At 52.6% G+C, this 57,671-nt stretch carries 42 protein-coding genes (1 of these 42 only partly in view); 33 read left to right on the forward strand and 9 right to left on the reverse strand.

Annotation, left to right across the window (positions count from 1 at the left end):
* The 13 genes from FHS18_RS26650 to FHS18_RS26710 all read left to right on the forward strand — a co-directional run.
* Positions 1-1,566 carry the 3' portion of a glycoside hydrolase family 78 protein gene (locus FHS18_RS26650; protein ID WP_183603431.1) on the forward strand. The gene continues 1,116 nt to the left of window position 1, outside the view, so 1,566 of the gene's 2,682 nt are visible here — the last part of the coding sequence; its start codon lies beyond the left edge, outside the window; its stop codon occupies positions 1,564-1,566.
* 94 nt (positions 1,567-1,660) lie between these two features.
* On the forward strand, positions 1,661-4,942 hold the full coding sequence (locus tag FHS18_RS26655) for a sugar-binding protein (RefSeq protein ID WP_183603432.1): 3,282 nt from the start codon (positions 1,661-1,663) through the stop codon (positions 4,940-4,942).
* A gap of 133 nt (positions 4,943-5,075) precedes the next feature.
* Entirely contained in the window at positions 5,076-6,686 is a 1,611-nt protein-coding gene (locus tag FHS18_RS26660) for a response regulator (RefSeq protein WP_183603433.1), read from the forward strand.
* 38 nt (positions 6,687-6,724) lie between these two features.
* A complete protein-coding gene (locus tag FHS18_RS26665) occupies positions 6,725-8,491 on the forward strand; it encodes a cache domain-containing sensor histidine kinase (RefSeq protein ID WP_183603434.1) in 1,767 nt (588 codons plus the stop codon).
* Positions 8,492-8,592: 101 nt separating this feature from the next.
* Positions 8,593-9,513 carry a carbohydrate ABC transporter permease gene (locus tag FHS18_RS26670; protein WP_183603435.1) on the forward strand — a complete coding sequence of 307 codons (921 nt, stop codon included), beginning with the start codon at positions 8,593-8,595 and terminating at the stop codon, positions 9,511-9,513.
* On the forward strand, positions 9,510-10,388 hold the full coding sequence (locus FHS18_RS26675) for a carbohydrate ABC transporter permease (RefSeq protein WP_183603436.1): 879 nt from the start codon (positions 9,510-9,512) through the stop codon (positions 10,386-10,388). The genes FHS18_RS26670 and FHS18_RS26675 overlap by 4 nt, the downstream gene beginning before the upstream one ends.
* 118 nt (positions 10,389-10,506) lie before the next feature.
* Complete coding sequence (locus FHS18_RS26680) at positions 10,507-11,952, forward strand: ABC transporter substrate-binding protein (RefSeq protein WP_246427928.1); 1,446 nt, start codon at positions 10,507-10,509, stop codon at positions 11,950-11,952.
* Positions 11,953-12,050: 98 nt separating this feature from the next.
* Positions 12,051-14,084, forward strand: a complete 2,034-nt coding sequence (locus FHS18_RS26685) for a CBM9 family sugar-binding protein (protein ID WP_183603437.1) — start codon at positions 12,051-12,053, stop codon at positions 14,082-14,084.
* A gap of 277 nt (positions 14,085-14,361) precedes the next feature.
* Entirely contained in the window at positions 14,362-14,787 is a 426-nt protein-coding gene (locus FHS18_RS26690; RefSeq protein WP_183603438.1) for a GreA/GreB family elongation factor, read from the forward strand.
* A gap of 105 nt (positions 14,788-14,892) precedes the next feature.
* On the forward strand, positions 14,893-15,099 hold the full coding sequence (locus FHS18_RS26695; protein ID WP_183603439.1) for a cold-inducible protein YdjO-related protein: 207 nt from the start codon (positions 14,893-14,895) through the stop codon (positions 15,097-15,099).
* 205 nt (positions 15,100-15,304) lie between these two features.
* On the forward strand, positions 15,305-15,925 hold the full coding sequence (locus FHS18_RS26700) for a stalk domain-containing protein (RefSeq protein WP_183603440.1): 621 nt from the start codon (positions 15,305-15,307) through the stop codon (positions 15,923-15,925).
* Positions 15,926-16,116: 191 nt separating this feature from the next.
* Positions 16,117-16,665 (forward strand): hypothetical protein, encoded by a 549-nt coding sequence (locus tag FHS18_RS26705; RefSeq protein WP_183603500.1) that lies wholly within the window; start codon positions 16,117-16,119, stop codon positions 16,663-16,665.
* Positions 16,666-16,831: 166 nt separating this feature from the next.
* Positions 16,832-17,587, forward strand: coding sequence for a hypothetical protein (locus FHS18_RS26710; protein ID WP_183603441.1), 756 nt, complete (start codon positions 16,832-16,834; stop codon positions 17,585-17,587).
* Positions 17,588-17,757: 170 nt separating this feature from the next.
* Here the strand turns inward: FHS18_RS26710 and FHS18_RS26715 are convergent, their stop codons facing one another.
* From FHS18_RS26715 to FHS18_RS26730, 4 genes are all read right to left on the reverse strand, one after another.
* Entirely contained in the window at positions 17,758-19,290 is a 1,533-nt protein-coding gene (locus FHS18_RS26715) for a DUF3502 domain-containing protein (RefSeq protein ID WP_183603442.1), read from the reverse strand.
* Between the two features lie 115 nt (positions 19,291-19,405).
* Positions 19,406-20,290: a carbohydrate ABC transporter permease gene (locus FHS18_RS26720; protein WP_183603443.1), complete on the reverse strand. Its 885-nt coding sequence runs from the start codon at positions 20,288-20,290 to the stop codon at positions 19,406-19,408.
* A 12-nt stretch (positions 20,291-20,302) separates the two neighbouring features.
* A complete protein-coding gene (locus FHS18_RS26725) occupies positions 20,303-21,259 on the reverse strand; it encodes an ABC transporter permease (RefSeq protein ID WP_183603444.1) in 957 nt (318 codons plus the stop codon).
* A 214-nt stretch (positions 21,260-21,473) separates the two neighbouring features.
* The gene (locus FHS18_RS26730; RefSeq protein WP_183603445.1) at positions 21,474-23,735 is read right to left on the reverse strand and encodes a helix-turn-helix domain-containing protein; all 2,262 of its coding nucleotides are present in this window, start codon (positions 23,733-23,735) and stop codon (positions 21,474-21,476) included.
* 200 nt (positions 23,736-23,935) lie between these two features.
* On the opposite strand from FHS18_RS26730, the gene FHS18_RS26735 reads away from it, so the two are divergent.
* Positions 23,936-25,504 carry a family 43 glycosylhydrolase gene (locus FHS18_RS26735; RefSeq protein WP_183603446.1) on the forward strand — a complete coding sequence of 523 codons (1,569 nt, stop codon included), beginning with the start codon at positions 23,936-23,938 and terminating at the stop codon, positions 25,502-25,504.
* Between the two features lie 15 nt (positions 25,505-25,519).
* On the forward strand, positions 25,520-26,959 hold the full coding sequence (locus FHS18_RS26740) for a glycoside hydrolase family 28 protein (RefSeq protein WP_183603447.1): 1,440 nt from the start codon (positions 25,520-25,522) through the stop codon (positions 26,957-26,959).
* A 27-nt stretch (positions 26,960-26,986) separates the two neighbouring features.
* On the opposite strand, the gene FHS18_RS26745 is transcribed toward FHS18_RS26740, so the two are convergent.
* On the reverse strand, positions 26,987-27,871 hold the full coding sequence (locus FHS18_RS26745) for a helix-turn-helix transcriptional regulator (RefSeq protein ID WP_183603448.1): 885 nt from the start codon (positions 27,869-27,871) through the stop codon (positions 26,987-26,989).
* An 87-nt stretch (positions 27,872-27,958) separates the two neighbouring features.
* On the opposite strand from FHS18_RS26745, the gene FHS18_RS26750 reads away from it, so the two are divergent.
* The 9 genes from FHS18_RS26750 (at position 27,959) to FHS18_RS26790 (ending at position 41,378) form a co-directional block, all read left to right on the forward strand.
* Entirely contained in the window at positions 27,959-28,849 is an 891-nt protein-coding gene (locus tag FHS18_RS26750) for a pectinesterase family protein (protein ID WP_221401472.1), read from the forward strand.
* Between the two features lie 29 nt (positions 28,850-28,878).
* Positions 28,879-29,913, forward strand: coding sequence for an alpha/beta hydrolase family protein (locus FHS18_RS26755; RefSeq protein ID WP_343060691.1), 1,035 nt, complete (start codon positions 28,879-28,881; stop codon positions 29,911-29,913).
* Positions 29,913-31,040 carry a glycoside hydrolase family 88/105 protein gene (locus FHS18_RS26760; protein WP_183603449.1) on the forward strand — a complete coding sequence of 376 codons (1,128 nt, stop codon included), beginning with the start codon at positions 29,913-29,915 and terminating at the stop codon, positions 31,038-31,040. The genes FHS18_RS26755 and FHS18_RS26760 overlap by 1 nt, the downstream gene beginning before the upstream one ends.
* A gap of 352 nt (positions 31,041-31,392) precedes the next feature.
* Complete coding sequence (locus FHS18_RS26765; RefSeq protein ID WP_183603450.1) at positions 31,393-33,696, forward strand: glycoside hydrolase family 95 protein; 2,304 nt, start codon at positions 31,393-31,395, stop codon at positions 33,694-33,696.
* 143 nt (positions 33,697-33,839) lie between these two features.
* Positions 33,840-34,793: an ABC transporter permease gene (locus tag FHS18_RS26770; RefSeq protein ID WP_183603503.1), complete on the forward strand. Its 954-nt coding sequence runs from the start codon at positions 33,840-33,842 to the stop codon at positions 34,791-34,793.
* A 15-nt stretch (positions 34,794-34,808) separates the two neighbouring features.
* Positions 34,809-35,687 carry a carbohydrate ABC transporter permease gene (locus FHS18_RS26775; RefSeq protein WP_183603451.1) on the forward strand — a complete coding sequence of 293 codons (879 nt, stop codon included), beginning with the start codon at positions 34,809-34,811 and terminating at the stop codon, positions 35,685-35,687.
* Between the two features lie 32 nt (positions 35,688-35,719).
* On the forward strand, positions 35,720-37,315 hold the full coding sequence (locus tag FHS18_RS26780) for a type 2 periplasmic-binding domain-containing protein (protein WP_246427929.1): 1,596 nt from the start codon (positions 35,720-35,722) through the stop codon (positions 37,313-37,315).
* Between the two features lie 76 nt (positions 37,316-37,391).
* Positions 37,392-39,701: a helix-turn-helix domain-containing protein gene (locus tag FHS18_RS26785; protein WP_183603452.1), complete on the forward strand. Its 2,310-nt coding sequence runs from the start codon at positions 37,392-37,394 to the stop codon at positions 39,699-39,701.
* 156 nt (positions 39,702-39,857) lie between these two features.
* Entirely contained in the window at positions 39,858-41,378 is a 1,521-nt protein-coding gene (locus FHS18_RS26790; RefSeq protein ID WP_183603453.1) for an alpha/beta hydrolase family protein, read from the forward strand.
* Positions 41,379-41,398: 20 nt separating this feature from the next.
* Here the strand turns inward: FHS18_RS26790 and FHS18_RS26795 are convergent, their stop codons facing one another.
* On the reverse strand, positions 41,399-43,312 hold the full coding sequence (locus FHS18_RS26795) for a subtype A tannase (protein WP_183603454.1): 1,914 nt from the start codon (positions 43,310-43,312) through the stop codon (positions 41,399-41,401).
* Between the two features lie 132 nt (positions 43,313-43,444).
* Between FHS18_RS26795 and FHS18_RS26800 the strand changes: the two genes are divergently transcribed.
* From FHS18_RS26800 to FHS18_RS26815, 4 genes are all read left to right on the forward strand, one after another.
* Entirely contained in the window at positions 43,445-44,143 is a 699-nt protein-coding gene (locus FHS18_RS26800; RefSeq protein WP_183603455.1) for a response regulator transcription factor, read from the forward strand.
* Positions 44,140-45,567, forward strand: a complete 1,428-nt coding sequence (locus FHS18_RS26805; protein WP_183603456.1) for a HAMP domain-containing sensor histidine kinase — start codon at positions 44,140-44,142, stop codon at positions 45,565-45,567. Before FHS18_RS26800 ends, FHS18_RS26805 begins: the two co-directional genes overlap by 4 nt.
* 740 nt (positions 45,568-46,307) lie before the next feature.
* Positions 46,308-46,703 (forward strand): helix-turn-helix transcriptional regulator, encoded by a 396-nt coding sequence (locus tag FHS18_RS26810; protein ID WP_183603457.1) that lies wholly within the window; start codon positions 46,308-46,310, stop codon positions 46,701-46,703.
* A 14-nt stretch (positions 46,704-46,717) separates the two neighbouring features.
* On the forward strand, positions 46,718-47,362 hold the full coding sequence (locus FHS18_RS26815; protein ID WP_183603458.1) for a hypothetical protein: 645 nt from the start codon (positions 46,718-46,720) through the stop codon (positions 47,360-47,362).
* A 99-nt stretch (positions 47,363-47,461) separates the two neighbouring features.
* On the opposite strand, the gene FHS18_RS26820 is transcribed toward FHS18_RS26815, so the two are convergent.
* A complete protein-coding gene (locus FHS18_RS26820; RefSeq protein ID WP_183603459.1) occupies positions 47,462-47,767 on the reverse strand; it encodes a hypothetical protein in 306 nt (101 codons plus the stop codon).
* 286 nt (positions 47,768-48,053) lie between these two features.
* On the opposite strand from FHS18_RS26820, the gene FHS18_RS26825 reads away from it, so the two are divergent.
* The 3 genes from FHS18_RS26825 (at position 48,054) to FHS18_RS26835 (ending at position 51,689) form a co-directional block, all read left to right on the forward strand.
* Positions 48,054-48,707, forward strand: coding sequence for a deoxynucleoside kinase (locus tag FHS18_RS26825; RefSeq protein WP_221401473.1), 654 nt, complete (start codon positions 48,054-48,056; stop codon positions 48,705-48,707).
* Between the two features lie 169 nt (positions 48,708-48,876).
* On the forward strand, positions 48,877-50,271 hold the full coding sequence (locus FHS18_RS26830) for an aminotransferase-like domain-containing protein (protein WP_183603460.1): 1,395 nt from the start codon (positions 48,877-48,879) through the stop codon (positions 50,269-50,271).
* Positions 50,272-50,381: 110 nt separating this feature from the next.
* The gene (locus FHS18_RS26835; protein ID WP_183603461.1) at positions 50,382-51,689 is read left to right on the forward strand and encodes an MFS transporter; all 1,308 of its coding nucleotides are present in this window, start codon (positions 50,382-50,384) and stop codon (positions 51,687-51,689) included.
* A 212-nt stretch (positions 51,690-51,901) separates the two neighbouring features.
* On the opposite strand, the gene FHS18_RS26840 is transcribed toward FHS18_RS26835, so the two are convergent.
* The gene (locus FHS18_RS26840; RefSeq protein ID WP_183603462.1) at positions 51,902-52,414 is read right to left on the reverse strand and encodes an MFS transporter; all 513 of its coding nucleotides are present in this window, start codon (positions 52,412-52,414) and stop codon (positions 51,902-51,904) included.
* Between the two features lie 154 nt (positions 52,415-52,568).
* On the opposite strand from FHS18_RS26840, the gene FHS18_RS35455 reads away from it, so the two are divergent.
* Entirely contained in the window at positions 52,569-52,739 is a 171-nt protein-coding gene (locus tag FHS18_RS35455) for a Ger(x)C family spore germination C-terminal domain-containing protein (RefSeq protein WP_354471573.1), read from the forward strand.
* Between the two features lie 113 nt (positions 52,740-52,852).
* On the opposite strand, the gene FHS18_RS26850 is transcribed toward FHS18_RS35455, so the two are convergent.
* Positions 52,853-54,886: a DUF4084 domain-containing protein gene (locus FHS18_RS26850; RefSeq protein ID WP_183603464.1), complete on the reverse strand. Its 2,034-nt coding sequence runs from the start codon at positions 54,884-54,886 to the stop codon at positions 52,853-52,855.
* Between the two features lie 735 nt (positions 54,887-55,621).
* Here FHS18_RS26850 and thrS point away from each other — a divergent pair.
* Positions 55,622-57,538, forward strand: coding sequence for a threonine--tRNA ligase (thrS, locus tag FHS18_RS26855; protein ID WP_183603465.1), 1,917 nt, complete (start codon positions 55,622-55,624; stop codon positions 57,536-57,538).
* The last annotated feature ends 133 nt before the right edge of the window (positions 57,539-57,671 follow it).

Raw genomic sequence — 57,671 nt, forward strand, 5'->3', positions numbered from 1 at the left:
CTTCGCACTGCCCTCCAGGAAGTCCGCTATATTTGCAAAGGAGAGGGTCAGGAATCATTCGAGCCGCTATTCAGTTTTCAAGGCTTCCGATATGTTGCCGTCGAAGGCTGGCCTTCCGCCGAATGGTCGCTCGAGAGTGTCGGCGGGATCTTTGAGGGCTGCGTAATCCACACCGATATGGAGCAGACCGGCAGATTCTCTTGCTCCGATGAACTGCTCAATCAGCTGCAGCGCAATATCGTATGGGGGCAGCGCGGCAATTTCCTGGAGATCCCGACGGATTGCCCGCAGCGAGACGAACGGCTCGGCTGGACAGGCGACGCGCAAGTATTCATCCGGACGGCTGCTTTTCAGTACAATGTGGCCCCGTTCTTCACGAAGTGGCTCAAAGACCTCGCGCTGGATCAGCTTCCGGATGGCGGCGTGCCGCATGTCGTGCCGGATTTGCCTTTCTGCGGATACAATTCATCGGCGTGGAGCGACGCTGCGGTGATCTGTCCTTGGACCTTATATCAATGTTATGGGGACGAACGAATGCTCCGCGATCAGTATCCAAGCATGAAAGCCTGGGTGGAGTATGTTTACGCGCAGGGCGACGACAGGTTTTTGTGGAATACCGGGTTCCACTTTGGCGATTGGCTGGCGCTTGATGGCACCGACGGGAGACCGATCGGCTCCACGCCGAAGGACCTTATTGCAACCGCTTACTACGCGCATTCCACGCGTCTGCTCGCGAATGCGGCAACGGCGCTCGGCTTCTTGGACGATGCTCGAAAATATGAGGATTTGCATCGCAATGTTGTCGAAGCTTTCCGCAGCGAATTCGTGACGCCGAGCGGGAGAATCGCCTCCCCGACGCAGACGGCTCATGTGATTGCGCTCATGTTCGACTTGCTGGCCGAAGCGGACCGACCACGGGCGGCGCAATGGCTGGCCGCGCATATACGGGATAAGCAGGTGCATCTGACGACCGGGTTTGTGGGAACGCCTTACATCTGCCATGTGCTATCGCGATTCGGCTATCACGACCTCGCCTGCGAACTCGTTCTGCAGCGGGAATATCCTTCATGGCTTTATTCCGTAACGAAAGGAGCGACGACGGTCTGGGAACATTGGGACGGCATTAAGCCCGACGGCACGATGTGGAGCGAAGAGATGAATTCCTTCAACCATTACGCGTTTGGGGCAGTGGGGGACTGGTTATACCGCGCACTGGCAGGACTCGATCAAGAACCGGAAGTCCCTGGCTATAAGCGGATCCGGATCCGTCCCCGGCCCGGTCCGGGTTTGACGAATGCGGAAGCCGTCTATGCGTCGATGTACGGTACGATCCGCTCTTACTGGTCAATGGGGGATACCGGCATCTTGGAGCTGGACGCCGATATTCCGCCGAATACGACGGCAACCATCATCCTTCCGGACGTACGGACAGATCGGATCACCGAATCGGGTATGTCGCTTGAATCGGCAGATGGGATTCGTGTCCTGCACGCTTCCGAAGCGGAATTGAGATTGGAAGCGGGATCGGGCTCCTATCATTTCCGGGCGCAACTCCGCAGCGAATAGATAGGGGAGGTGATGAACGGGCAGCTAGCAGGCATCGCAACTTTGCGAATTTTCCATTGCATATGAGTAGGGAAATATGAGAGGAGCGAAAGGTATGACGAGAAGGCGCTTCAAGAGTCTGTCGGTACTGGTCGCGTTAATGCTTGCGGCATCCTTATGGGGAGACGCAGGCCAACCGAGCCAAACCGTTTTTGCACAGGATCGAGCTCCATCTGAATTCCAGGTCAGTACATTCGAGTCGGCGGATGAGGGATGGGCGTTCGGCAACGGATCCGAGTTCCCAGGGGCTAAAGGCGAATTTCAAGTCGATCATACGGAAGTTTATGCGGGGTCTGGCTCAGGTAAGCTTGTCGGAGACTTTGCCGGAGGCGGCGAATATGTGTCCATCCTGAAGCCGCTGCCCTCGCTGGATTTGGATGAGTTTCGCCTTCAGGTGAAATCGCGGGAGCTAAGCGCTCTCGTCCTGCGGGTGATGGATCAAACCGGCCAATGGCATCAGCAGCAGCTGAAGCTTCAGGACGGCGGCGAATGGCAGACTTTAACGGCGGAATCGCTTGATGCAGGCGTGAATGCATCGCATTGGGGCGGCGCGAATGACGGCGTATGGCACGGTCCCGCCCAGAATGTGATGCTGCTGCTGAATCGAAGCGCCTTGAAGGAAGGATTGACTTCCGGTACGGTATTCTTCGATCAAATTACCGCTCTCACCGACTCTGAACCCGTCGTGATCAGGCAGTCTGTCCTTGGAAATGTATTCTCGGGAAGCCCCGCTTCGTTCACGATTGAAAGCGATCCCGGAAACCGGCTGATATGGACGGTGACCGACTTCTGGGGGAAACAGGTCGCCTCTTCGGAAGTGAATATTACTCAAGCGTCTACGGCAATCAGCTTGCCGAAGCTCGCGACCGGCTATTACCACTTCCATGCGGAAGCGTGGAAGGGCGATACGCTGCAAGGCTCCGCCGAAAACACGTTTACGATTATTCCGCAAGCGAAGGTGACGGATGCGGATTCGCCTTTTGCCGTGGCCACCCATTTTGGTCAGAGCTGGAATACGGATATGATTCCGCTTATCAAGGCCGCAGGCTTCAGCGCGATTCGCGATGAGATGGACTGGGGGGCGGTCGAACAGGCGAAGGGCGTATACAGCTTTGACGGCAAGTTCAACAACTACGAGCAAGAGCTTCGGAAGCACGGGACTGATCCGTTCGTCCTGCTATCGTACACCAACCCTCATTATGATCAGAACAGCACGCCTTATACCGACCAAGGCCGTCAAGGGTTCGCTAGCTACGGGACAGCCGTGCTGAACGCATTCCCGGACACGCGATGGGTCGAAGTTTACAACGAATTCAACATCGAGTTCGGCGATCGCGGCGACGGACCTGCGGACTCTTTGCCCGAATATTATTACAAGCTGCTGAAAGAAACGTATTTGACGCTTAAGGCAGCCGATCCGAACGTAACCGTTGTCGGCCCCGCTACGGCTAACATGCCGTGGGATTGGCTTGAAGAGCTGTTCAAGCTCGGCGGGCTGGATTATATGGATGTCGTATCCATCCATCCTTACCGGTATCCGATATCGCCGGAAACCATAGAGCTGGACGTGACCCGGCTCGATCAATTGATCCGGACTTATAACAACGGGAAGTCCAAGCCGATCTGGGCTTCGGAGCTGGGTTGGCCGACACAGCTGGATTCGCGCGGCATAAGCGAAGAGACGCAGGCTTCCTATATCGTGCGCGCCAACGCCCAGTCGCTGGCCAGCGGAATCGATAAAGTATTCTGGTATGATTTTATGAACGACGGCCTGGATCCCAATTATAACGAACATAATTTCGGTATTGTCCGGAATGCGGACAGCGCCCTGGGCAAATATGCCCCGAAGCCGGCCTATACGGCGTTTGCCATCATGACGCGGGAGCTGGACGGGTTGAATTTCGCCGGGAAAGATCCTGTAACCAAGGGACTCTATAGCTACCGGTTCGAGCAAGAAAAAGGGAAAGAGAAGGATACCGTCCGCGTAATGTGGTCGGAGGAGACGATGCAAGTCGCTCTGCACACCCGATCGAGCTTGACCGTCACGGACATTATGGGCGTTATGACCGAACTTAAGCCGGACGCTGACGGCAAGGTGTATCTCACTCTATCCGGCATGCCGGTTTATGTGAAAGGGAAGGTGGAGAGCGTCTCCCTGAACGACCGATTCGCCATTAGCAATGAAGGCGGAATTCCCGGCGAACAGGTCCACGTGACCTTGACTGTCGATAATACGTTGCAAGGGACGAAAGCGTTGAAAGGCCGATTCGAAATCAACGGGGTTTCCGTTCCGTTGACTGTAAAAGCCGGCGAAGCCGCGCAGGCGACCGTAAGCTTGCCGTCCATTCCCAACAGCCAACGCGTCACCGGAACCATTTATTCCAACGATAAGCCGATTGGTCTCGTTACGAGCGAGATCGATATGATCGAACCGTTGGCTTATCATATTCGCCATGTTCGCAGCGATGACGGAGATGCGGTCAGAATCAGCATCACCAACCGCCAGTCGAAGGACTATAAGCTGAACTCGATTCAATGGCGTATCGGAGAAAGCTCGGGAACGGATAACAGGGGACTGACGGTCGCCGCCCGCTCTGAAGGTCATCTGGACATTCCGGTTAACGGGCTCGTTCTGAACAATCCCGCTGCGCTGAGTTTGACGCTGTATGCGGAAGGCGAGGCGCCTTACTCGCATGAAGGCACTTTGATCGGCGTAGACCCCGCAGCTCTCATAGGCATTCCGAGGGGAAGCTATGTCATCGACGGAGAGGCCGATGCCGATGCGGGAGTGCCGCTGGCTGACCTCGCGAAGGACGGAACCGTGCGCATCAATGCATACGGGGGCGCCGACGATCTGAGCGGCGAGGTTCGCTTGGCCTACGATGAGGAATATCTGTATCTCGCCGCCAATATTAAGGACGATACACAGGCGCAATCCGAGACGGCCGGCAGAATCTGGATGGGGGACAGCGTACAGATCGCCTTGTCGCAAGGCGCTCCCGGCGAACAACAGCGTTGGTCCGAGCTCGGATTGGCGCTAACCCCGGAAGGCCCGCAGTTGTACAGATGGTCAGGCGGATTAGGCGAGCAGCCTGGCCTGATCGGGAACGCTCAGATTCAGGTCAAACGGGACGAAGCTTCCAAGTTGACCGTCTATGAATTGGCATTGCCTTGGTCGGAGATCACCCCTATAGGGCCAGACGACACGATATTGGGCTTTTCCTTCCTCGTGAACGACAATGATGGTCAAGACCGCAAAGGATATATCGAATGGGGCAGCGGGATCGGAGCGGAGAAGAGCAGCGCTCTATTCCATGCCATGAAGTTGTTGCCATAATTCCGTAAGGGGCAGTCTCCCGAAAATCAACTTTCGGAGCGCCCCTTTTTTTCTACATTTGTCGATGAATAAAAGGAAATGCAAACGCTTCCCTGAATGTATTAGATAATGGATGAAGAAAGAGGGGATCAGGATGTATACGATTATGGTCGTGGACGACGAGGCGATCGTATGCCAGAGCATTAAGGAACTGCTGGAGCAGGCGGATCTGCCAGTGTCCCAAGTGCTAACGGCGTACAACGGCTACGAAGCATTGGACTATCTGCGCATGGAATCCGTGGACCTGGTGCTCACCGATATTCAGATGGACGGGATGAGCGGCATTGAGCTGATGGAATCGATTTTGTCGGAGCAACCGAATATTCCGGTCGTGGTCATATCCGCCCATGACGAGTTCGAGTATGCGCAAAAGTGCATTCGGCTTGGCGCGCGAGACTATTTGATCAAACCGGTGCTGCTTGAGCATTTGACAAGCGTTGTCAGGCGGGAACTGGCGAAACGCCATGAAAAATATCATCTGCTGCTCGAAGATTCGCTTAAGCTCAAGTTCTCCATGTCCGGCATGGCCTCCCTTCGCACTTACATACTCAATGAAATGCTTGCCGGTCCGCTCGAGCAAACGGACGATTACGAATTTATATTCGAGCAGATCGGCGTACAGCTGCATGGGCCGGAATTTGCGGTTGCGGTCATCGATTTGCTCTGGGGGGATAAAGCCTTTTCCCTTCGCGACCGCAATCTGTTGAAATATGCGGCCGTTAATATCGCGGAGGAAACGCTGAAAGATCTGAACGCCGTCGCTTACTACGGTCAGGGGAACCGAATCAATATCATTCTGCAACTCAAGGATCCGGAACGTTCGTTGACCCGCACGGAACGGATGACGAAGCTGAATGTGATGGGCAAGGCATTAGCCGAGAATGTAAGCGATTATTTGCATCTGGACGCGATCGTCGGCATCAGTCCGTTCAAGCATGGCCTAAGCTCCCTGACCGGTTGTTACTCCGCAGCGTCGGATGCAGCCAAATGGCATGGGCTGTACGGTAGTCAGCGCGTGTTCTATTCCGAAGATTTCACGCTTCGGGAAGCGCAAGTGAAAGTGAACTGGCAAGAGAAAACGAACTTGCTCGCGGAGTGGCTTGAACTCGGCCGCAAGGGAGGCGAGAGCGAAGAACCGATACACCGGTTCATCGAAGACATGGCGCCTGTCTTCGAGACCGGAGATTCAACGGCGGGCATACCGCTCAGCGTCGCCTACCGGGTCTATTCCTCGCTGCTCGACATGCATACGATCGTAGGTGACGGCTATAAAGCGCTGGACCCGCTCACTTACTTCCGGTTTCCGATGTCCGGCCCGGAGCTCAAGAAACGGATGACCGATTATTTGTTAGCGGCGGCCAGGCTGATTCGCGTCGCCATGACGAACCAGGATCAAGCTTTCGTCAAGAAGGCGACGGCTTATATTCGTTCGCATTACCAAGACAAGGGCTTGAAGATCCAGGATATTGCCGAAGAAGTGCACTTAAGCCCCAATTATCTTAGCTGCTTATTCAAGCTCGTGACGGATGAGACGGTATGGGACTTCGTCACAAGGCTTCGGATGGAGGGGGCCATGCAGCTATTGCTCCATACGCAGAAGAAACGCTATGAAATCGCGGACGAAGTCGGGTATGAGTCGCCTGAACACTTCAGCAGGGTATTCAAGCGGTATTACGGCAAAAGTCCAAGCGCCGTACGCGGATAAGAGAAACGCTCGGGTCAGAGCAAGTATTGGGGGGCAGCATGCTAAAGACGATAAAAGATCAAAAGTTGATGAATCGCGCGCTCAGGTTTGTCATTGCATTCCTGATTCTACCGTCCCTCTTCATCTTCTGGTTCGCGAACAGCCGGGCCTCCATCGCCATTCAGGAACAGGCCGGCGCAGCCTTGCTGGAGCTCAATCGGCAAAATCATGCCACGATCAACCGGCGTTTGGATGCCGTCGATGCAACGATGGTATCCATCATGTCGACCCAACAGGTTCAACGTTGGAGCGCTCAGAAGGAACTTCTGCTTCGCGATCGGGTAAACACCTACATGTCTACGGAAAAATTGCTCATGGACTCCTCGAGGGGGGTCAAATTCTCGCTCTTCCTATTGACCGATAACCCACAGGACTATTCCTTCGCGCCCAACACCGAAATATCGTCGAACGGCGTTTTTTTCATCAAGCCGTCTACCATACAGCCCTGGCTGCAGCAGGCGCTCGATCACGGAGGGGCAGGCGCGGTTCAGTTCGTGAACGGGTTCGGCTTTCAGCGGGAACCTGCGACAACGATTGCTTATTTACGGGCCGTGGTCGACATATCCGACTACGACAACCGCGCGTTCGGCGTGTTTGTCGCGACCGAGATGGAGTCGGAGCTGCAGGCAGAGCTCAATGCCCGGTCTTTGCCGAAATCGACAGAGGTTTATCTGACCAATACGAACGGCAATGTGCTCGCCGGTTCGAGTTCCATCGCTTCCTCTTATTTTGTGCCGGAGGGGGGAAAGCAATTGATGGATAACATCCGGGTGACGGACGACACCATGTATCTGTTCACCGATAGTTCCGCCTACGGCACGCGGCTTGTCTATCAAATTCCGCTTGATTCGCTGATCGGAACCCACCGCAAATTGCAGCAGATTATCCAGATTGCCGCTTTGGGTTATTTTATCGTCCTATCGGCCTTTCTCTTCTTGTTCGGCAGGTCGATCCTCCGTCCCGTGTCTCGCCTCGTTCGATTAACCCGCTCCTTCGAGCCGGGCATCGTGCCGGTAGAAAGCAAAGAGGTGAAGCGGCAGGATGAAATCGGGTTCTTGTTCCGGGCATTCTACAACATGATGGAACGGCTCAATCAATTGGTGAAGGAAAAATACGTGATGGAGATCAAGCAGAAGGAATCCGAGCTTACGCTGATGCATTCCCAGATCACCCCTCACTTGTTATATAACACGCTCGATTCGATCTATTGGTTCGGCCTTCGCGGAGGGGTACCGGAAGTGGCCGGGATGGTGCGGGATTTGTCGATCGTGCTGCGGATCGGTCTGAGCAAAGGCAAGGAAATCATTCCTTTACGGGAAGAGATTACGCATATGGAAGCCTATTTGCATCTGCAAGAGAAGCGATATAATCACTCCTTCCAATTCCGCACGTTGGTGGAAGAAGATGTCCTGGAGTATCTGGTGCCCAAGGTCATCATCCAGCCTCTGGTGGAAAATGCGATCATCCACGGCATCGGCAAGATGGATGGCGAAGGTGAATTGTGGATCCGAATCGGCGCGGAGGAGGACCACTTAATCATCCGGGTGGAAGATAACGGGTTCCGGCCCGTCAACCTCGCCAAGATCGAAGCTCTGCTGGCTGGGACCGCGGACAAGGATCAAGGCTTCGGGATTCGCAACGTTCATATGCGCGTCCAGTTGCGGTTCGGTCCCGAATTCGGGCTGTCGTATTCAATTCGGGAAGAGGGCGGTACGATCGCCACGATCAAGCTTCCCCTTATCCGGTCTGAGGGCGAGCCTGCCTGATATTCATGAGGAAACGTCATCATTACCATAGAAGTCGTCATGGGAAGCTTCTCCGATTCTCCTTACAATGGAGTACATAAAGAAAAGAGGAGGAACTTGCTATGTCGGCGATACCAACCGTCCAACCGACAAATCTTCATGCAGAAAAACGGATCGTCAAACGATTTCGGGATTATGCATGGGGATTTATTTTTTTACTGCCCGCCATCGTCGTGTTTTGCGTGTTCCTGTGGCTGCCGATCGCCAAAGGGATATACTTCAGCTTCATGAACGTCGATTTCGTCAAAGGAAACCTGTTCGTGGGTCTCGCTCATTACCGCGAAATTTTCCAGAGCGGCGTTGTCGCGTTGGCGGCTCGGAACACGCTGTATTACATGCTGCTCGGTCTTCTGATCGGATATTGGATTCCGAGCGTCGTGGCCATTGCCTTGTCCGAGCTCAGGTGGTTTCAGGGGTCCATGCGGCTTATCGTCTACTTGCCGAATATCGTGCCCGCCGTCGTCTTATATGGCATGTGGCAATACCTGTATGATCCGCTCGGTCCGCTCAATCAGATCTTGTCCTGGTTCGGGATCGACAAGGTGATGTGGCTCACGGATAAGGGGCTGGCCATGATTTCCATCGTCATTACCGAGTCGTGGCAAAGCTTCGGAACCGCTACGTTGATCTATCTGGCCGGCATCATCGGCATTCCGAAAGACCTGTACGAAGCGGCAGAAATCGACGGTGCCGGCGTACTTCAACGCATTCGGCATATTACGATTCCGGGGATCCGGCATTTGTACGTACTCTTGTTCATTCTGCAAATTATCGGAACTTCGCAAGGATTCATGACGCATGTGGCCTTGACGGGAGGCGGTCCGAACAACGCGACGCTGACTTATATGTACCTCATCACCAATGAGGCTTTCGTGAATCTTAATTTCGGGAAAGCGTCCGCGATGGGCGTGATCATGTTCGTCGTCATGACGACCGTGTCGATCATTCTGTATTCCATTCAAGGAAGGAGCAAGCGCGCATGAGCAAAGAAAGCCGTGAACGGTCGATCATGTCCGATACCGATTTTCGGAAGCCGCAGGTCAAAATCGGGTATGGGGTTATGCTGCTGGCGCTGGCTGCCTTGGCCTTGACGATGCTCTATCCTTTCGGCACGACGATCTTCTCTTCGCTCAAGACACGGCAGGAGGTATTCACCTATCCGCCGTCGTTCTTCCCGAAGCAACTGATGTTCGAGAATTATATGGAGGGATTCCGGTACATCGATCTCGGACGGGCCTTCGCTAATACGGCCTTGCTCTACGCCGGGAATGTTTTGATTCCGCTGACCGTGATCGGTCTGGCCGCGTTCAGCATGTCGCAGATGAAGCTGCCGTTCCGCCGAGCCCTGACGATGTTCTTCATGAGCACATTGATGATTCCTTCGGCTACGTACCTGATTCCGAGCTTTCTTAACTTGCAGAATCTAGGCCTGATCGATTCCTACTGGGCTTTCTGGCTGGCGGGCGGCGCGAATGCCTTCTCGATCATGCTAGTGAAGAGTTTCTTCGACGGTATTCATAAGGAGCTGTTCGAAGCCGCCCGAATCGACGGAGCTTCGGAGCTTCGCTGCTTCTTCCAATTGGCGCTTCCGCTGTCGAAGCCGGTATTCGCGACGTTAATGATCCTCACGTTCACGAACACCTGGAACGATTGGTATTGGCCTTCGCTCGTCATCTCGACGCCGGAGAAGCTGCCGATTGCTCCGCTGGTCTATAAGAATATCATTTCATCGATGAATATGCCGATGAATATCAAATTCAGCGTGCTGACGATCATTATGGCGCCGCCTCTTCTCTTTTTCGCTATTTTCCAGAAAAATATCGTGCACGGATTGAATTTGTCGGGCGTGAAAGGTTGATGAACGGGTCCGGTGGATCTGTCATCATCTACCGAGGATGTATCATCGCAAGGCGGAAGGCTTGGTATTAAGATGAGGATGAAGTTACCTATTGGCATAGAGGAAGGGGAAATGGAAGATGAAGAAGAGAGGTTTGGCAGCGGTTACGGTTATGCTGGCGCTTCTATTGCTGATCAGCGCATGCTCAGGCAACAATGCGGGTAACCAAGCAGGCAATCAACCGGCCAACGATTCGAAGAACAATGAAGAGAGCTCAGCCCCTCCGGCATCCGAAACGGAAGCGCCTAAGGAAGTAACCATTACCGCGCAATATGCAAAACCGGACAATCCGGTTGCGATGAGCGTAATCGATGATCGGATCGAGCGGTTCAAAGCGCTGTATCCCCATGTCACGGTCGAGAAGAACGATTGGCAATACGCGCCGCAAGAAATCGGCATTAAGATGGCAGCCAAGCAAGCGCCGTCCTTCTTCAACACCTTCGCAACGGAAGGCAATACGCTGGTGGGACGCGGCTGGGCAGCGGACTTGACGTCGTTCATGGCTAATTATCAACATGCCAACGATCTCAACCCGACGCTCACGAGCGCGTTCGAGTTTGACGGCAAGCAGTATGCGCTGCCGGATTCGGCCTATATCTTCATGGTCATGATCAACAAGAAATTGTTCGAAGCGAAGAACGTTCCGCTGCCGACGCCAGACTGGACCTGGGATGATCTGTACGAAGCAGCGAAGGCCACGGCTGACCCGGATAAAGGCATTGCAGGTTTCGCGAGCATGGCCAAAGGGCCCGAAGGCGGCTGGAACTGGACGAATTTCCTGTATCAAGCCGGCGGCGAAGCCCAGAAGGTTGAGGGCGGCAAGGTTGTGTCCACCTTCCAGTCGGAAGCAGGCGTGAAGGCGATGGAATTCTTGAAGAAGCTGAGATGGGAAGCGAACGTGCTTCCGGAGAATTGGGCATTGAACTACGGAGATACCTATAACTTGTTTAAGCAAGGCCGCGCCGCGATTGTGCTGGGCGATAGCGGCAGGATCGAAGACGCGGTCAACAACGGCGGCATGAACAAGGACGATCTGCTGCTACTGCCGATGCCGGCAATGGAAGCGGGCGGCGAGCATGTAGGCGTCCTTGGCGGCAACTATTTTATCATCAATCCGCAGGAAGCGCCGGAAGTCCAACAAGCCGCATTCGATTTCGTAACGATGGACTTCTTCTCGGATTCCGGCATTGAAGCGGTTCGTAAGGACCTTGAGGCACGAAAGGCGGAAGGCAAAATTAAAGCGCCGCCAGTGGCCGAATACTTTGATCCCAATTCGGAGTTCGGCAAGAAGATGCAAGCCTTGTACGCGGAGTATCCGGAGACGGTGTATGTGACGGATCCCGATGTTGTCGCACTGACCAAAGGCAAGCCGGAGCCCGCATATAACGCGCAGGATTACTATGCGGTCATCACCAACGTGATGCAGGAAGTGTTCATCAACAAGGATGCCGACGTTAAAGCGCTGCTGGAGCAGGCAGCATCCAAGTTCGATGCAGATGTATTGTCGAAGGTGGTAGTCGAATAACATGAAGGGGTCTCTTGGGCGAATGGCTTTTGCAGCTGTCAGCGGGAGGCCCCTTTTCTTCGGAAGCGGCATCATCCATATACGAAGGAGTTGGTTTGATGTTTAGACGCATTTCGGGTTGGTTTCTCGCTATCGTTCTTTGCCTGTCCTTCTTTTCATTTGTCCCGAATAGAGCCGAGGCTGCCGCCGCGAATCCGAATTTCGGGTTCGCTACGGGGTATTCGATTCTTACGATGAGCGAAGCGGACATGAACGCCTGGTTGAACGGCATTGCGGCCACAGGGGCTAAATATATCCGATTTGACTTCAGCTGGGCCTATGTTCAGTCCGGCGGCTCCGGATCCTATAACTGGTCTCAGACGGACCGGGTTGTGGATGCCGCGCTCGCGAAAGGCTTAAGCATTCTCCCCGTTGTCTCGCATCTTACCGGGTGGGCAGGTTCGCCGTCTACGATGAACCCGACCGATTTCCGCAACTTCGTGTATAACCTCGGCCTTCGCTACATCCCGAAAGGGATCACGGCCTATGAAATGTGGAACGAAGCGAATATCCAAGGCTTCTCGCCAGCGAATTATGTCACGAAGATTCTGATTCCGGGGGCGAACGGCATTCGCCAGGCCGCTTCCCAATTGGGAGAGACCGTGACCGTGGTGACAACGGGGCTTGCTCCGGCTGCGACTAACGGCACGCATTGGTCCATGTTGGATTATGTCACGGGCATTTACGCAAATGGAGGAAAAAATTATTTCGATGCCTTAGGCGTACATCCCTACACCTGGCCGAATGACCCGACGGTAATGACCAACTGGAACTGGCTGTTAAAGACGCCTGAATTATACGATGTCATGGCTGCCAACGGAGACGGGCACAAAAAACTGTGGGTAACCGAGAACGGGTATCCGACAAGCGCGACGAACGGCGTTACCGAGGCGCAGCAAGCGCAATATATGGAGGACGCCTACGAGATCTGGAAGTCGTTCCCATTCGCAGGCGGTCCGTACTTGATGTACGCTTATAAGGATTTGGGCACCGACGTTACCGACCCTGAAGACTTCTTCGGAATCGTCCGCCATAACGGCACGCTCAAGCCTGCTCACGCCACGGTCGTCAACATGATTGCAAGCAACCCGCCGGCCTCGCCATCTTCCACGGTAACAGCGCTTAACGTCACGAGCGCGATTACGGTTGACGGCAACCTCAATGAATCCGGTTGGACTGTGGATACGAGCGTAAGCAAGGGGCTAAGCGGTACGCCGAACAATACCGCTGCTTACGACGTCATGTGGAATAACAGCTACCTGTATGTCGGAGTCAAGGTGCTTGACGGCAATCTATATAAGGATTCGGCGAACAGCTGGGAGGACGATTCCGTAGAGATCTACATCGATCCCGGTCATAATCATACTACCGCCTATGAAGCCAATGATCGTCAATTTATGAAAGGGTATAATAACGCCGCTCTCTTCGAGAAAAACAACAATACTTCAGGCGTGCTGCACGGCTGGGCGCCAATAGCAGGCGGTTACAGCGTCGAGCTCGCGATCCCTTGGAGCAATCTGGGCATTGCGCCGACCAGCGGGGCGACGATCGGCTTCGATATCGGAATCAACGACGACGATAACGGCGGCACCCGCGATAGCCAGCTCGTCTGGAACGGCACGATCATGAACTGGACGGATACTTCGGGCTTCGGCGATGCCGTGCTGTCCGCAACTCCGACCGGCGGTGCGGTTACGTATTATAAAATCCAAAACCGTTGGAAGGATATCCAGTTCCTCTACGATGGCGGAACAAGGGTCAATTACGGCAACGGCGCCGGGGATGCCTATTTGTGGAGCTTGGAAACCTATAATGGCTATACGCGGATCCGCAATAAAGCGACAGGGGAATACATCCATATTAAGAACGGAGCAACCAACGTCGAGAGTACGGCCATTGCGGCAAGCGACGCCACGAGCCACTGGACAATCGCGAGCTCGTCCGCCACGACTACGGCCAAATCGATCAAGAGCGCGTCGAATAATAGCTACATCAATAACGAAACGCAGCTCGGATACGTAACTTGTGACCGAACGACCGTACCGTCCGATACCGCGTGGTCCTCCGAACAGTGGTTCTTCGTTCAGCAGTAGCACAAGGTAACAGTATCCACTTTTGTTGACATTTAACAAGTGCGATGCCATAATGAGCGTAAGCTATACGTTGAACGTGAATCAGGTAAACAAAGGCATTCCGACTATTTTTCCGGTCGGAATGCCTTTGTGCTTGATTAGAGAATTTTACATTTAATGTATAGTCATTCGCATAGCTAGGGGGTGTTCAAGCGAAGCCGGCAGTTTTACGCTATTGCATCTTTGGATTGGAAAAGAATGCGCGCTGCATGGTTCAAGTAAACGCAAGGAGGCCAACATGAATAACTTTGATATGAGAGATCGAATCTTACAGCAGCTTGTTCGTTTAGAAGAATCAAAAACTGATTTTTTAGATCATTTTCCATTGCCAGCCGGTTACGAGGAACGTAGGTCCGTCGCAATCCTTATGGAGCGCTATGTGCATCGATTAGAAAAACTTCTTTTCTTTTTAACGCATGATTCGGGTTTCCGCTTAAATTTTGTCATTATTGATAGCACCGTAACCATAATGAATACTCAGTTAAACACGCTGGAGAGTTATAAAATTTGTTTTCCCGACAACTCGGAAGTGGATGCTGGCCATATTTCGTTCTTATCTCCAATTGGCAGGCAATTGCTGCTAGCCCCCATCTATACGAACGTTAATCTAACGGTTCCCGATGGAGAGTGCGAATACGTCGTAAATCAAATTACGTTCTCGTAAAGTGTAATTTTAGCAGACAGTCAGAAGTATTTTGATCCGGAGGGTAAGATATGCGTTTCGTTTCGTCGACTAACAATCTAATCAGATCATGGGGTAGTATCTACGATGAGCCATAGTAGACTAGATCGAAAATATCAAGCCAAGGAAAGTCCGTTATATGAGACGGACGTGTGGGAGTGCAGCGACATCAAATGCGGTTGCTGGATGAGAAAGAGCATGGCATTCGTAACCGAACCACGATGTCCGCTATGCAAGTCCGAGATGGTCGGCAACATGAGAATGCTGCCAAAAGTCATTACTACCGCAAATTAAATACGTAACGAAGATGGGCTAAGGGTCGATATCGAACTTAGCCCATCTTTGCGTCCAGATTGCATAATTCGCCATAATTTGACACAGAAAACTCGATTCTGTCATTTATTGTCTGTGAAATTAGCTAGAAAGTCTCTGGGACGGATTGGAAGATTCAACGAAAATAGTACATGTTGCAAATGCTGAAGTCATAGGGGGACGAAACATGAAGAAACGTTGGATGACGGGGATTATTATCGCAGCCGGCCTACTCGTGCCCGCCACCGTATGGGCGGCGGCAGGTACTCAGATTAAAGCTCAGTTGGCCCCGCATATTACGCTGCTTTTGGAAGGACGCATGATCGGCACGCCAGCGGATGCTCCAATCACGTACAATGGCAAAACGTATGTGCCGCTTCGATTGGTCAGCGAGTCGCTTGGCTATGAGGCGAAATGGGACGGACAGAATAATACGATCGCCATCACGGTGCCGCAAGAAGATTATCCGCTTATTAAAAACGATGCGGTCGAGATTTTGACGACCGAAGGGAAACATGATTTTATTACGTCGATGAACAGCGCGTACTTTTTGGGCGGCATTAATTTAGACTTCGCTTACACGTTAACCAAGGATGTATCGCGTCCGCCTGTCATCGTGATGGAAATGCTCAATAAGGACCAGACCGTGCTGACGAGCGAAACGAAGCTGCTCAAAACAAAAGCGGGTACGTATACGGACTTCGTGATCGGCGATAAGATCCGCCTTCCTTATAGCATCAAGATGGCCCACGAAGACGTGACCAAACAGATGGCCAAAGACTATTACTTCCGCATTACGATTAAATGATGGTAGAACTAATTATTCAAAACTTAATACCGGCTATCTCGGATCTTGGCCCGCTTCTTCATTAAAAGATGGAGAAGCGGGCCGTATTTGATTTCATCCGTTCCAACTGATTTTCTCTTTGTACAGTTTAAACACGAGGTGCTATAATTTCCTTATCCTTCCATGAAAATTGAGGAGAAAGGGGAATGAACATGAGTCTGGTTGCTTGGGCCATCGCCGCAAGCGAAGTCCTCTTCTGGGTCGTCATTCTTATTGGACTTATTGCCCGTTATAAGTTCGGACGCAAGAAACTGGGGCTGTTCTTCCTGGCGTTAACCCCTGTCATCGACATCTTCCTGCTCGTCACGACGAGCATCGATCTTCACCGGGGAGCCACCGCAACCGTCGCGCACGCCCTCGCTGGCGTCTATATCGGCGTCTCGCTCGCTTTCGGATCAAGCATGATTAAGTGGGCGGATGAACGGTTCCGCTATTATGTCACCAAGCAAGGGGATAAACCAGCCAAACGGTACGGGATGGACCACGCCCGTCATTATTTCAAGGGCTGGATCCGGCATGTGATCGCTTTTGCTATCGGTGCCGGGATGCTGTACGGACTTATTCTCTACATTGATGATCCGCAGCGGACAGAAGCGATTCGAGGCGTGCTTCGGCTGTGGTCGATCATCGTCGGAATCGATCTCTTAATAACGGTGACGTACTTCATCTGGCCGCGAGAACCAAAGAAGGTCGGCAAATGATGGTTACAATTTGAGATCCGCTAATCAAGCGGGTCTTTTTTGTTATTTCAACGGCGGTTATCAGAAGCTAATCTCCCAACCTCACTTCACAATGAATTAAAACACAAAGACTAGGCTATATGGTATTTTTTAAGGGAAATTTGGTAAGGGAAGAGGGGTACCCGACGTGAATGATCTAACGCATGTAACTTCCGATTACGAAACCTATGTATCTTTTCTAGAACAGAAGCGGATTCGGGATATGAGCCAGCGGCCGGAGGAATGGGTCATCTCGAATAGTCTGCCGAAGAAGATTACGAAGGATGGACAAATGAATCATTTTCGCGGCAGCACATCCGTCATCCGATTATCTCTGCCCGATCGAGAAGCGTGCCAAGCCGCACAGACACGGTTGCTGAGGGAACTCGGGAGTCGTCTTGTCCCGCTTCTGCCCGAAACTTTTCACCTCACCATCCATTGTTTCAGCAATGAGAACAATACACCGGGCGGAGTTCAAGCGGTTCTAGCGGATGTCGATAAACGCGAAGGTGAAATTGCTGCAGCATTTCGGCTCATCGCCGAACAATACGGCGGACAGTCCATCCGAATGCGCTCCTTGGGCGCAAGCACGAACGGAAAAGATGTGGCGAGCGTCAAATACGCGCCTGCTTCCGAACGGGACTATACGATATTAATGGATTTGTACAACCGGATGAATAAGCTATTTCCGGAGAACGGTGATTATGTACCGCATGTTTCGTTAGCCTACTTCAAGCTCGAGAAGCTGAGCAAGGAAGAGATCGACAACCTATACGCAACGCTTGAGCAGATTCATGAAGAGCTACCGCTAGATATCGAGTTGGACATTGATCGCTTCGTGTACCAACATCATGAGCATATGAACGACTTCCGGGATATCTTCTCGATCCGTGAATTGCGGTAGATCAGAATCGCTTATCAGATCCGCGAAAATGACGGCTCCTATGTCCAACAATTGTCATACAACGGTATCCGCTGATTGCATCCGAATGGATGAGAACGGGGAAAATGCCGGCGACTTATGCACTTGCGCATAAGTCGCCGGCTTTCTTTTTTTCTATTCGTCATTCTCGCTTACGGCTGATTCGCCTTATACCATTCGGAGAACTGCTTCTGATACTCGGCGATGTATTTGTCCAGGCCGGCCGTCTTCAGCTTCTCAAGCGCTTTCGGGAAGTTCGATTCGTAATCCAGGAACCCGCTCGCGATCGGCGCCAAGAACTCGGAGAAGACGCCGTTCATTTTCGTTTCTTCGTTCTTCACAGGCGTATTGTCGAAGTTGAAGCCGGCCGCCTTGGAGATGATGGCGCCGTCGTCCCACGATTTGTACTGCGCAATGAAGTCGTCCGGAACCGACTTATCGAAGCGCATGAAATTTTTATTCATGAGCAGCCAATCCGGGATCAGCTCATCGGTCGTGTTGCGCGTCAGACGGCCGTTCTCATCAATCGTGTAGTCTGTATCCTTAAGACCGTAGGCGAACAGATCATACAATTCCTGATTCTTCTGCAGCAGGTTGAAGAACATTACATAACGCTCAGGATCGGCGGCATTGGCCGATACGAACCAGGCGGTGCTGTACGTGCCCCGGCTAATATTCGGCAGATCTTTGCTTAGAAAATAGTTCGTCAGCTTCGCGGTAGGAACGGCCTGCGTGATGGCGGCCGCGCCTTCGAACGGACGTGCCGCGGTTCCAGCCCAGAACATCGCCTTGCCGGAGTTCCAGTCGGATTGGAGCTGAGGCGAGTTGGTCGCCGCGTATTTCGGAATAATGCCCTTCGAATACCAGCCTCGCATAATCTCGGCGTATGCCTTGAATTCCTCGCTCTCGAACCAGCTGATGATCTGATCGTCCTTAGCCGCTTCGTCCACCGCCAGGAAGTCGTTCAGCCAATACAGATTCTTGTCCGTATATTCGTACATCAGTAATCTGCGGGCGTCGGTTGCCGCGTAGCCGACCAGATCCGGATGCTTCTCATGCACCTTATCGTAGAACTGCTCCAGCTCGGCCAGGGAAGTAATTGCGCTCATGCCGACCTCCTCGAGCAAATCTTGACGGGCCAAGACGCTGTAGAATTCCGCCGAGTTCGGCTTGTTGCCTACCGGTACCGCGTACTGCTTGCCTCCGAGTTGGAACGCTTTGAAAGAGGCTTCATCGACCGTGTTCTTCGTATCCGCGGCAGCCGCGCCGTCCATATACGGCGTCAAATCGGCGTACAATCCTTTGGCCACCGATTTGACCATGTAGTTCGTGTCGGTGTACGTGGCGAAATCCTCGCCGGTCGACAGCATGAGATCGGTCTTGCCGCCGCCGTATTCGGTCCAGGGCAGGAACTGGAATTCCACCTCGGCATTGATTTCTTTTTTGATGATGTCATTGAACTCCGCTTTGGACAATTCCTTCATCCGGTTGGATTCCTCGCCGTACAGCACGATCTTCAGCTTAGCCGGCTTCAAGCCCTCCGGAGCGCTTTCATTGCTGCCGTTCGCGGCCGTCTCTTCCGGTGCCGTCTGCTCTCCCGCCGAACCGCCGTTGTTGTTGCTGCACGCGGATAACAGAAGCATTGCCGATAATGCCGAACCTAACCAGACCCTTGTTTTGACCATGTCATAACCCTCCGATTCGTATGATCTTGCTTCTATTGTCAAGCGGCATGAAGGTATGCCTGATCCGTATCGCTCCGGTCACCTTTACCATCATACCGTGGACAAGCTTCGTTCGTCAGCCTTTTACGGAACCGACGATAATACCGCGGACAAAATACCGCTGCAGGAACGGATACAGCACCGCGATCGGCAGCACGGTCAGGCATGTCATCGCCATCTTGGCCGATTCGAGCGGCGGCGCGATCGTCACTCCGCTGATCTGCGCATTGGTACCCGATGCGAGATATTGAATGTTGGCCATCATGTAATACATCATGTATTGGATCGTATACAGCTTCTCGTCCGAGACGAGCATCAGCGGCAGGTAGAAATCGTTCCAGAACTGCAGCGCGTAGAAGAGCGAGATCGTCACGAGACCGACCTGGCCGAGCGGCAGCATAATGCGGAAGAAGATGCGGAAGTGTCCCGCGCCGTCCATCTGCGCGGATTCGATCACCTCGTGCGGAATGCTCTTGAAGTAGTTCGCCTGCAGATACATCAAGAATACGTTCATCAGATAAGGGACGAAGAGACCGGCCAGCGTATCGTCGAGATGATAGTATTTGGTGCACAAAATATACCAAGGCAGCGTGCCCCCGCTGAACAGCATCGTGAAATAAGCGAGAAACGCGAAGGAATTCCGGAAGCGGAAGCCCTTAGCCGTGATGACATACGCAAAGGCGGTCGTGACGAGCACGGCGCACACCGTCCCGAGCACGGTGACGATAACGGAAGTCATATACGCCCGCAGAATTTGCTCGGCTTTGGATCCGAACATGAAAGTGTACGTCTCCAGCGTGAACCCACGGGGGAGGAAGGAGTAGCCTTCCGCGGCCAGCCGCGATTCCGTCGACAGGGAGCCGGAGACGGCAAGCACGAAGGGTGCCAGGCAGATCAGGGCGAATACGCCGATACATAGATAAAAGAAGGCGATAAGCGTTCGGTTCTCTTGATTGGGCATCTCACATGTCTCCTAGAATAGTTTACTTTCCTTGTCGTACCAGCCGGCCAGCTTGTTCGCGATCAGAACAAGCACAAGTCCGAAAACGGACTGATAGAGCGTGATGGCCGAGGCGAAGCCGAATTCGCCCGAACGGATCGCCGTCCGGTAGACGTACACGTCGATAATATCGGTCGTCGGCAGCAGCAGCGGATTCAGGAAGGTAACGCCCATAATCATGCTGAGATCGCCCTTGAGCATGCCGCCGATACTGAGCAGCGTCAGCAGAATAATGGATGGGATGAGCAGCGGCAGCGTAATGCGCGTGATGAGCTGCATCCTGGAAGCGCCGTCAATTCTGGCCGCTTCATAATAGGAAGTGTCGATCCCCTGGAGCACGGCGTAGTAGATGATGGCGCCATAGCCGGCGCTCTTCCAGATGTTGGCGAGCACGAGCACGATGACGAACAGCCACGGATGGGCGTACCAGTCGACAGGTGCAAGTCCGGTCCACTCGAGCAGACGGTTCACCAGTCCCTTATCGAAATCCAACAGGGAGAACAGAATCGCGCCGATGACGATCCACGAAATAAAATGCGGGAAGAACATGACGCTCTGGGTCACTTTAATGAATCCTTTGCTCCTGAGCTCGTTCAAGATAATGGCGATCGCTACCGAGAAGAACGTGCCGGTCAGCATGTACAGGACGTTCAGCATGACCGTATTGCGCGTCGCGCGGATCGCGCTGTCCAGACTCGAGAAGAAGAAGTCGAAATTATCGAATCCCGCCCAAGGGCTGCCGAATATGCCGCCGTTGTAATTGTAATTTTTGAATACGAGGATGAGGCCGCTCATCGGCAAGTACGCGAACAAGATGAGCACGATCACGCCGGGCAGCGCCAGCAGGAATAGAGGATAGTCGCTGCGCAGGGTATTGAACCGTCTTTTGCGCCTGGCCGTTCGTTCCAGCCGCAAGGCTTCTTCGGACATCGGGGACACACTCCTTTTTTGATTTGAGCATATCGTCGCCGCAATGTAAGCGCCATCACAAAGTGAAAACGCTTAATTAACGCCCCTTGAAGCAGCTTAAAAAAAGTAAAAAAGCTTAAAAAGGCCGTAGTTACAGCCTTTTTAAGCCTTAATGAACAACAAAAACCCCCGAAAGCCGAAGCTGACGGGGAGAGGGGTGGGGGAGGCAATGGGATTAATTACGCTGCTGCAAAATATGGCTCAACCGCCATTTGGACGGGGTGACGCCATAACGCTTTTTGAATAACGTCGTAAAGTAGGTGCTGCTGTTATAGCCTGACCGTTCCGCCACTTCCTTGATGTCCAGCTCAAGCTCCGTCGTCAGGATGTCTCGCGCATGTTCGAGCCGCACCCAATTGACGAAGTCGGGGAAACTTGCCCCCGTCGCTTCCGTAATCAGTTTGCTCAGATACGAAGGGCTGATCGCTAGTTTCTCCGCAAGACTGTTCAGGGAGAGAGCCGGGTTGCCGTAATGCGCGCGAATGTAGGCGATCGCTTCATCGGCTACGTGTCTGGTGTGGACCGTGTTCAGTTCTTTCATCCGTTCGTAGGCCTGGGCGCAGAGCTGCTCGAGCCATGCCCGCAGTTCCTCGTAAGTCCTCATCCGCCAAATCTGCTGATAGTGCTCCACGACATCGCGACGCGCGGCTCTCTCCGTCATGCCGGATTCCGCGATTCGTTCCAGATCTCCCGCCAGTCTCGACAAGGCGATGGCCGCTTGTTCGGCTCGGCAGGCGCCGGCTGCAGCCAATAGACGCTCGACCGCTCTTGGAATCAGCTCGTGTTCCTGATTGCGAATGACCTGCAGGACGGATTCCGCTACATTGTCGGGCAGTGGTTCGCGGCTCGCATGCTGCAGGTCTTCCGCGTAACCGACCGGTACCCGGTACTGAAATTTCAACACCTGCAGGCAATCGCTCGCTTCCTCGTATAGCTGCTTCAACCGCCCGGAGTCGGTGGATGCGCTGCTAACTCCGATGCAACAGGACGATACGCCCGGCCATGACCGGACTTGGTAGACGAGCTGCTCCCAATGTTCACGATACGCGTTAGGCTGGGCAAGACTGCCGGGTTCCGTCTCGCTGACGATCAGCACGGCGGCTTCGCGGTGCGGGAAGAACGCGCGGCAGGAGACCGTCCCGTTGAACAGCCGCTCCGCGATCTGGGGCAGACTCCTGACGAGCTCCGACCAAGTTTCACCTTGGAGGACGCCAGCCGAATCCATCCGGGTCAGCTGAAGGACGGCGACGCAGAATGCCGTATGATCGGCCCCTTCCCGCATCCGCGGAAGCGCAGCAGGCTGCTGTTCGCCAGCCCGTTCAGGCGACGTTAGCCAGCGAAGCAGGGCGCCATCTTCGTTCTCGCGCTTCAGCGCCTTGTACTGCTCTGCGAACCGGTCGAGCTCGCGGCTTGCTTCCTCGAAGCCGGTGCCATGCGCGAAGGCGGCGCGTTCACCGGGAAGACTCCGGATGCTGCCGAATAACGTCCCGATCGGCTTATACAGGCGATGGGAGACGAAGGCCGCCACGGCCGCCGCCGCGGCCATTAACGAGAGGCATAGAACGGTCATGAACCGGAGCGCATTGGATATATCGCGGATGCTGTTCTGATAGGAAGTCTCCGACAGAAACCAAAGGCCGCCGGTTTGCGCCTGTCTGTACGTGATCAGCAGCTTGCCGCTCTCCTCGGATTCCCACACGAGCGTGCCGGATTTGCTTGTGCCCTCGGCGATGCGCTGCAGCATCTCTTCGTCGAAAGCAGTGTTCGCGGCCCCATTCTGCATCAGGACCGTTCCGTCACGATTCGCAACGGCATAACGCGTATCGTCGCCGCCTTCGTCCGTGAACAGATTCGCCTGCAGCTTGCGCAGATTAACCGTGAGCGCGATGGCCCCGTTGTACGCGCTGCTATCGAAGGCGCGGTCGTTATAGAAGGCGACCATGACCGATTCGCGGGTCCCGTCGTTGCGCGCCGCGTTCCAGACGAAAGGGGACTGCTTGATAACGCTCCCCGAGACAAGCTTGAACAATTCCTGTTTGGCCGTCTCGTCCAGCGGGTTGTTCTCGAACATCATCACCGGCTCGGAGCTGCCCATAATATAAGCGTTCTCGAGAAAGGCGTTGACCGATAGCGTTCCCCGGACCTGGCTGAGCGCCCCGTACAGCTGATCGCTCCAGCTGTTATCCCCGCTTTGCATCACCGTGTTTATATTCGGATTGCCATAGAAGCCCATCGTATATTTCTGCACCATATCCATGTATTTCGTAAAGACGGTTTCTGTATTCAAGAGAACGCTTTCATTTGTTTGGTTGACATGGTCGATCGTTTTCTCCCTGAACCAGAAGTACAAAGCCGTCGCCAGCACTAGCACCGAACAGATCGAGATCAAGCTTAAGCTGATGAAAAAACGGATTTGCAGCTGCCTCTCTTTGAACATCGCCATCGCTCCTTTATATGAATACTACTATAGCGGGTTTTCCTGATCCTGTTAACCTGCTATTCAAGAAAGGCGGGCAATGAGGACATGAAAGTATAAAAATACGAAAAATAAGCAGGTTTGCGCTAACGTTCTGATTTGTAGTTGAACTATACTCGGCTTACGATTCGATCCAAATCCGTGTCAAGGGGGAAATAAGAGTGGCTACGTTTCGCAATCCCGTTCTGCCAGGCTTCTATCCGGATCCGTCCGCAATCCGCGTTGGAGACGACTATTATCTCGTCACGTCCAGCTTTGAGTTTTACCCTGGGGTGCCGATCTTCCACAGCAAGGATCTCGTGAATTGGCGCCAGATCGGCCATGTGCTGGACCGGCCGTCGCAGCTGAATCTGGACGGCATCTTGCCGTCGCGGGGAATCTGGGCGCCGACGCTGCGCTATCATAACGGCCTCTATTATATGATTACGACATTCGTGGATAACGAGAAGGAATGCCATAACTTCTATGTGACGGCGACCGATCCGGCGGGCAGCTGGTCGGATCCGGTGTGGCTGGACGATGCGCCGGGCATCGATCCTTCGCTGTTCTTCGACGAAGACGGGAAGGTCTACTACACGGGGAACCGGGTGCCGCCGGAAGGGCAGCAGTATCCGAAGCATATGGATATCTGGCTGCAAGAGCTGGATATCGCTAGCGGCCGGCTGATCGGGCCGAAGACGAGCATCTGGCAAGGGGCGCTCAAAGTAGCGCATGCCCAGGAAGGCCCGCATCTGTACAAAATCGGGAAGTGGTACTATCTGCTGATCGCGGAGGGCGGCACCGGCCATACCCATGCGATTACGATCGCCCGCAGCGAATCGGTCGCAGGACCTTACGAGGGCTACAAAGGAAACCCGATTCTAACGCATCGTCATCTCGGCCGCAATTATCCGATCGTCAATGTCGGCCACGGCGAACTGATCGAGACGCAGAACGGAGATTGGTGGATGCTGTGCCTCGCTTCGAGGCCGTACGGCGGCTATTATCGCAACTTGGGACGCGAGACGTTCCTGGTGCCGGTCGCCTGGGAGCGCGAATGGCCGGTCGTCAATCCGGGCAAAGGGATCGTCGAGCTGGAGGCGGAAGCGCCGAATTTGCCTCAGACGCCTGTGGCGCAGCTGCCGGTAAGAGACGACTTCGATCAGCCCGAGCTTGCGCCGGTCTGGAACTTCATGCGCACGCCTCGCGGCGAATTCTGGAGCCTGACCGAACAGCCGGGGTCGCTCCGTCTGAAGCTGAAGAACGAATCGATCGAGCGTCATGAGAATCCGTCCTTCATCGGGCGAAGACAGCAGCATATGAGCTTCCGCGCCGAGACCGCGATGCGCTTCGCGCCGCAGCAGCCAGGCGATAGGGCAGGGCTTGTCCTGCTCCAGAATGCGGACTATCAGTTCAGGATCGAGTATGGCAACGCGGACGGAATATCGGCCATCCGGCTGATCGAGCGCAAGGACGGGACCGAATCCATCCTTGGCGCGGTTCCATACGCCGGCGATACGCTGGTGCTGAGAGCGGAGGCGCACGGGCAGCGGTACAGCTTCTACTGGCGCGAGTCCGAATCTGCGTCATGGCAGCCGCTCGTCGAGGCGGCCGACGGCACCATTCTGAGCACCGATCGGGCCGGCGGGTTCACCGGCGCCTATATCGGCATGTATGCGGCAGGAGACGAATCGGCGCATACGCGAGCAGCAGACTTCGACTGGTTCAGCTATGAACCGATTGACAGCTAGGAGGAGGGGCAAACAATGATCGCACAACAAGCAACGTATCCGACGCCGGAACTGCCCGTCATCCCGGACCGCACCTTCCATCTGCATGCGTTCGTGCCTGCGCCGGACCCGCTCGCGCTCTGCACGGAAGCGCTCCAGCAAGCGATCGATACATGCAGCGAGGCAGGCGGCGGAACGGTCGTCATTCCTCCGGGAATCTGGCGGAGCGGGCCGCTTCGTCTCCGCAGCCGCCTGAGACTCCATGCCGAAGAGGGCGCGCTCATTTTGTTCGAACCTGAGCCGGAATTGTACCCGCTCACCGAATCGCAGTATGAAGGTGAGACGGCCATCCGCTGCCAGGCGCCGCTCGATGGCGAAGATCTGGAGGACATCGCGTTCACGGGAGGCGGCGTCTACGACGGGGGCGGCCAAGGCTGGCGGCCGGTCAAACGGTTCAAGTTGACGGTCAATCAGTGGAGCGAGCTCGTTAAGTCGGGCGGCGTGCTGAATGAGGCGGGGGACATGTGGTGGCCGTCGACGGAAGCGATGAACGGCGAAGCGCTCGTCCGTTCCTTGCGGGAGCAAGGCGTGAACGAGCCCGATGTCTACTTGCCGGCAAGGACGTTCCTGCGTCCCGCGCTGCTCAGCATCCGCGGCAGCAAGCGGGTGAGGCTCGAGGGACCGACCTTCCAGAACTCGCCGGCTTGGTGCCTACATCTGCATAGCTGCGAGCAGGTAACGGTACGGAACCTGAACGTGCGCAACCCTTGGTATTCGCAGAATGGCGACGGACTCGATCTGGATTCGTGCCGCCACGCGCTCGTCGAGCACAGTACGTTCGACGTCGGCGATGACGCCATCTGCCTCAAGTCGGGCAAAGACGAAGAAGGCCGCAGAAGGGCGCTGCCGACGGAGTATGTTACGATCCGTCATTGCACCGTCTATCATGGTCACGGCGGCATCGTGATCGGGAGCGAGATGTCGGGCGGCGTAAGGGCTGTACGGGCATCGGATTGCCAATTCATGAATACGGACATCGGGCTGCGGTTCAAGAGCGCGAGGGGACGCGGCGGCATCGTCGAAGATATCGTCATGGAACGGATTCGGATGCACGGCATCCAGCGGGAAGCGGTATCGTTCCATCTGTTCTACGCCGGCGTCGAAGGATCGGAAGGCTATGAGGAGGCGAAGCATGCCGTATCGGAAGAAACGCCCGTCTTCCGCGATATTACGCTGCGGGATCTGTCATGCGTCGGAGCGGAGACGGCGCTGCTCATCAACGGACTGCCGGAACTGCCGCTAAGCCGGCTTACGGTGGACGGATTCGAGGCCGAGACCGTCCGCGGCGTCGTCGGACGCAATGCCGACCAGCTGAAGCTTGCGCGGCTCAAGCTGCGAACAGCCGTCTTGCCGGAAGTTCAACTTACCCATTGTACGCTGGCGGAGATGATTGAACCGGAAGATCGGCGGGAGTAGCAGGGGCTGTTAGCTCACATCCGGTTGTCAACTTAACGGCGTATGGCTGCCATTGACGCGGGAATGACCGGACTTGGCTTGCTTGCGGTATTGCAGAGGCGTCTGGCCGGTCGCCTTCTTGAACGTCTTATTGAAATGCGACAGATGCTCGAAGCCCACGGCGAAAGCGATATCCTGAATCTTCTGCCGGGAATGGGCCAGCAGCTGCTGGGCTTCGCGAACGCGGATATGGATGATATATTCGCGAAAATGAAACCCGGTCAGCCGGTGGAAGATTCGGCTGAGATACGAGCTGCTTAAATAGAAATGCTTTGCCGTATCTTCGAGCGTCAGCGCTTCGCGGTAATGCTCGCGCATGTAGGCGGCGATCTCCGACACTTTGGCATGCAGCGAGTAACGGGCGACACCGCTCGTGTCCGCCTGCTCGGCACGGCTGAGCAGAATGATAAGTTCGGCAAGCAGTGACAAGCAGCACGCCTCATAGTACGGCCTCGATTGGTGGCATTCTTCCAGCATGCGGCCCAGCAGCCGTTGCACTTCGTCCTGCTCGCGGAGCGATAGCGGGAATACGCGGAAGCGTTTGCCTGACGGCAACAGATCGGCTTCCTGCAGAGCAGGAGGCAGGACCGTCTTGTCGTAATTAATTAAGATCCGCTCGAATATGGCCATCTCGGAGCTGGCCGTCGCATGGATCTCATGCTCGGCGATCAGAATCAGCTCGCCCTTGCGAACGGTTACAACTTCGCTGTCGACGAAGTAGACTCGCTCGCCTTCGAGCAAATAGTAGAGCTCGATCGCGGCATGGCTGTGAGGACGCGGCATCGCCGTTACGCCGGTGCGTTTCATGTGCTGGATACTCAGCTTGCCGCCTTCGAGATGATATTTGGGATTAGGCTCGGTCGCTGCGGGCATGTCGTGCCTCCATCTTCGTTCGATCGTAGAATCGTTTTAGTACCATCAGTATAAATAAGTTTGCTCAGCTTGGAAAGGAGCCCCATTATGCTCATTACCGTATCCGCTCAAGGCGAAGCCGATTTTCGCCGCTTGCAAGAGGCGGTCGATTCGGTCGCTCGCGATGTCCAGGAGCCCGTTACGATCCGTATCCGACCGGGCATCTACGAAGAGAAAGTGACGGTGCCTGCTTCCGCGCCACCGATCTTGCTGCTGGGCGAGGACCGCGACCGGACGGTTCTCACCTGGTCGGACAATGCCCACACGCTCGGACCGGACGGCGCACCTCTCGGCACGTTCCGGACAGGGACGCTGAATATTTTCGCAAGCCGATTCACGGTTGAGAATATGACCGTGCGCAACGATTCCGGCCCCGGAACAGGCCAGGCGGTAGCCGCATTCGTCGACGCCGATCAGGCGGTGTTCCGCCGCGTGCGGCTTATGGGCGATCAAGACACGCTGTATACGGGCAACGGCAAGCAATATTATGGCGAATGTTATATCGAAGGCGATGTCGATTATATCTTCGGACCGGCAACAGCCGTATTCGACCGCTGCCAGCTGCATTCGAAGCGCTCGAGAGGTTATATCACGGCCGCTTCAACGCCGGAGGGAACCGCATTCGGATATGTATTCCTCGATTGCGAGATTACGGGCGGCGAAGGCGTCAGCGACGTGTACCTCGGCAGACCGTGGCGCCCGTTCGCCCATGTGGCCTTCATCCGGACGAAGATCGACGGTTCCATTACGCCGGAGGGTTGGCACAATTGGGGACAGCCCGAACGCGAGACGACGAGCCGTTACGAGGAATATGGCAGCACCGGAATTGGCGGCGGCACGCACAAGCGGGTGGACTGGTCTCGCCAATTGACGGCGGAAGAAGCTGCCCAATTTCGAATTCTCCCCATTCTGGATGGCTGGCATCCGGAAGGATACTGACCAATCTGGGAGAAGAAGGAGGATGCGCGGTGGAGAGGCTTGAACACTATTTAACGTCGCTGATGCGGCAGGCGGAAGGTAGAAGAAATGAACATGCGTCACAAGATCGGGCGGCACGGCGCGCCTTCCTCACTGCGGAATTCGGGCGATTGCTCGGCCATTTCCCGGACGAAGCGCCGGAACTGGCGCCGCGCCTCTTGGAGCGGACCACGTGCAGCGGCTACGTGCGCGAGCGGATTGAGATCCGCACAGTGGAGGGACTGGCGATGGCCATCTACGTGCTGATCCCCGCTCGTCCGGCCGACGAGCGGACGCCTGCGGTCATCGCCTTGCACGGCCATGGCTATGGAAGCCGCGAGATTGTCGGGTTGGAGCCCGATGGCAGCGAGCGGGGCGACAATCCGGGCCTGCACAAGGACTTCGCCGTCGAGCTCGCCTTGCAAGGATTCGTCGTGGCGGCGCCGGAGCTGATCGGCTTCGGCGACCGGAGACTTGAGGAAGACAGGCGGGAAGGGCCGGGCAAGTCGTCCTGCTTCAAGCTGGCGGCCCACCTGCTGATGGCAGGGCGAACGCTGGCGGGACTTCGGATTCGCGAGACGTCGCGCGTGATCGATTATTTGGAACGCCGTTCGGATGTGGATCCTTCGCGAATCGGAATCATGGGCATCTCCGGCGGCGGGCTGGTCGCGGGCTTCACGGCGGCGCTCGACGCGAGAATCCGCTCCGTTGTCGTCAGCGGCTACGCGAGCTTGTTCGAAGCGAGCATCCTGGACCGCAATCATTGTCTGGATAACTATATTCCCGGTATCTTGCCTGTAGCGGAGATGCCCGAACTATTGGGATTGGTCGCGCCGAGAGGATTGTTCATCGAGTCCGGCGACGCCGACCGCGTCTTCCCGCACGAACCGGCCGTTCAGGCCTATCGCGAGCTGCAGGCGGAATATTCGGCATCCGGCGCGCCGGATGCGCTCGGAGCGGATTTTTTCGAAGGCGGGCATGAGATACACGGAACAGCGGCCTATGCATGGCTGCGCGAACAATTGGGTCATGGAGGGAATGCCTAATGACGGAAGCGAATCAACTGGTTGCGGTCAAGAGCTGGCCGCAGAGGATCGCCGACACCATCTTGGATCAGTGCCGCGAAGACGGCTATCACGACTACCCGCTCGAGCGGTGGGCGTATGTCCCGGGCATGCTGCTCATGGCAATGGGACGGGCGGGCAAGCAATTGAACGACGAACGCTATTATTCGTTCATGCATCGCCATATGGACCACTTCATCGCGGAGGACGGGTCGATCTCGACCTATACGCTGGAGGAATACAATCTCGACCAGATTAACCAAGGCAAGAATCTGTTCATGCAGTACGAACGCACGGGCGACGAGCGATACGCCAAGGCAGCGCATACGCTGGCCGCGCAGCTGATCAGTCAGCCCCGCACCACGGCAGGCGGCTTCTGGCACAAGAAGGTTTACCCGTTCCAAATGTGGCTCGACGGCCTGTACATGGCGTCGCCCTTCCTGGCTGAATATGCTCGGACGTTCGATCGGCCAGAGCTAATGGACGAGACGGCGCACCAGCTCATCCTTGTGGAAAGTAAGACCCGGGATAAACGCACCGGGCTGCTCTATCATGCGTGGGATGAAGCGATCGAACAGGACTGGGCGGATTCGGTGACCGGGCAGGCTTCGAATTTCTGGAGCAGGGCGATGGGTTGGTACGCGATGGCGATGGTGGATTGTCTGGAGCATTTCCCAGTAGCGCATCCCAAACGGGGCACGATCATCGGCTTGTTCGAACGGATGTGCCATGCGCTCGTTCGCGTGCAGGATCCGGCGAGCGGCCTCTGGTACCAGGTGTTGGATCAAGGCGCGCGGAAGGGCAACTACCTCGAAGCTTCGGGTTCGATCATGTTCGTTTACGCGATGGCCAAAGGATTACGGCTCGGCTACTTAAGCGGCGTCTTCCGCGCACCGATGCTAAAAGGGTGGGAAGGCATCGTCAGGGAGTTGGTGACCGAGGACGAGCGGGGCGTCCATCTGCACCGGATCTGCCAAGGCGCCGGTCTCAGTCATGATCGGAACGGCACCTTCGACTATTACATCTCCGAGCCGGTCGTCTCCGACCATTATATGGGGATCGGTCCGCTGCTGCTGGCCGCGCTCGAGATCGAACGATTGACGAATTAAGAGAAGACAGGCGAACCGATTATCGTCCACAGACCGTAATCGGTTTTTTGCTGTGCGTTGTTCTGGATCATCGACGGCACCGCGCTCGAACGGGAGCGCTAACGTCCATATGACATCAGCTCGTTTTTGATAATCAACGGCTCAGAAACCTGCTATTTTCTTGCGACTTTCTTGATGTGCCCATAAAAACTGCACATAATTCTTGTACATTGTAAGCGCTATCTATCGGGTGCTATAGTCGTCGTGCATCCAAATAACCGCATCGGCAATGGTTAGTCGCAACCTGCCAACCATGTCGTTATCAATTGGTGGATGCGCTTGTATACCCAAATCGAAAGCAGAAGGGGAGGGGATGTCCTTGAAGTCCGAAACGATAATGTGGTACGATGCGCCCGCCCAAATCTGGGATGAAGCACTGCCGGTAGGGAACGGATCGCTTGGCGGCATGGTCTACGGAACGGTCGATCAAGAGCAAATCCAATTCAACGAAGATTCCATCTGGTCAGGCGGACCAAGGAATCGGAACAATCCCGACACGCTGGACCATTTGCCGCTGCTCCGCAAGCTCCTCTTTGACGGGAAGCTGAAAGAAGCGCATCAGTTGGCCGAGGCTGCATGTTCAGGAACGCCGCGCAGTCAGCGTCATTACTTGACGGCTGGAGAGCTGATGCTGGAATTCACGCATCCCGCAGGTATGCTTCGCGACTATCGCCGGGAATTGGATCTCGACCGGGCGGTTGCGGTCACGACGTATGCCTATGGAGAGGTGAACTTCCGCCGGGAAGTGTTCTGCAGCTTTCCGCATCAGGTGATGGTCATCCGGCTCGAAGCCGACCAGCCGGGAGCGCTGAACTTCAGGGCGAGATTCGAACGGAAGAAAGGAAGGCATATGGATACCTCTTACCGTTACGGGACGGATACGGTCGTCATGACCAACCCGTGCGGAGGCATAGACACCGGCAGCTATACCGCTGCAGTCAAGGCGATTCCAACCGGGGGAAAGGTTCGGGTCATCGGCGAACATCTCATGGTCGAACAAGCGGATCGCGTCACGCTCATCCTTGCCGTTACCACCGCTTTTCGCCAAACGAATCCGGAACAGCGTTGCTATGACTTGCTGAATCAAGCGGCGCAGCAGTCGTATGCTGCTTTGCGCGACCAACATGTCGAGGATTACCAGCAATTGTTCCGGCGCGTAAGATTCGAACTCGCTGAGCCAAACGGCGGTGAACATGAATTATGGCCCGTGTCCCAACGATTGGAGAACGTCAAGCAAGGTGCCGATGATGCCGGGTTATACACGTTATATTTTCACTTCGGCAGATACCTGCTCATTGCATGCAGCCGTCCCGGTGCCTTGCCGGCTAACTTGCAGGGGATATGGAACGACTCCATGACGCCGCCGTGGGACAGCAAGTACACGATCAATATCAATACGCAGATGAATTATTGGCCTGCGGAATCCTGTAACCTGCCGGAGTGTCATGAACCGCTCTTCGATCTGATCGAACGCATGCGGGAGAACGGCAGGGTCACGGCGCAGTCGATGTACGGCTGCAGGGGCTTTGTCGCCCATCATAATACGGACATATGGGCCGATACAGCGCCACAAGATATCTATCCGCCCGCGACGATGTGGGTGATGGGCGGCGCATGGCTCACGCTGCATCTGTGGGAGCATTACAAATTCAATCCGGATGAACGGAACTTGAAGCGAGCCTATGAGACGTTGAAAGATTCGGCGCTGTTCTTTATCGATTTCCTCGTGGAGAGTCCGGAAGGTTATTTGGTCACGAGCCCATCCGTATCGCCCGAGAATCGGTATCGGCTGCCGAACGGCGAAGCCGGTACGTTATGCTACGGGCCAGCGATGGATACGCAAATCGTGACGGAGCTTCTGGAAGCCTGCATCGAAGCCAGCGAACGGTTGAATGCCGACGAGGACCTGCGCGAGCAATGGACGGCGGTTAAGAACCGACTGCCCGCCATGAAGCTCGGCCGGCACGGTCAGCTGCAAGAATGGTTGGCGGATTACGACGAGATGGATCCGGGCCATCGCCACATCTCCCACTTGTTCGGGCTGCATCCGGGATCGACGATCAGCCCGGGCTTGACGCCGGAGCTGGCTGAGGGAGCCCGAATAACGTTGAATCGCCGTTTGGAGAATGGAGGAGGCCATACCGGATGGAGCCGCGCTTGGATCATTAATTTCTGGGCACGGTTGCTGGACGGCGAACAGGCCTATGCGCATACGAAGGAATTGCTGCGCAAATCCACCTTGCCGAATTTGTTCGATAATCATCCGCCTTTCCAAATCGACGGCAACTTCGGAGCAATCGCGGGGATCGTCGAGATGCTCCTGCAAAGTCATCTGGGGTACGTCCATCTGCTGCCGGCCGTGCCGGGAATATGGACGTCGGGCAGCGTAACCGGACTGCGCGCAAGAGGAGGATTCGTCATTGATCTCAACTGGGCGGAGCGCAAGCTTCAGCATGCAGCCATACGGTCTGAGTACGGCGTGACCTTCCGTATGTTCACCGAGAATAGGGTTAAGGTTACCGGATCTGACGGAAAGCAGGTCCAGGTGAATCAAAATGGACCGTACGTCGAATTCCCTACTCGCAAAGGCGAAGTGTACACGATCGTTCAGGCATAAAGCTCGCAATTGATTTTCGTTCCATAAATTCTGCACATAAGTAATGGGCATTGAAGCAGTTGAAGCACGGATGGTATAGTCGTTTTGCTTACGCACGAGCCTAAGGGGAGGTGAAATCAATCATGCCGGAATTGGACCTGTCTATGAATGAAAACAAAGGCGGGAAGCGAGCGTCAACCTCGCTCCCTCCGTACTTGGCGATGCTGCGCAAGGATTTCCGGAAGAATAAATATTTGTATTTCATCGGTCTATTCGGCGTCGCGTATTACTTCATCTTCAGCTACATTCCGATGTACGGAATTATTATCGCGTTTAAGGATTATTCCCCGGTTAAAGGGATCATGGGCAGTCCGTGGGTCGGTTTTCAGCATTTTACGGAGTTTTTCCAAAGTTTCTACTTTTGGAGATTGCTGAGGAATACGCTGCTCATCAATCTATATGAGCTGCTCTTTGCCTTCCCCGCTCCGATCATCTTGGCGCTGTTGCTCAACGAGGTCAAACACGCTTTTTTCAAACGTTCCGTGCAAACGGTTACATATCTGCCTCATTTCGTCTCGATCGTTGTCATCTGCGGAATGATCGTGGATTTCTCCCGCAAGGGGGGCTTGTTCAACTTGATCTTGGGCTGGTTCGGCCTCGAAGCGCAGAACCTGCTCCTCGATCCTTCGCTCTTCCGGACCATCTTCATCGGCTCGGGCATCTGGCAAGGGATCGGCTGGGGCTCGATCATTTATTTGGCGGCGCTAACGTCCATCGATTCGCAGTTATACGACGCGGCGAAGATCGATGGGGCGAACCGCTGGAAGCAGATGCTTCACGTTACGTTACCGGGCATTATGCCGACGATCATCATTTTGTTGATTCTGCGCATTGGCGGTATGATGGACGTGGGATTCGAAAAAATCATCCTGCTGTATAATTCCCAAACTTACGAGACGGCGGACGTCATATCGAGCTTTGTCTATCGCCGGGGATTGTTGGAAGCGGATTACAGCTACAGCACGGCCGTCAGTCTGTTCAACTCGGTCGTGAACTTCATGCTTCTGATTCTGGCGAACCGAATAAGCAGGAAGGTCAACGAAACGAGTCTATGGTAAGTCAGGAGGGAGAACATGATCAGACGCAGTATAGGCGATAAAATATTCGACTTATGCAACATCGTATTCCTGTGCGGGTTGATGCTCGTTACGCTGTATCCCTTCCTCTACGTTGTGTTCGCGTCGCTAAGCGTTCCGTCCGAGCTGGTCAAGCATAGCGGGATACTGTGGCGTCCGCAGGGCTTCTTTATCGATGCGTATAAGCTGGTGCTCAAGAATCCGATGATCATCAGCGGTTATAAGAACACGATCTTCTATGTCGTGGTCGGGACGCTGCTGAATGTACTGTTCACCGCATTGTTCGCGTTCGTCTTGTCCCGAAGGGATTTGTACTGGAAAAAATATATGATGATGATGGTTGTCGTCACGATGTTCTTCAGCGGAGGTCTTATTCCCGGCTATATCCTGATCAAGAACCTCGGCATGCTGGATACGCGATGGGCGCTCATCGTACCCGGGTTAATCGCAACCTGGAACCTCATCATCATGCGGACCTCTTTCCAATCCATCCCGTACGAGCTGGAGGAGGCCGCCAAGATCGACGGCGCTTCCGATCTGAGGGTGTTCGCCCAGATTATTCTTCCCCTGTCGGTCCCGCTACTTGCCGTCATGGTGCTGTTCTATGGGGTAGGGCACTGGAATGCATGGACCGGCGCGCTCATTTATTTGCGAGACCGGGAGCTCTTCCCGCTGCAGCTCGTGCTGCGCGAGATTCTCATCGAGAACAGCACGACGGATACGACGAACCTGTCCACGAGCACGGGGGATCCGTTCCTTGGCGAAGTCGTCAAGTATGCCACGATCATCGTGGCTACCGTTCCGATTTTGATTTTATATCCGTTTATTCAAAAGTATTTTGCGAAAGGCGTCATGGTCGGGGCGCTTAAAGGGTAACGGAAAGATCATTTTGATAGGGGGAATATGCCATGCGAATTCAAGAATATGGTAAAATATCCGTAGCTGTCCTTATGGCCGCGTCTCTGATCGCCGGATGCAGCAACTCGTCCGATCCGGCGTCCAACGAAGCAAGCGAGAGCAATGGCGGACAGAAGACCGTAAGCTTCCTCTGGAACGGCAAATTCAGCAGCAAGATTCCGGAGCTTTCCGGGTACGGAGATGTCGAAGCCTACAAGGAAATTCAGAAACGAACGCAAACGACCATTGATTTTCAAGATAATGATACGAGCAATCTCTCGCAGTTCAATATTATGCTGGCTTCCGGCACCTACCCCGACATCATCTACGTTCCTGGCGGTTATCCGGGCGGCGTGGCCAAACTGGTGGAGGATGGCGTTGCCATTCGGCTGAATGAGCTCATTGATCAATACGCTCCGAATTATAAGAAGCTGCTCGATGAACATCCGGAGATCAAGAAACAGGTGATGCTGGATGACGGCACCATCGCCAAATTCCCGCAGGTGAATCTGGATCTTCGGCGCAACGCCTGGAGCGGATTAATGATCCGTCAGGATTGGCTGGATCAGGTCGGACTGCCGATGCCATCGACGATCGATGAATGGTACGCGGCTTTGAAAGCGTTTAAGGATAATGATATGAACGGAAACGGCGATAAAGAGGACGAGATCCCGCTTGGCGATCAAAATGGGATGGGAAGTGTAAGCGCATTCAGCACGGCTTACGGCCTGCTTACCACGTTCCAGATTCATCCGCAGACAGGGAAAGTGACCTACGGCCCGTATGATCCCGCCTTCAAAGATTACCTTGCGACGATGCGCAAATGGTACGAAGAAGGGCTCATCGACAGCGAATTCGCGGCCACGGACAAGAAAGGGTTCGAAGCCAAATTCTCCAACAACGTCGTCGGCGCGTATGGAGGAACGATTACCGGAATCAATACGTACAAGAATCAGCTGCAAGGCACCTTGCCGGCATTCAAGCTGGTCGGCACCGCTCCGCCAATCGGACCGGCTGGCAAAGACTACAGCTCGGCGGGACAGCTCGCCCAGTATGTTCCGCTTGAAGGAGCCGTCGTCAGCTCGCAAGCGAAGGATTTGGAGACGGTCATCAAGCTGCTCGACTTCATGATCGGCCCGGAAGGAAGCGATCTTCAGAATTGGGGGATCGAAGGGAAGAGCTACGTCGTGGAGAACGGCAAGAAGAAATTTTCCGATGCCGTCATGAACGATCCAACCTACGAGTCCAGAGTAGCGGTCTCGCGGTATGCCTATCCGACTTCCGGCATGGTGAAGGTGATGAGCTACGATGCCTGGGCTGCCTTCGAATTACAGTACCCCGAAGCAGGCGAAGCCAATGAGCGTTGGTTCAATGCGGACAAGAGCCTGCTGCTTCCGCCGCTCCTGTTCAAAGGAGAGGAGAGTCAAGAAATCAGCAACATCATGAGCGAAGCGGATACCTATATGAAGGAAATGGTCTTGAAATTCATTATGGGCAATGAACCTCTGGACAAATTCGACGCCTATCTGGGAACGTTGAAGAAGATGAATATCGAAAGGGCGATCGCGATTCACCAAGCCGCGTATGACCGTTATCAAAGCAGATAGACCATTAAAGCAGGTTGGACAACGATTAATTCGTTGCCAGCCTGCACCTATTTTCAGGTTGCCAAGGGGGGAGAACATGCGGGCCAATGAATACCGGTTCTTCATTAAGTATTTAGCCTCGTATCTGGTCATATTGCTCATCCCGATCACCGTATTAACGCTCGTCGTCAACAATGTGTTCGTCAATAAACTGCAGGATGAAGTGATCTCCGGCAATCTGAACAGCCTCGACAAAGTGCGCTACCTGATGGATGACCAGTTAAAGTGGATCGATGACATGACCCATCAACTCTTGACGGAAGATAATAGTCTGACGCAATATCGGATATCGGATCATTGGGGCTATAAAGCGTGGGGGATTACCCGCGAACTCAAACGCTTTCAACGATTGAGCCCGTTTATCCACGAGATATGGCTGTACTATAAAGATGAAAATGCTGTCTTTACCAGCAACGGCATCTACAGCATTCCCGTTCTGGCGAAGCAAATCTATACATTCGACGACCTGTCGGAAACCCAGCTCGTCGCCCATCTGCAAGATCTTCAGTCTCCTGCCGTTCTGCCTACGAAAAAGGACGAAATCTCCGGGGACAACTATGTACGGATGTTCGTCCCGCTGTTCCCGACCAAGAATCAGTCAGAAGGGACGCTCGTATATCTGATCGAGGAAGAAGCCGTCCATCGCTTGATGTCCGCTTATCATACCGCGGCAGGATCCGCATGGATGTTCGACCAGACCAATCAGCTCGTAACCGGAATGACGTCCGCGAACGGCCCGTCGGAGGAATCCGTCGCACGCCTGATAACCCAGTCGCCTTTGGAAGATTATCAGCAAGTCATGATGGACGGCAGCCAGTACTATATGTTCTCGATGCAATCCGAACAGTCCGGCTGGAAATACGTAACGCTGCTCCCCGTCAATGAGGTGATGGCGAGGGTCTCGCAAGCGCAAGAATGGTATATTTATGGCGTGATCGCTCTAGCGCTGCTGGGAGGCGCGGCGATCTACATCGGGATGCGCATGAACTATAAGCCGATCTATCAGCTGCGGCGGGATAGTATTCAGGTCTTGGCCAATCGGGCGAGGAATCGCAACGAACTGGATACCGTACGCGATGCGCTCAACCATCTGGCTCATCATAATAAAGAACTGGATGAAAGGGTGAAGAACAGAGCGCTTGCCGCTAGAAGCCATCTGTTTCTTTCCTTGCTGAAGGGAGAGTACGAAGAGACGGAGGATATGCTCGAATACGGTCAAGAGATCGGATTCCCGATCGCGCTTGCGAATCATAAGGTGCGAATAATGATCGTCCAGCTTCCCGCTCATTCCGATACGAAGCGTGCGCCAAGCATTGAAGCGATGTGCCGGTTATTCCCGGATACCTGTTCGGTGTTCGGGATCGAACATATGGAGCCCGGCAAGTACGTGGTCATGATGGCAAGAGTGGAGGGGGGAGATTCCGAGACGGAAGTATGCCTGCAGGCTTTCCGCGATACGTTAAGCCAAACATTGCAAGCACCGGTAACGGTTGGCGTCGGATCCGAGGTGGTTATATCGGATATTCCGAAGTCTTACTTGGAGGCGCAGACCGCAATCGGCTATCGTTTCGTTCAAGGCGTGAACAGGGTGATCGATTACGAGCGGATTCCGCTCCATTCTTGTCCGCAGGTGGAATATCCTCATTCCGAGATGGCAGGTCTGCAAAGCGCCATTCGAGAAGGCGATACGAATAAAATTCAAGGCCATCTAGCATTGATCGTCACCTTTATCAAGGAGATTCAGCCTCCTCTTATTGTGGCCAGAGGCTTGTGCTTCGAGATGATCCGATTGATTAATGGCGTGTGGAGAGAGCTGGGACTTCAGGAGGAACACGGTCCGGAGCGTTACCCGAACATCTTCGCTTTGGAGCGGTTGGAGACGATCGACGAGTTCGAGAACCTCATTCATACGATTAGCTCCGACCTGTGCAGCGCCTTCGAGAACCAGCAGGTTCTAGGTACGAAGGAAGCTGCGCTAGACGCGCGCTCGATCGAATCCATCATGGACTATATTCAAGCGCATGCCGATCGCTGCGAATTCACCCTGCAGGGGATGGCGGAGCACTTCGGCGTTGCGCTTCCCAACCTGGGTCAATTTTTCAAAGACCGGACAGGACAGACGCTATTGGAATATACGACCAGCCTTCGGATGGAAAAAGCCAAAGTGCTGTTGACCTCGACCTCGCTGCAATTGAAAGCCGTTGCCGAGGAAGTCGGATACAACAATGTGTCCAGCTTCATACGCCGGTTCAAGCAGCTAACCGGCGTCACGCCAGGGGAATACCGTTCCATTCGACTGGAGAGCGATTCATCGCTTTCGAACGAGGGGGATATCATGCAACTGTAAATGTTTGTTCTAATACCGAAAAACCAGCGCGCTTAAAATTAGTGCGGCTGGTTTTTTATGTTTTTTCTGCGCCGCCGGTATTAAACGAACAACAAAAACTGGAACTTTTTGGTTTTCAAAATCGTCTTTAGACTAAGTAGTGAAAGGAGAATCGAGATGAGGCTGTTTGAACTGTTGTTTTTATTGTCCAACATCAGTTTGCTTGCATTAATGGTCCTATTAAAAAAAGGACGGCGTAGAATTCCAGTATTCGTCGGAAGCGGGATCGCCACGCTTTTACTGCTCATGCATTGGACTACGGAAGGATACAGACTTCAACTAATTTTCCTCTACTGCATAACGATCGTTTTTTTAGCCCTATCAGGTTATAGCTATTTCACAAAAAACGGCCCTAAAAAAGTCCCTCGATTCATAATGGGTACAGCTTATTCCGCCATAGCAATTATGCTGGTGTTCACAGCGAGTCTCATGTATGCTTTCCCGGTATTCCAACTACCTGAACCGACAGGCGAATTTAAGGTAGGAACGCAAACGTTTCATTTGGTGGATACCGATAGGGAAGAGATTTTCAACGAAGCCAATGATGGCAAGAGAGAATTAATGGTTCAGGTATGGTATCCGGCTCAAGCTGGCACCGGCAGATACGCTCCCTTTGTTCCCGATACCCCAATTTTGCAATACATGGCCGCGGATTATGGCCTTCCCGGGTTTACTTTTCAACACATGAAGTACGTATCCAGTCATGCATATACGGGGGCCGAAGTCTCTTCGGAACAGACAACTTATCCACTGATCCTTGCGAATCCCGGCAATGGCTCTTCCAGGTTCCTCCACACGTCGCAAGCCGAGAATCTCGCGAGTCATGGCTATATCGTGGCGGTGATCGACCACACCTACAATACATTTGCAACCGAGTTTCCGGACGGACGAATCACGACCAGCACAACCAACGACTTATTCTCACCCGACCAAGATTACCGGACAAGTAGAGGAAATCGTGACAAGTTGGGAAAAGTTCTAACCGACGATGTGGCGTTTACGCTGGACCAATTCGAGCTTATCCAATCGGGGCAGCTTCCAAGTCGTCTCAAGGGGAAGATTGATCTCAATCATGTCGGGGTGTTCGGTCATTCCATCGGCGGGGCGACGGCCTATGACGCTTCTTACGATTCTCGAATCGCGGCTGGCATCGACTTGGATGGAGGACTGTATCGTCTGCGTGACAGAGATAATCTGCGAAAACCGTTTTTGTTCATCAACTCGGAAAGCTACTTCGATAACTTGAAAAGGGTATCGGATAACCGGGTCTACACGGATGCAGAGCTTAACCGTATGGGCTCAACAAGAGAGTGGGAGGATCAAGTAACCGAAGATAAAAAGTTGGAGCTTAAACGGATGCGTGAAACGGTCGACGTAGGGGGAGAAGTCCTCTATATCGATGATACGGAACATTTCAATTTTGCCGACGTACAGTTCATTTCTCCGATTTTCAACATGCTGGGCATTACGGGAAAGATTGCGCCTGAGAGAGCGAACTCCGTGATCAATGCCTATATGCTGGATTTCTTCGATATGTATCTGAAAAATCAAGACGGAATCTTAATGAAAGGGCCGGATAATCGATTTCCGGAGGTTAAATTCGCTTTTCAAAAACAGCAAAACAAAAAGACGCCGTAAAAAAGGCGTCTTTTGTCTTCTTATTTTACAGATTCATTAACCCACTCAATAAAGTTATCCGTATTGTTACCGGTGCGTTCAGCCGTCGTATGGCCTTGTCCCCATACGGTTTCGAAGTCGACGTCCTTCACGTCGCTATCGCTCTTCAAGGCGAGTGCCAGATTCGTCTCAACCGTAAGCGCAGTATCTCCTTGTTCGATTCCCGTGCGAATACGCCAGTGAGTGGCTACCGTGGAGCTTTGATAGCCTTCGTAATAATCGTCAAGGAAGTACATCGGATTGTACATATTCTGGCGGTACTCAGAGCTGTTCCCCAGCTTGTCGATCGCTTCGAGGTCTTTGGAGTAAGCTGTCACGAGAGAAGAGTTCCAGTCAGAGAAGGCCGCGTATTTCTCTTGATTAGCCTCGAGAAGTTCGGCCAATACAGCGTCAAAGTGGAGAGCGTCACTCTCGTCGTTACCGAACACCATGTTCTCTGCTTGGCCACGTTCCAAATCATCGAATGCGGCTACGTTCTTGGAAGCATTCTTCAGATGCTGTGCGAATGCGGCAATGCTGGTGATCTTGGCTGTATGGGTTGCAGCATCGTAAGTTACCCATTCCGTATCCGAATTTAGAGAATGAATATAATCCGTCGCCGTATTGTATGTGGTAGATTCCCCGGATTCAGCTTGACCGCCGCCCTCAGGGAAACCGCCTTCCGGCATGTCTCCTTCTGGCATACCGCCTTCTGGCATACCGCCTTCAGGCATTTCGCCGCCTGGAGCACCGCCGCCCGCGAATCCGCCATCTCCCATGAAGCCTCCGGAAGACTTGGTGTAAGGGAAGGCCGTATCGCTTAAGAAGTTGTTAAGCGAACTCTCAATGACAGAGAGAAGGTAATCATAATAGCTTCCGGCCGAATAAATGCCATCTGTCGTTTGTTCCAAAGTAAGAACATTGCCATTCTCATCCTTAAGTCCAAGTTCGTTCAAATAAGAAGCGAATGCTCCAGCCAAATCATCCGATAACGCAGAAGTCCACGTGCTGTCTGCTCGCGTTCCCGCAGTCACATATTGTCCCATATTCCATTCGTAAGCTTCATCCGCATAGTCAAGGCTCGTGATCGGGCACCACGCCATAACGCCGTTAATGGCATCGCTGATATAATTGCCGTTCGCATCGTACATGGCCGCGCCGATTGATTTCAGATAATCATAATAAAGGCTGCTGTCTCCGCTGGCTCCCATTACGCTGCTCTGGGCGCCGCCGCCGCTATGTCCGAATACGAAGATGGAGTCCGTATTGCCAGGCAGAGAAGCTTCATTAAACCGAAGATAACGGACTGCCGCTTTCAAATCGGTCACGCCCCAAGGCGCGCCGCCGCTGTAAGTCAGATTTCCGCTGTCGTCATAGCCGTTGTTACGGCCGCGCATCCCGGAATACACGTAGATGAATCCGGCATCCATATAGCTGGAAAGTCCATTGTAGCTATATTCGGTAGCAGCCTTCTGAGCCGAATATCCGGCTGTATTCACGGGGAACACGATAGGCGCCGTATTCGCCGTATAACCATTGATTGTCGCGCTCTCGTTAATCGAGCATGTATACGTTCCGTCACCGTTCGCCGTGGCATTCATATAAGCGCCGGGAACATAAATCGCCATTGTTTCATAATCCTTCGTCTCCGTCGCGGAACCATAGGAAATGCCGATCTGCCAGTACACGTCGTTCTCGGCATCGTATTTCCAAGCCTTATCGTTAAACGTCAAACTTGAATTATCTTGCGTATATTCGCCGATCAGATCCGCTTTCGAATTGTCCTTGCTTACGGCTGTTGTTACTGCAGTATTCGAAGTCGAACCGGAATTCGAGGAATTAGAATCGCAGGCTGTAAGCCCTGCGGTTAAGGTGACTGCAATCAAACAAGGGATCGCTTTTTGTCTCATGCTCATGGGTTTTTCTCCTTTGTTGTGCGGGATAGATAGGATTGTAGCAGAACAATGTGGCGCAAATAGGGCGGAATAAAGAATGGTTGATTATGGTACGATAGGGGGAAAATCAAGTTGTGCGAAGGAAGGATTACGATGTCCAAACGGATTCATATTCTGATCTGCGACGATAACCAGGCCGTACATGACACGATCGGCACCTACTTGAAGGCGGACGGCATGTCGTATACTTCGGCATACTCCGGCAAAGAGGCGCTGACGCTCGCCCGCGAGGAAAAACCAGACCTCATTGTATTGGACATCATGATGCCGGAGTTATTCGGAACAGAGGTATGCAAAGAGATCAGGAAGGAAAGCCAGGTGCCGATTATTCTGCTGACGGCCAAGGGGGAAGAGCATGATCGGATCGACGGTCTTGTGATCGGAGCGGATGATTATATCGTTAAGCCTTTTTCTCCGCGGGAGGTCGTCGTTCGGATCAAGACGATTCTGCGCAGAGTTGCTCCGAAGGAGGCGGCAACGTCTCCCCAAGCCGTCTATGAGAGAGGTCAATTGCGTATTAATCGTGATGGGTATGAGTTATACGTGGATAGGCAGTTGGTGACGGCAACGCCAAAGGAGATCGAGATTCTGTACCTGCTCGCAACCAACGCCGGAAAAGTGCTGAGTCGGGAACAGATTCTGTCTTCCGTATGGGGCTTCGATTATCTCGGCGACACGCGTGCCGTTGATACCCATATCAAGCGGCTAAGGAGCAAGCTGCCCGTTGATCCCATCGGCTGGAGTCTCAAATCGATCTATGGCGTTGGCTATAAATTCGAGGTGCACGAATGAAACGATCGCTTCTGCGAAAGCTTTTTCTACATATATCGCTTGTACTGATCTTGGCGTTCATCATCTGCACAGGGGTCGGAAAATATGCGCTTCAATCTTACTTTCTCCATAACAAACTGAGCGAGCTGCAGCCACAAATGGAATCGATTGCGGAGACGATCGGGGCCACGGGTCAGGCCTCCACGCATCTGCTGAAGGAAGGCTTCATCATCAAGGCATATGACTTGAATGCCCGCGAGATAGAGGTATTCGGCAGATCGACTCCGTCGGAAAACGATTTGCCGGCCGGTTTGCCGCGAATCGAGAATGATATCCGCACAGCTGTTGAGCCCTATGTCAGCGAAATTATTGGCGGAGGGCAAGTGGCGACGATTACGAAGTTGAACGGGATGGACGATCAATCGATTCTTGTCGGGCAGCCGATATGGCAGGACGGAAAGCTGATCGGCGGACTTTTCCTCATCAAGCCGGTGTCGGAGCTGACCAGTGCGATGTGGGGCTTTATGGTCACTTTCATGCTGGCTGCGTTGCTTGTCCTCGTCTTGACCTTGTACATTTTGTACCGGGTCATTAAGCCAATGATTCTGCCGATCAAATTAATGACAGCCTCCTCTGAGGCTATGGCCAAAGGGAATTATGACGAGCGGGTTCCGGATAACGGATACGGAGAGCTAGGGGAGCTTGCTTCTTCATTCAACATTTTGGCTTCACGGCTTGAGCAGAATCGCAATGCGGCCGTTAAGCTGGAGCAGGCAAGACGAGACTATGTGGCGAACGTAACGCATGAGCTGCGAACGCCGCTCGCTTCCATTCGGGCGATGAGCGAGACTTTAGGCGACCGGATGCTTCACGATGAACAAGAGAAGGAGCGCTATTATCATTCCATTCAGCTAGAATCACGCCGTTTGCAGCGTCTGATTGACGATATGCTCGAGCTGTCCCGCCTTCAGTCAGGCTCGGCCGCTATTGAGAAGTCCGCAACAAGTGCTAGACCGATTATCGAAAGTATACATAGCCGGTTCTCGATACTTGCGGAGGACCTGGATATAAAGCTGTGTATAACGGATGAGGCATGGAACATGCCTGATTGCTATGGCCACGCGGACCGCATTGAACAAGTACTCACGATTCTGCTTGATAATGCGCTGAAATATACGGCGTCCGAAGGTACAGTCACGTTAGACGCGAGTTGGAATCAAGAGGTTATTACCGTCTCGGTATGCGATACCGGGCAAGGCATTCGCGAAGAGGAACTGCCTTTCGTCTTCGACCGGTTCTATAAGTCGGACAAATCTCACGCGGGGCAAGGTACAGGCCTCGGATTATCTCTGGCCAAGGAAATTCTTACGCTACTAAACGAAACGATCGATGTACAATCGAGCGAACAGGGGACCTGCTTCCTCTTTACGTTGCATCGTCATTAAACCGGATCCGCTAATGAAGCGGGTCTTTTTATTTGGACGCAGCATTTGATCATGCATCTACTTTCATACAATATACTTGTTTCCACTCTTACAAAGGCCATTATACCCGGCCGCGGCGCGCTTCACTGCCTATCTTCGACTTGTGCGTTCTATCACTCGTAATTTTCGTCCGGCCTAGCATCTCTAGTTATGCATACGATTTCTTCTACCTTATATGTACTTTGCTACTTCTCGATATATCCTTCTTTCTCTCATTCCTTCTCTATGATTTTCACCTTCCTGCTTACTTAACTTCTTTTGATTTCCCCCCATTGATATACGGTTTTCGCGCAGCGCGTGGCGGCCCCCCCGGTGGTCGATCGTGTAATTTGGTCCGGATAAAACAGTAGAAGAGCAAATTTTCGACTAAATAAAGAAAACACCAAAAAATAAACACGGATATCGTAGAAGAGACGATGATAAATTTCTAGATTCGGATCTAAATACAGATGACGTAGAAAACATGGTATCAATGGGATTAATACATAAGAAGCGAAGAATGGTGAAAAGAGGATAACGATTAAAGGTGGAAACAAGTATATTGATAGAACTGGTTGTTGTGGTATAATCTGGACATGGGAATGTATGTTTGGTTCCCCCTCCCTATCGAAAGGGGAGTGCAATCGCGATCGTAACTTCCTGCTAATGAGCTTGTTTGGCGTCATCTGCTTACAATGACCAGAAGAACGGAGCTGATTGGAATGCCTCGTAATGAAAATCCCATTGAGAAAAACGAAACACTTGGCCATGTCGTTAAGGTGCAACAGGTTATCGATTTTATCGTGCTTTCCTACCTGATGGATGGAAGACGGTATCACAGTGAGATGGAACAATACATCACCAAGACATTAGATGGTGTTGGTGTGAACGATGCTTATTTCAGTCAACGTCTTCGAGCGCTTGCGGAAAGCGGTCATGTACAACGGGAATGGGAAACGGACAATCGCTATAATCGCTTTTACGAGATTACGGATTCCGGCGTAGAGTACTTCAAGATGCTCTTAAAGGATCTTCCAGATCGGGTGAAGCTTGCTCAGCGCGTATATGGTCTCTTCGATAGTTACATTGCAAAATTCAACAAGGTCAATCTGAAATAGGGAGGGAGAGATGTATGGAGGAGCTGAATTATAAGGAGGTTATGGAGAAGATTAAGGCCCGCTTCCCCCAAGGAACGGTCAAGAAGCGGGAAGATAACGGCAGGGCCTACATCCCGAATCAAGCCTATACCGATCGTGTAGAGCAAGCGACCGGCAGCCGTTGGAATCTGGAAATACGAGAGGTAGAAATCAATATCCCTCACGGTTATGTAAAGGTAGTCGCCCGCGTAACCATCGGCGCTTACTTCCGAGACGGCATTGGCTTTGCCGAGATCGTAGACGGTAAGCATGTGACCAACAAGGTCGACCAGGCGACCAATGAAGCGATTCGCGAAGCGCTCGACACGTGGGAGATGGGCTGGCGCGATCTTGCACCTCATTATCAAGCGGAGAAGGATTGGGGGAGCAACCCGGCACTCCGACATTTACTAGATGCTCCTCCGCCAGAGTCGAGCGCGGCAAGCAGTAGTCAACCGAATGCAAAGCTGGAACGCTATTGCATCAAATGCGGGGCTCATCTCACGTATGCGGAGTGGGATATCCTTGGACATATCCATAACTTGAATCGGCACAAGATGACGTATTGCTACGATCATCTCCCCGAGCACATGAAGCGTAAGCTGCCAGAAGACGTGCGAACGAAGTTTGAGACCAGCTGACGGATACAAGTGATTAAATGCTAAAAAGCCGCTCAGATGCGGCTTTTTTAATCATGTGCGCATGGCCAAGATGACAACACGTCAGCAATCCGCGGTCAGTCACCAATTCCGCTGGATTAAGGTGTTAATCAATGCATGCAGCTCACCGTCATGGTATGGCGTATCTTGTTTTTCGCCTTTGAGCTCTATTTTTGTAATGTCAAGCTTATAAGGATTTCCGCCTTCCACCGAGCGGAAGATCAATTCACGCTCGTTTTCCAGTTCGACCTTATAGCCGGATTCTTCAAATGCCTCAATAAAATCCGAGATCTCAGGGTGCCTGTTGTCTGGAACCATTACGATCGTACGGTATTCCTTCGCGACTCCGCCTTTAATGAGTTTAAAGTGAAATAAACACTCTCGCATAACGATTCTCCTTATTCGCAAGTAACATGAACTGCGTGGAGGCCGTTCCTCCATGGCTTTATTATATACGCGGGTTCTTCAATAAGGTGTGATGTCAATCACACTTAACGGCCCCTCGACAAAACTAGCATCTTGTTTGTGGGAATTCCATTGACAAGCACAATATACAGTTGTAAAGTTTAATGATTGTTCTATATCTTGTGTTATTGTCCGGCAATTTTTTTTCAAAATATAGGAATCTATAAGGTTGACAGTTATAAATCATCCTCTATTGGAGGCCATTACAATGCAATTTTCCAACTATCTTGGGAAACTTCAGGAAGGAAGATGGGATATGGTTGTTATTGACGCGGTAGTAGGCGCAGGGAAGAGTACGCTGATGGATATTCTGGTCAAAGAGAGAGGGCTTACGCCTTTTGATGAACCCGTTGTAGATAACCCGCTTTTGGACAAGTTCTACTATGACCGTGAGCGATATAGCTTCAGCCTTCAGATTTTTTTCTTGAATCAGCGGTTCCGCCATATTAAAGAAGCTTCGCGAGTCGAGAATGCAGCCTTGGATCGTTCCATCTATGGAGATTTGATCTTTGCTCGCATGCTTCATGACAATGGGGAGATGACGACCGAAGAGTTTAACCTGTACATTGACTTGTTCGAAAATATGATTGAACATTGCAAAGCCCCAAAACTGATGGTCTACCTGGAATTGTCGGTAGACGGCGCAATTCAACGCATTCAAAAACGCGGACGAGAGTATGAGCAGATCGTGGAACGCGGCTATTGGGAAAAGCTGAATAAGTATTATACCGAGTATTTTGCGCAATACAACTCATCCCCTATTCTCAAAATTAACGTCGATGGCATTGACTTTGAAAATAATGAAGAAGATCGCAACTATGTGCTTTCCTTGATTGACGCAAAGCTTGCTGAACTGAATTAAATGTCTGATGACCAAATAATATCTACTTAAAAGCCGCGTAATAGCGGCTTTTTTTGTTGGAAATGCAGATACTAGCCGATGTGATTGGCGGAGCGGGCAATATGAAAGAGATGAGGTTATAATAAACAGAGCGTGATTAAAACAAGAAACACAATAAAGGATACCCATTATGCCGATTAATTCATTCGACAATTACCCTATGACCTGGAAGCCGATAATTGATAAATCCCAAAAACCGATTTATAAAGTACTCGCACGGCAATTACAGCAAGATATTCTAACCGGCGTTCTAGTGCCGGGAACCAGACTCCCCTCGCAGCGCGAGTTGGCAGATTTCTTGGACTTGAATTTAAGCACGATCTCCAAAGCGTTCAAGATGTGCGAATTAAAAGGTTTGTTAAGCGCGGCAGTCGGCAGCGGAACATTCGTTTCGTATGATGCGTTATCGAATGCCTATTTACTTGAAGATACGAAGCCTCAGCATCTGATCGAGATGGGAGCCACGCTGCCAGACCAAGATTCCTACGAGCCGCTGCTTCTCCAACTGAGAAGTATGCTGCATGAGCCGGATTATGAAAAATGGTTCGGTTATGGCCGTTCAGGCGATACCCACTGGAAAAAGGACGCAGCGATGAAGCTCCTCCGACGGTGTAGCCTTGAAACGACGGTCGATCGTATTTTATTGGCTAATGGAGGTCAAAATGCGATTGCGGCTACTCTTGCGGGTCTATGTAAGCCGGGAGATCGCATAGGTGCGGATCCTCATACTTACCCGGGCTTAAAAACAGCGGCAGCGATGCTCAGTATTCAGATCGTACCGATCAAATCCGAGAACGATGTCATGAGCCCAGCTGCCTTCGAATATGCATGCAGGAATGACAATATTAAAGGTATCTACTTGATACCGGATTATCATAATCCGACAGCCAGCACGATGTCCGTGGAGACTCGCAAACGAATGGCAGACGTTGCCCGAACCTATAATCAGTTCATTATCGAAGATGCGGCGTACAGCCTCATGTGCGAACGGCCGCTTCCGGCGGTCGGCTCGTTCGCACCGGAACAAACGATCTACATCGCAAGTTTGTCCAAATCGATTGCACCGGGATTGCGACTCGCATACGTGGCTGTGCCTAGTATCTATAAGGAGCCTATTGTCAAGGCTCTCTACAATCTCAACGTATCCGTATCGCCGTTATTCGCCGAACTTGCAGCGCGTACGATTGTATCGAATCAATTCGAGAGCTTAATAGAGGGACATCGGGAGCAAGCGATTCGTAGAAACCAGATCGTAAACCGGCATCTGGCAGGCTATACGTGTCTTGGCGTCGATACCGGCATCTTCCGCTGGCTGTTGCTGCCGGGTGACATCACGGGTGCGGAGTTCGAGAAGTTGGCCGCGCAGCAGGGCGTACAAGTGTATGCGGCGGATCGATTTGTCGTGGGTAATAGTGCTCCAGAGCGGGCTGTCAGAATTGCCGTCTGTGCGCCGGAAGCCGCGGAAGAGCTGGAGGAAGGATTATCGATTCTTCAACGATTGCTTCGTGAACAATATTCATCTTAATATTGTTTGCCATACAATTATAATATTGTATGGCTTTTTTGTGCCGTGTTATGATGGCACATACCAGATGATAGAGCAACTGATGGGTTACAGCGTAAGGGGAGAGATACATGTCGAACGATAAGGCATTCGTCAAAGAAGCAGTAGAAGGCACGGGAGAATCACTGAGATCATACGTAGATTCTCCTGAGAAACAGCGTCAGCTGTATAGAAGAACGATGATAATCGTGATTGCTTCGCAAATGTTTGGCGGTGCGGGATTGGCTGCTGGAATTACGGTAGGGGCGCTGTTGGCGCAAGATATGCTCGGTACAGACAGTTACGCTGGCGTTCCGACCGCCCTGTTTACGTTAGGTTCCGCTGCGGCCGCACTCATCGTCGGTCGTCTATCGCAACGATCGGGACGTCGTGTGGGACTTGCTGCGGGTTTTTTAGCCGGCGGAATCGGTGCTCTAGGCGTCGTCCTGGCAGCTGTCTTCAATAGTATCGCGCTGCTCTTCGTATCCCTGCTGGTCTATGGAGCAGGAACGGCTACCAACTTGCAGGCGAGATATGCCGGCACGGATCTGGCCCTTCCAACGCAGCGGGCCAAATCGATTAGTACCGCCATGGTCTTCACGACTTTTGGCGCGGTTGCCGGACCGAATCTCGTCAATGTTACAGGTGGAATAGCGACTTCACTCGGTGCTCCCGCCTTATCTGGACCATTCATGCTGGCGGCTTCTGCTTATCTAGTGGCAGGAATCGTATTGCTCATCTTCCTGCGGCCAGATCCATTACTCGTGGCCAAAGCGATTGCAGACGCACAGCGTGCACAAGAAGGCCCGAGCAACCAAATGCAATCGCAAACTTCGGAAGCGAGTGTGAATAGACGGGGGATCATCGTCGGCGCGTCGGTGATGGTGTTAACCCAGATTGTGATGATCGGCATTATGACCATGACACCGGTTCACATGAAACATCACGGTCATGGACTTGGTCAAGTTGGCATGGTGATCGGGATTCATGTTGCCGCGATGTATCTGCCTTCTCTGCTGACCGGTATTCTCGTCGATAAATATGGCCGGAAACCGATGTCCTATGCGTCCGGGGTGACCTTGCTCTTGGCCGGATTACTCGCAGCATTCGCACCGGGTGACTCCATGGTGCTACTGATTCTTGCGCTCGCGCTGCTTGGTCTAGGGTGGAATTTCGGACTTATCAGCGGGACGGCAGCAATTGTCGATGCCACGACGCCAGCGACTCGCGCCAAAACGCAAGGAACGGTGGACGTACTGATCGCGCTCGCGGGGGCATCCGGAGGTGCTTTGTCCGGCATGGTAGTGGCACATTCCAGCTATTCGACACTCTCGCTGGCAGGAGGATTCCTTGCCTTGCTTCTTATTCCGGTTGTCCTTTGGTCCAGGAGAAAGGTATGACGAAGAGCTTAGAGATCTGATTACGCATCAGGTCTCTTTGGCATTTCGGCTTACCATCAACGAAACGAGTCGTGACAACGGGGGTGACCTGGGATGGTTCGGTATTCCCGGCCACGAGGTCATTGGTATAGTTGATGAGTTCGGCCAAGGCTTGACGAAAAAGACTGCCGAGATTTTTCTCGACAGTCTACAGCAACAAAACGTGAGGGAAACTAGTGCCCGGCTAGCATGCTCTCCTCCGCCGTCACTTCGCTAGATCCGCCCTTCTGCACAGCTGGTTTGACGCGGCGGATGAACAGACTGAGCACGAAACCGACGATTGCGAAGCCCGATGTCAGCAGGAAGGTATCGCCGAACGCACCGATGGCAGCTTCAAGCGGATTCGGCCCTTTGTAGTCCGCCATGACAGCAGCGCTGTGCGTGGACAGATAGCCGGTCAGCCCAGCGACCGCAAAGGAGACGATAACCTGTTGGGCCGAGTTGGTGAGTGGCGTTACGCGGCCGACCAGATCCTTGGGCGCAGTATTAAGAATATAGGTATTCATCGTCATCATCGAGAGCCCCATCCCGCAGCCGAGCAGGAATAGGTTCAGCATTATGACGAATAACGGACGGTCGAGCGTAATCTGTGACATGATGAGCAGCGCCGCGGAGATGAACAGCGTGCCGGTGATTACGATCGGGCGTGCACCGATGCGGTCAAAGAGACGTCCGCCAATCGGCATGCAGAGCATGGATCCAAGTGCTCGGGCCGATGCTCTTCCGCAAGCGCGACATGCTACTTAACTTCAATCGCGGGGTACTGCAGCGCCGCTATGGTGAGGCGCTTGAACCACCCATCTGGGATGCGGTCATGATCCTAAACGCGACAAGAAGCTGTTGATCAAAATGCAGAAGGCCGACACCGACCCGATCGGCTTTGGACTCCGTTACCGGGCAACCAGACATGATCCGAAGGGGGAGTGGGCAGCATGGCAGAAACTATATCCCGAAATTCAATTTAGCGTAAAAGTTGATATTAAGATCCGCGGAACGGGTCTCATACGGTAAATTGCCTAGTGTTTGAAGTGAAGCGGTTAATCTCTCCCCCAAACTGTTAAAAAACCGGCTTGTCAACATCTTGTAGAGTGACTTGCCGGCATTTGAGCATAACTAGCGGGTTATTAATTGGATGGTAACTGTATGATAGGAAGACGAATATCCACAGTTGTTCCCTCTCCCAGCGTACTATCGAAGGTGATCGACCCTTTATGGTTAGCAATTATTTGCTTGCTGACCATGAGACCAAGTCCGGTTCCGTTTTCTTTGTTCGTAAAAAAAGGATCGCCGAGCTGGGTTATAGATTCCTGCGGAATTCCGCAGCCTTGATCGCTGAAGCGAATGAGGAGGCAGGATGAATCTGCACGCAGCTCAATGCATACGTTACCGCCGCATGGCATCGCCTCCATTGCATTTTTGAGAATATTGATAAAGACTTGCTTCAACTGATTGCTCTCCCCGTATACGGAAGGTATTGCGACCGGGGGGGCAATAGAGATTTGAATATTCTGCATTATGGCCTGCGGCTGCAGCAGCACGTCGATCTCGGCTAGAATTGCCTGGATGTTTACCATTCGGAAATCGGTGGCCTGTGGTTTGGCCAAAACGAGAAATTCACTGACGATCAAGTTTATCCGATCCAACTCGGCAAGCATTAGACTCAGATTGGGATCAGAAATGATAATGCCACGTTGCTGAAGCTGAATAAAGCCCTTTAGCGTCGTTAATGGATTGCGGATCTCATAGGCCACGCCTGCGGCCAACTGACCGATGACTGAAAGTTTCTCGGATTGCAGCAACGCTTCCTCGGATTTTTTACGGGCGCTAATGTTCCGCGTGATCGAAGCGGTGGCAACGACCTCATCCTTGTCGTCGAGGATTGGGGTGGTTGTAATACTGACGTCGACGAGGGTGCCGCTCTTCGTATATCTGACCGTCTCGTAATCCGGAACGGATTCATTTCGACGGACCGCCCTAAGAATGTTCTCGTATTCCTCTCTCAACGAATCGGGTATGTTATTGAGAGGCTTACCCAAAATTTCAGCCGCTCTCCAACCATATAGTTCTTCGAAAGCATGATTAATTCGCAGTACGTTTCCGTGCTGATCCGTCACATGGATTGCATCTAGCGTATGGTTAACGAATGAATCTAAATAATTACGGATACTTCGCACTTCTTCCGATGCGACCTTCAGTTTGAAGCGATAGCTGTTGAATTGGCGGAGAACAATCAATAAAATTGAAGAGGCGAATCCCCACATCACAATGCTTACCCGCTCCTGCTGAAGAAGCAAGATGATCAACATCATCACGATCATCGTGTAGGGTAAGGCCATACGTACCGCTTCGTTACGATTATTGCAAATCTGAGGTGTGCCATTCTTGGATTCCGGAATGCGGCTCACGTAGCCCCCGAGCGAAATGAGTAAGAGGGACAGCGTGTATAGAGGATCGATTACCGCGTAAACCCACTCGTTTGAATTCGCGAAGGGAGAGTAATACACCGAGTCTGCCGCGATTTGAAGCGCCATGCCGAAAATGATATAAAGCAAAGACTGCTTGCCGTGGATACGATCCAGCACCCAATACAAGGCGAGCGCACCGAAAAGTAGGACTAGATCACTTGTAATGTAAATAAGAGAGATAAGGACCGATGGTGTGAAAGTATTGCCGTCCTGCAGGAAAATCGGCTTGACAATGAATTCCCTACTTAAACTAATGGCCACAGTCATCATAATCGCGATATCGAATAAGGGAGCTAATCGGAATTCGAATCTACGCGTGACAATTTTATATCCAATCGCAAGAATATAGGCTAACGTGCTCAATAGGTAAAGAACATCAGGCAAGCCGGGTGAAGGGACTTTGCTTACTAGCGCCACCTGAATCAAAAACCACGTCGCATCCCCGCCAAAATAGCAGCATGAGCCGAAAGCTACGAGAAGCCAGAAGCGCCTATCGGGCTGAGCCAAATTCCGACTTCCCACGACTAGCCAGACGGCTGCCGTTAACGAACCCATGGTCGAGAACGCATTGCATCCTATCGACCATATGCGCGAAGTCGGATCGAATGAGAAATTCCACACATAAAACGCTATCATATACAAGGCAATTGCAGTTGAATATGTACGTGCATCTAGCTTGAGAGGTAACTGCATGTTTCGCCTTCTTTCGATATGAATTAACAAAATTATATCATTGCTCGTTTCTATTCGACAATTTGATATTCCGTTTTTTCTGCTTTATACCATTCTAACTTGTAAGATGCTCAAGAAAATAAAGAAGCGGTTAGACTTTTCGTGGTTGAATAGTGTGCGGTGGGACATGTAAGGACATACAGGATAATGTAGGAGGACTCGTGATTACGGTTACGGCGAAAGAAATCGCAGGCCTATACTTTGTTCCTGAACCGACCGCCGCCCATCGGAACGTTCAGCAAATCATAGGTTTGCAGCATCGCGTGTCCCCATTGTATCGCCTCCGAAAACCGAGCTGCGAATATTCTTGACTTTTATTTAGCACACTGTGTAAGATAAGGACCATATTCATACGGCCATTATCAAAGACATGATTCCCTTATCGGACTGACCAGAGAGAGAGGCGATTGCTGCGAGCCTCTTCAGTTGTCGAATGTGGAGTTACCCCTTTGTAGCCGCGGCTTGGAACCCACTCCCTTCCAAAAGGGTGCGTCATTATAAGCCGCCGCATCGTCCCCGTTAACGGATGCTAATGAAGGATCTGAAGCCGCCAGCACCGAGGAAACTCTTGTGCATGAAGCGAGTCGAAGATCGAATTAGGGTGGAACCACGAGTTGAACGCACTCGTCCCTTGCTGGATGAGAGGCGTTTTTTTGCGTTCAATAATTCCAATTTACGAGAAATGGAGGCTTAATCATGGAACAGATTCATGTAACGATGCCAGATGGAACAAGCAGGAGGTTTAATCAAACCACGACCCTTGCACAAGTCGCGGAGTCGATTGGTAAGGGACTAGCAAAACAAGCAATTGCGGGGAAAATCAATGGCACGCGCATGGATCTGAACCAGACGATTGCCCCGGATAGTCACGTTGAGATCATAACATTGGAATCACCTGAGGGTTTGGAGATTCTGCGTCACTCTACAGCGCATGTATTAGCGCAGGCATTAAAACGTCTATATGGAGAGCAAGCTGTTAAGCTTGCAATCGGACCAGTTATCGAAGGCGGCTATTATTACGACGTAGAGATGAATAGACCGTTATCTTCAGATGATCTAGTGGGCATTGAGCGGGAAATGCAAAGAATAGTGCAAGAGAACTTGTCGTTCTCTCGTCACGTCATTAGTCGAGAGGATGCACGATCTCTGTTTACAGAGCGTGTTGAGACATATAAGGTGGAGCTCCTACATGCTTTACCAGAGGATTCGGTAATCACGCTGTATTCGCAAGGCGAGTTCACAGATTTATGCCGTGGACCGCATTTACCGTCCACTGGGTGGATCAAGGCGTTCAAGCTGTTGAGCGTGGCTGGTGCATATTGGCGAGGTAATTCAAGCAACAAAATGCTACAACGGATATACGGCACAGCGTTTGCAAAGAAGCCCGCACTTGACGAACATCTGCACATGCTAGAGGAAGCTCGAAAACGCGATCATCGTAAAATCGCTAAAGAGCTAGAGCTATTCATGTTCTCAGAGGAAGCGCCAGGCATGCCGTTCTATCTTCCAAATGGAATGATTATACGCACGGAGCTTGAAGACTTCGCGCGTAAGGTTCAACGAAAACTAGAGTACAAGGAAGTCCGAACGCCACTCATGATGAATAACCGGATCTGGGAGCAATCCGGTCATTGGGATCATTATAAGGATAATATGTATTTCACGAATGTGGACGACACAACTTACGCCCTTAAGCCAATGAACTGCCCAGGACATATGCTTATTTATAAGGACCGGCGCCATTCCTATAGGGAACTTCCGATTCGACTGTCTGAATTTGGACAGGTGCACCGTCACGAGTTCTCTGGCGCTCTTGGCGGTATGACTCGGGTGCGTACCTTCTGCCAGGACGACGCGCATCTCTTTGTACTACCGGACCAGATTGAAGAAGAAATTAGTCGTGTCATTGACCTGATCGACTACATTTACAGTATTTTTGGCTTCTCGTATGAGATTGAGCTATCGACTCGTCCAGAGGATTCGATGGGGTCCGATGAGCTTTGGACGCAAGCCGAAGAGTCCCTTCGTAGTGTACTTACAAAGCGTGGTGTATCATACAGGCTCAATGAAGGGGACGGAGCCTTTTATGGGCCGAAGATCGACTTTCACATTCAAGATGCCCTTAAACGAAGTTGGCAGTGTGGTACGATCCAGTTGGATTTCCAGATGCCGGAGAAATTTGATCTTAGCTATATTGGTGAAGATAACGGCAAGCATCGTCCTGTTGTCATTCACCGCGCCGTTTATGGCTCTATAGACCGCTTTATCGGAATTCTAACCGAGCATTATGCAGGTGCTTTCCCGTTATGGCTAGCACCGGTACAAGTGAGAATCTTGCCGGTTTCGGAGCGGTATGTGGAGTATGCTTATAACGTTAAACAAGCACTTGCTGAAGCGGGAATCCGAATTGAGGTCGACAGCCGAAATGAGAAGCTAGGCTACAAGATTCGGGAAGCCCAACTGCAAAAGACCCCCTATATGGCCATTGTTGGTGAGAATGAAATGAATACATCAAAGCTGTCAGTGCGGAAGCGGGGAACAGATGTTAGCGACAGCATGAATGTTACTGTATTTATTGAAAGCTTGATGGAGGAGTTGGCTGATAAACGCTAGCCCCCATAACAAAAAACTTAAAATAATAGTGTATTTGGTTAATTGAACTAGGGAGGGCTGCAGTGATAGCTACTCCCTATTTTATTTGATCATCGGAGAGATAAATATTTGTGGCCACGGAGAACCAGCGCCG

Source organism: Paenibacillus phyllosphaerae, from assembly GCF_014192105.1.
Taxonomy (GTDB): domain Bacteria; phylum Bacillota; class Bacilli; order Paenibacillales; family Paenibacillaceae; genus Paenibacillus_Z; species Paenibacillus_Z phyllosphaerae.

What these genes read in the sequence shown, in the direction of transcription:
- FHS18_RS26655 (WP_183603432.1), top strand. Translation starts at nt 1,661, where the DNA reads ATGACGAGAAGGCGCTTCAAGAGTCTGTCGGTACTGGTCGCGTTAATG.
- FHS18_RS26660 (WP_183603433.1), top strand. Translation starts at nt 5,076, where the DNA reads ATGTATACGATTATGGTCGTGGACGACGAGGCGATCGTATGCCAGAGC.
- FHS18_RS26665 (WP_183603434.1), top strand. Translation starts at nt 6,725, where the DNA reads ATGCTAAAGACGATAAAAGATCAAAAGTTGATGAATCGCGCGCTCAGG.
- FHS18_RS26670 (WP_183603435.1), top strand. Translation starts at nt 8,593, where the DNA reads ATGTCGGCGATACCAACCGTCCAACCGACAAATCTTCATGCAGAAAAA.
- FHS18_RS26675 (WP_183603436.1), top strand. Translation starts at nt 9,510, where the DNA reads ATGAGCAAAGAAAGCCGTGAACGGTCGATCATGTCCGATACCGATTTT.
- FHS18_RS26680 (WP_246427928.1), top strand. Translation starts at nt 10,507, where the DNA reads ATGAAGAAGAGAGGTTTGGCAGCGGTTACGGTTATGCTGGCGCTTCTA.
- FHS18_RS26685 (WP_183603437.1), top strand. Translation starts at nt 12,051, where the DNA reads ATGTTTAGACGCATTTCGGGTTGGTTTCTCGCTATCGTTCTTTGCCTG.
- FHS18_RS26690 (WP_183603438.1), top strand. Translation starts at nt 14,362, where the DNA reads ATGAATAACTTTGATATGAGAGATCGAATCTTACAGCAGCTTGTTCGT.
- FHS18_RS26695 (WP_183603439.1), top strand. Translation starts at nt 14,893, where the DNA reads ATGAGCCATAGTAGACTAGATCGAAAATATCAAGCCAAGGAAAGTCCG.
- FHS18_RS26700 (WP_183603440.1), top strand. Translation starts at nt 15,305, where the DNA reads ATGAAGAAACGTTGGATGACGGGGATTATTATCGCAGCCGGCCTACTC.
- FHS18_RS26705 (WP_183603500.1), top strand. Translation starts at nt 16,117, where the DNA reads ATGAGTCTGGTTGCTTGGGCCATCGCCGCAAGCGAAGTCCTCTTCTGG.
- FHS18_RS26715 (WP_183603442.1), bottom strand. Translation starts at nt 19,290, where the DNA reads ATGGTCAAAACAAGGGTCTGGTTAGGTTCGGCATTATCGGCAATGCTT.
- FHS18_RS26720 (WP_183603443.1), bottom strand. Translation starts at nt 20,290, where the DNA reads ATGCCCAATCAAGAGAACCGAACGCTTATCGCCTTCTTTTATCTATGT.
- FHS18_RS26725 (WP_183603444.1), bottom strand. Translation starts at nt 21,259, where the DNA reads ATGTCCGAAGAAGCCTTGCGGCTGGAACGAACGGCCAGGCGCAAAAGA.
- FHS18_RS26730 (WP_183603445.1), bottom strand. Translation starts at nt 23,735, where the DNA reads ATGTTCAAAGAGAGGCAGCTGCAAATCCGTTTTTTCATCAGCTTAAGC.
- FHS18_RS26740 (WP_183603447.1), top strand. Translation starts at nt 25,520, where the DNA reads ATGATCGCACAACAAGCAACGTATCCGACGCCGGAACTGCCCGTCATC.
- FHS18_RS26745 (WP_183603448.1), bottom strand. Translation starts at nt 27,871, where the DNA reads ATGCCCGCAGCGACCGAGCCTAATCCCAAATATCATCTCGAAGGCGGC.
- FHS18_RS26750 (WP_221401472.1), top strand. Translation starts at nt 27,959, where the DNA reads ATGCTCATTACCGTATCCGCTCAAGGCGAAGCCGATTTTCGCCGCTTG.
- FHS18_RS26760 (WP_183603449.1), top strand. Translation starts at nt 29,913, where the DNA reads ATGACGGAAGCGAATCAACTGGTTGCGGTCAAGAGCTGGCCGCAGAGG.
- FHS18_RS26765 (WP_183603450.1), top strand. Translation starts at nt 31,393, where the DNA reads ATGTCCTTGAAGTCCGAAACGATAATGTGGTACGATGCGCCCGCCCAA.
- FHS18_RS26770 (WP_183603503.1), top strand. Translation starts at nt 33,840, where the DNA reads ATGAATGAAAACAAAGGCGGGAAGCGAGCGTCAACCTCGCTCCCTCCG.
- FHS18_RS26775 (WP_183603451.1), top strand. Translation starts at nt 34,809, where the DNA reads ATGATCAGACGCAGTATAGGCGATAAAATATTCGACTTATGCAACATC.
- FHS18_RS26780 (WP_246427929.1), top strand. Translation starts at nt 35,720, where the DNA reads ATGCGAATTCAAGAATATGGTAAAATATCCGTAGCTGTCCTTATGGCC.
- FHS18_RS26785 (WP_183603452.1), top strand. Translation starts at nt 37,392, where the DNA reads ATGCGGGCCAATGAATACCGGTTCTTCATTAAGTATTTAGCCTCGTAT.
- FHS18_RS26790 (WP_183603453.1), top strand. Translation starts at nt 39,858, where the DNA reads ATGAGGCTGTTTGAACTGTTGTTTTTATTGTCCAACATCAGTTTGCTT.
- FHS18_RS26795 (WP_183603454.1), bottom strand. Translation starts at nt 43,312, where the DNA reads ATGAGCATGAGACAAAAAGCGATCCCTTGTTTGATTGCAGTCACCTTA.
- FHS18_RS26800 (WP_183603455.1), top strand. Translation starts at nt 43,445, where the DNA reads ATGTCCAAACGGATTCATATTCTGATCTGCGACGATAACCAGGCCGTA.
- FHS18_RS26805 (WP_183603456.1), top strand. Translation starts at nt 44,140, where the DNA reads ATGAAACGATCGCTTCTGCGAAAGCTTTTTCTACATATATCGCTTGTA.
- FHS18_RS26810 (WP_183603457.1), top strand. Translation starts at nt 46,308, where the DNA reads ATGCCTCGTAATGAAAATCCCATTGAGAAAAACGAAACACTTGGCCAT.
- FHS18_RS26815 (WP_183603458.1), top strand. Translation starts at nt 46,718, where the DNA reads ATGGAGGAGCTGAATTATAAGGAGGTTATGGAGAAGATTAAGGCCCGC.
- FHS18_RS26820 (WP_183603459.1), bottom strand. Translation starts at nt 47,767, where the DNA reads ATGCGAGAGTGTTTATTTCACTTTAAACTCATTAAAGGCGGAGTCGCG.
- FHS18_RS26825 (WP_221401473.1), top strand. Translation starts at nt 48,054, where the DNA reads ATGCAATTTTCCAACTATCTTGGGAAACTTCAGGAAGGAAGATGGGAT.
- FHS18_RS26830 (WP_183603460.1), top strand. Translation starts at nt 48,877, where the DNA reads ATGCCGATTAATTCATTCGACAATTACCCTATGACCTGGAAGCCGATA.
- FHS18_RS26835 (WP_183603461.1), top strand. Translation starts at nt 50,382, where the DNA reads ATGTCGAACGATAAGGCATTCGTCAAAGAAGCAGTAGAAGGCACGGGA.
- FHS18_RS26840 (WP_183603462.1), bottom strand. Translation starts at nt 52,414, where the DNA reads ATGCCGATTGGCGGACGTCTCTTTGACCGCATCGGTGCACGCCCGATC.
- FHS18_RS26850 (WP_183603464.1), bottom strand. Translation starts at nt 54,886, where the DNA reads ATGCAGTTACCTCTCAAGCTAGATGCACGTACATATTCAACTGCAATT.
- thrS (WP_183603465.1), top strand. Translation starts at nt 55,622, where the DNA reads ATGGAACAGATTCATGTAACGATGCCAGATGGAACAAGCAGGAGGTTT.